At 74.0% G+C, this 49,959-nt stretch carries 49 protein-coding genes, 1 pseudogene and 1 riboswitch; of the genes and pseudogenes, 30 read left to right on the top strand and 20 right to left on the bottom strand.

The annotated features are described in order from the left end of the window. Nucleotides 1-729 (bottom strand): HAMP domain-containing protein (locus tag ABZ873_RS21935; protein ID WP_360874599.1); only part of this gene is annotated, 729 nt, incomplete at its 3' end. 338 nt (nucleotides 730-1,067) lie between these two features. Here ABZ873_RS21935 and ABZ873_RS21930 point away from each other — a divergent pair. Continuing rightward, nucleotides 1,068-1,472: an ATP-binding protein gene (locus ABZ873_RS21930; RefSeq protein ID WP_360874596.1), complete on the top strand. Its 405-nt coding sequence runs from the start codon at nucleotides 1,068-1,070 to the stop codon at nucleotides 1,470-1,472. On the opposite strand, the gene ABZ873_RS21925 is transcribed toward ABZ873_RS21930, so the two are convergent. Then, on the bottom strand, nucleotides 1,467-1,814 hold the full coding sequence (locus ABZ873_RS21925; protein ID WP_360874593.1) for an STAS domain-containing protein: 348 nt from the start codon (nucleotides 1,812-1,814) through the stop codon (nucleotides 1,467-1,469). The genes ABZ873_RS21930 and ABZ873_RS21925 overlap by 6 nt on opposite strands. 204 nt (nucleotides 1,815-2,018) lie before the next feature. On the opposite strand from ABZ873_RS21925, the gene ABZ873_RS21920 reads away from it, so the two are divergent. From ABZ873_RS21920 to ABZ873_RS21905, 4 genes are all read left to right on the top strand, one after another. Then, on the top strand, nucleotides 2,019-2,939 hold the full coding sequence (locus ABZ873_RS21920) for a SigB/SigF/SigG family RNA polymerase sigma factor (RefSeq protein ID WP_360874590.1): 921 nt from the start codon (nucleotides 2,019-2,021) through the stop codon (nucleotides 2,937-2,939). Nucleotides 2,940-2,948: 9 nt separating this feature from the next. Then, entirely contained in the window at nucleotides 2,949-3,380 is a 432-nt protein-coding gene (locus tag ABZ873_RS21915; RefSeq protein WP_360874587.1) for an STAS domain-containing protein, read from the top strand. Further along, nucleotides 3,377-4,324, top strand: a complete 948-nt coding sequence (locus ABZ873_RS21910) for a sensor histidine kinase (protein ID WP_360874585.1) — start codon at nucleotides 3,377-3,379, stop codon at nucleotides 4,322-4,324. The genes ABZ873_RS21915 and ABZ873_RS21910 overlap by 4 nt, the downstream gene beginning before the upstream one ends. Nucleotides 4,325-4,451: 127 nt before the next feature. Continuing rightward, complete coding sequence (locus tag ABZ873_RS21905) at nucleotides 4,452-4,916, top strand: ATP-binding protein (protein ID WP_360874582.1); 465 nt, start codon at nucleotides 4,452-4,454, stop codon at nucleotides 4,914-4,916. A gap of 34 nt (nucleotides 4,917-4,950) precedes the next feature. Here the strand turns inward: ABZ873_RS21905 and ABZ873_RS21900 are convergent, their stop codons facing one another. Then, nucleotides 4,951-5,208, bottom strand: a complete 258-nt coding sequence (locus tag ABZ873_RS21900) for a DUF5133 domain-containing protein (RefSeq protein WP_360874579.1) — start codon at nucleotides 5,206-5,208, stop codon at nucleotides 4,951-4,953. A gap of 127 nt (nucleotides 5,209-5,335) precedes the next feature. Between ABZ873_RS21900 and ABZ873_RS21895 the strand changes: the two genes are divergently transcribed. Beyond that, nucleotides 5,336-5,458, top strand: coding sequence for a hypothetical protein (locus ABZ873_RS21895; RefSeq protein WP_360874577.1), 123 nt, complete (start codon nucleotides 5,336-5,338; stop codon nucleotides 5,456-5,458). A 41-nt stretch (nucleotides 5,459-5,499) separates the two neighbouring features. Further along, the gene (locus ABZ873_RS21890; protein WP_360874574.1) at nucleotides 5,500-6,162 is read left to right on the top strand and encodes a DUF4230 domain-containing protein; all 663 of its coding nucleotides are present in this window, start codon (nucleotides 5,500-5,502) and stop codon (nucleotides 6,160-6,162) included. Between the two features lie 44 nt (nucleotides 6,163-6,206). Here ABZ873_RS21890 and ABZ873_RS21885 read toward each other — a convergent pair whose 3' ends face one another. Together ABZ873_RS21885 and ABZ873_RS21880 are read right to left on the bottom strand one after the other, a co-directional pair. Further along, nucleotides 6,207-6,605, bottom strand: a complete 399-nt coding sequence (locus ABZ873_RS21885; RefSeq protein WP_360874571.1) for a VOC family protein — start codon at nucleotides 6,603-6,605, stop codon at nucleotides 6,207-6,209. A gap of 62 nt (nucleotides 6,606-6,667) precedes the next feature. Beyond that, complete coding sequence (locus ABZ873_RS21880) at nucleotides 6,668-7,768, bottom strand: mechanosensitive ion channel domain-containing protein (protein ID WP_360874568.1); 1,101 nt, start codon at nucleotides 7,766-7,768, stop codon at nucleotides 6,668-6,670. 112 nt (nucleotides 7,769-7,880) lie between these two features. On the opposite strand from ABZ873_RS21880, the gene ABZ873_RS21875 reads away from it, so the two are divergent. From ABZ873_RS21875 to ABZ873_RS21840, 8 genes are all read left to right on the top strand, one after another. Beyond that, complete coding sequence (locus tag ABZ873_RS21875) at nucleotides 7,881-8,102, top strand: DUF6479 family protein (RefSeq protein WP_360874565.1); 222 nt, start codon at nucleotides 7,881-7,883, stop codon at nucleotides 8,100-8,102. A gap of 46 nt (nucleotides 8,103-8,148) precedes the next feature. Beyond that, on the top strand, nucleotides 8,149-9,048 hold the full coding sequence (locus tag ABZ873_RS21870) for a YihY/virulence factor BrkB family protein (RefSeq protein ID WP_360874562.1): 900 nt from the start codon (nucleotides 8,149-8,151) through the stop codon (nucleotides 9,046-9,048). Nucleotides 9,049-9,219: 171 nt separating this feature from the next. Next, nucleotides 9,220-9,882, top strand: a complete 663-nt coding sequence (locus ABZ873_RS21865) for a hydrolase (protein ID WP_360874559.1) — start codon at nucleotides 9,220-9,222, stop codon at nucleotides 9,880-9,882. 5 nt (nucleotides 9,883-9,887) lie between these two features. Next, a complete protein-coding gene (locus tag ABZ873_RS21860) occupies nucleotides 9,888-10,379 on the top strand; it encodes a DoxX family membrane protein (RefSeq protein ID WP_360874556.1) in 492 nt (163 codons plus the stop codon). 51 nt (nucleotides 10,380-10,430) lie between these two features. Continuing rightward, nucleotides 10,431-11,261: an alpha/beta hydrolase gene (locus tag ABZ873_RS21855; RefSeq protein ID WP_360874553.1), complete on the top strand. Its 831-nt coding sequence runs from the start codon at nucleotides 10,431-10,433 to the stop codon at nucleotides 11,259-11,261. Between the two features lie 104 nt (nucleotides 11,262-11,365). Next, entirely contained in the window at nucleotides 11,366-12,319 is a 954-nt protein-coding gene (locus ABZ873_RS21850; RefSeq protein WP_360874550.1) for an alpha/beta hydrolase, read from the top strand. Between the two features lie 14 nt (nucleotides 12,320-12,333). After that, a complete protein-coding gene (locus ABZ873_RS21845) occupies nucleotides 12,334-14,214 on the top strand; it encodes an amidohydrolase (RefSeq protein WP_360874547.1) in 1,881 nt (626 codons plus the stop codon). A 113-nt stretch (nucleotides 14,215-14,327) separates the two neighbouring features. Further along, the gene (locus ABZ873_RS21840) at nucleotides 14,328-14,969 is read left to right on the top strand and encodes a hypothetical protein (protein WP_360874608.1); all 642 of its coding nucleotides are present in this window, start codon (nucleotides 14,328-14,330) and stop codon (nucleotides 14,967-14,969) included. 33 nt (nucleotides 14,970-15,002) lie between these two features. On the opposite strand, the gene ABZ873_RS21835 is transcribed toward ABZ873_RS21840, so the two are convergent. The 3 genes from ABZ873_RS21835 to ABZ873_RS21825 all read right to left on the bottom strand — a co-directional run bounded on the left by ABZ873_RS21835 (nucleotide 15,003) and on the right by ABZ873_RS21825 (nucleotide 19,416). Next, nucleotides 15,003-15,974 carry a helix-turn-helix domain-containing protein gene (locus ABZ873_RS21835; RefSeq protein WP_360874544.1) on the bottom strand — a complete coding sequence of 324 codons (972 nt, stop codon included), beginning with the start codon at nucleotides 15,972-15,974 and terminating at the stop codon, nucleotides 15,003-15,005. Between the two features lie 91 nt (nucleotides 15,975-16,065). After that, complete coding sequence (locus ABZ873_RS21830; protein WP_360874542.1) at nucleotides 16,066-18,777, bottom strand: AAA family ATPase; 2,712 nt, start codon at nucleotides 18,775-18,777, stop codon at nucleotides 16,066-16,068. Nucleotides 18,778-18,975: 198 nt separating this feature from the next. Beyond that, the gene (locus tag ABZ873_RS21825; RefSeq protein WP_360874539.1) at nucleotides 18,976-19,416 is read right to left on the bottom strand and encodes a hypothetical protein; all 441 of its coding nucleotides are present in this window, start codon (nucleotides 19,414-19,416) and stop codon (nucleotides 18,976-18,978) included. Between the two features lie 197 nt (nucleotides 19,417-19,613). Between ABZ873_RS21825 and ABZ873_RS21820 the strand changes: the two genes are divergently transcribed. From ABZ873_RS21820 to ABZ873_RS21810, 3 genes are all read left to right on the top strand, one after another. Beyond that, the gene (locus tag ABZ873_RS21820) at nucleotides 19,614-20,381 is read left to right on the top strand and encodes an NPP1 family protein (RefSeq protein WP_360874536.1); all 768 of its coding nucleotides are present in this window, start codon (nucleotides 19,614-19,616) and stop codon (nucleotides 20,379-20,381) included. A gap of 108 nt (nucleotides 20,382-20,489) precedes the next feature. Further along, nucleotides 20,490-20,741 carry an EF-hand domain-containing protein gene (locus ABZ873_RS21815; protein WP_360874534.1) on the top strand — a complete coding sequence of 84 codons (252 nt, stop codon included), beginning with the start codon at nucleotides 20,490-20,492 and terminating at the stop codon, nucleotides 20,739-20,741. A gap of 160 nt (nucleotides 20,742-20,901) precedes the next feature. Beyond that, entirely contained in the window at nucleotides 20,902-21,738 is an 837-nt protein-coding gene (locus tag ABZ873_RS21810) for a class II glutamine amidotransferase (RefSeq protein WP_360874531.1), read from the top strand. 3 nt (nucleotides 21,739-21,741) lie between these two features. Here the strand turns inward: ABZ873_RS21810 and tsaD are convergent, their stop codons facing one another. Further along, nucleotides 21,742-22,806 carry a tRNA (adenosine(37)-N6)-threonylcarbamoyltransferase complex transferase subunit TsaD gene (tsaD, locus tag ABZ873_RS21805; protein ID WP_360874605.1) on the bottom strand — a complete coding sequence of 355 codons (1,065 nt, stop codon included), beginning with the start codon at nucleotides 22,804-22,806 and terminating at the stop codon, nucleotides 21,742-21,744. 177 nt (nucleotides 22,807-22,983) lie between these two features. Further along, a riboswitch (cobalamin riboswitch) is annotated at nucleotides 22,984-23,139 on the top strand. Nucleotides 23,140-23,327: 188 nt separating this feature from the next. Between tsaD and ABZ873_RS21800 the strand changes: the two are divergent. Next, nucleotides 23,328-23,699 (top strand): annotated as a pseudogene (locus ABZ873_RS21800) (acyl-CoA thioesterase); the annotation flags it as partial. Nucleotides 23,700-23,760: 61 nt separating this feature from the next. Here ABZ873_RS21800 and ABZ873_RS21795 read toward each other — a convergent pair. Next, entirely contained in the window at nucleotides 23,761-24,771 is a 1,011-nt protein-coding gene (locus ABZ873_RS21795; RefSeq protein ID WP_360874528.1) for a YihY/virulence factor BrkB family protein, read from the bottom strand. Between the two features lie 162 nt (nucleotides 24,772-24,933). Here ABZ873_RS21795 and ABZ873_RS21790 point away from each other — a divergent pair, with 162 nt between their 5' ends. Further along, nucleotides 24,934-26,139: a spore photoproduct lyase family protein gene (locus ABZ873_RS21790; RefSeq protein WP_360874525.1), complete on the top strand. Its 1,206-nt coding sequence runs from the start codon at nucleotides 24,934-24,936 to the stop codon at nucleotides 26,137-26,139. Here the strand turns inward: ABZ873_RS21790 and ABZ873_RS21785 are convergent. From ABZ873_RS21785 to ABZ873_RS21775, 3 genes are all read right to left on the bottom strand, one after another. Beyond that, nucleotides 26,127-27,524 (bottom strand): MFS transporter, encoded by a 1,398-nt coding sequence (locus ABZ873_RS21785; protein WP_360874522.1) that lies wholly within the window; start codon nucleotides 27,522-27,524, stop codon nucleotides 26,127-26,129. The genes ABZ873_RS21790 and ABZ873_RS21785 overlap by 13 nt on opposite strands. A 30-nt stretch (nucleotides 27,525-27,554) precedes the next feature. Then, a complete protein-coding gene (locus ABZ873_RS21780) occupies nucleotides 27,555-29,441 on the bottom strand; it encodes a glycoside hydrolase family 15 protein (RefSeq protein WP_360874519.1) in 1,887 nt (628 codons plus the stop codon). Nucleotides 29,442-29,539: 98 nt separating this feature from the next. After that, the gene (locus ABZ873_RS21775) at nucleotides 29,540-30,034 is read right to left on the bottom strand and encodes a MarR family winged helix-turn-helix transcriptional regulator (protein ID WP_360874516.1); all 495 of its coding nucleotides are present in this window, start codon (nucleotides 30,032-30,034) and stop codon (nucleotides 29,540-29,542) included. Between the two features lie 96 nt (nucleotides 30,035-30,130). On the opposite strand from ABZ873_RS21775, the gene ABZ873_RS21770 reads away from it, so the two are divergent. Then, complete coding sequence (locus tag ABZ873_RS21770; protein WP_360874513.1) at nucleotides 30,131-32,245, top strand: MMPL family transporter; 2,115 nt, start codon at nucleotides 30,131-30,133, stop codon at nucleotides 32,243-32,245. Nucleotides 32,246-32,264: 19 nt separating this feature from the next. On the opposite strand, the gene ABZ873_RS21765 is transcribed toward ABZ873_RS21770, so the two are convergent. Continuing rightward, complete coding sequence (locus tag ABZ873_RS21765) at nucleotides 32,265-34,709, bottom strand: SpoIIE family protein phosphatase (RefSeq protein ID WP_360874510.1); 2,445 nt, start codon at nucleotides 34,707-34,709, stop codon at nucleotides 32,265-32,267. 125 nt (nucleotides 34,710-34,834) lie between these two features. Beyond that, nucleotides 34,835-35,584 carry a GntR family transcriptional regulator gene (locus ABZ873_RS21760; RefSeq protein WP_360874507.1) on the bottom strand — a complete coding sequence of 250 codons (750 nt, stop codon included), beginning with the start codon at nucleotides 35,582-35,584 and terminating at the stop codon, nucleotides 34,835-34,837. 255 nt (nucleotides 35,585-35,839) lie between these two features. Between ABZ873_RS21760 and ABZ873_RS21755 the strand changes: the two genes are divergently transcribed. From ABZ873_RS21755 to ABZ873_RS21735, 5 genes are all read left to right on the top strand, one after another. Then, a complete protein-coding gene (locus ABZ873_RS21755; RefSeq protein ID WP_360874602.1) occupies nucleotides 35,840-36,985 on the top strand; it encodes an extracellular solute-binding protein in 1,146 nt (381 codons plus the stop codon). Between the two features lie 85 nt (nucleotides 36,986-37,070). Beyond that, a complete protein-coding gene (locus tag ABZ873_RS21750) occupies nucleotides 37,071-38,024 on the top strand; it encodes an ABC transporter permease subunit (RefSeq protein ID WP_360874505.1) in 954 nt (317 codons plus the stop codon). Beyond that, a complete protein-coding gene (locus ABZ873_RS21745; protein ID WP_360874502.1) occupies nucleotides 38,012-38,845 on the top strand; it encodes an ABC transporter permease subunit in 834 nt (277 codons plus the stop codon). Before ABZ873_RS21750 ends, ABZ873_RS21745 begins: the two co-directional genes overlap by 13 nt. Nucleotides 38,846-38,853: 8 nt before the next feature. Next, nucleotides 38,854-39,972 (top strand): ABC transporter ATP-binding protein, encoded by a 1,119-nt coding sequence (locus ABZ873_RS21740; RefSeq protein ID WP_360874499.1) that lies wholly within the window; start codon nucleotides 38,854-38,856, stop codon nucleotides 39,970-39,972. A 58-nt stretch (nucleotides 39,973-40,030) separates the two neighbouring features. Next, the gene (locus tag ABZ873_RS21735; RefSeq protein WP_360874496.1) at nucleotides 40,031-41,905 is read left to right on the top strand and encodes an HAD-IA family hydrolase; all 1,875 of its coding nucleotides are present in this window, start codon (nucleotides 40,031-40,033) and stop codon (nucleotides 41,903-41,905) included. 16 nt (nucleotides 41,906-41,921) lie between these two features. Here ABZ873_RS21735 and ABZ873_RS21730 read toward each other — a convergent pair whose 3' ends face one another. The 3 genes from ABZ873_RS21730 to ABZ873_RS21720 all read right to left on the bottom strand — a co-directional run bounded on the left by ABZ873_RS21730 (nucleotide 41,922) and on the right by ABZ873_RS21720 (nucleotide 44,507). After that, entirely contained in the window at nucleotides 41,922-42,527 is a 606-nt protein-coding gene (locus ABZ873_RS21730) for a GNAT family protein (RefSeq protein ID WP_360874492.1), read from the bottom strand. Continuing rightward, the gene (locus ABZ873_RS21725; RefSeq protein WP_360874489.1) at nucleotides 42,524-43,726 is read right to left on the bottom strand and encodes a ThiF family adenylyltransferase; all 1,203 of its coding nucleotides are present in this window, start codon (nucleotides 43,724-43,726) and stop codon (nucleotides 42,524-42,526) included. Before ABZ873_RS21725 ends, ABZ873_RS21730 begins: the two co-directional genes overlap by 4 nt. A 130-nt stretch (nucleotides 43,727-43,856) precedes the next feature. Beyond that, nucleotides 43,857-44,507, bottom strand: a complete 651-nt coding sequence (locus tag ABZ873_RS21720; protein WP_360874486.1) for a TetR/AcrR family transcriptional regulator C-terminal domain-containing protein — start codon at nucleotides 44,505-44,507, stop codon at nucleotides 43,857-43,859. A 72-nt stretch (nucleotides 44,508-44,579) separates the two neighbouring features. On the opposite strand from ABZ873_RS21720, the gene ABZ873_RS21715 reads away from it, so the two are divergent. Then, nucleotides 44,580-46,034, top strand: a complete 1,455-nt coding sequence (locus ABZ873_RS21715) for an FAD-dependent monooxygenase (RefSeq protein WP_360874483.1) — start codon at nucleotides 44,580-44,582, stop codon at nucleotides 46,032-46,034. 23 nt (nucleotides 46,035-46,057) lie between these two features. Here ABZ873_RS21715 and ABZ873_RS21710 read toward each other — a convergent pair whose 3' ends face one another. Beyond that, nucleotides 46,058-46,489 (bottom strand): helix-turn-helix domain-containing protein, encoded by a 432-nt coding sequence (locus tag ABZ873_RS21710; protein ID WP_360874481.1) that lies wholly within the window; start codon nucleotides 46,487-46,489, stop codon nucleotides 46,058-46,060. Between the two features lie 103 nt (nucleotides 46,490-46,592). Here ABZ873_RS21710 and ABZ873_RS21705 point away from each other — a divergent pair, with 103 nt between their 5' ends. Continuing rightward, nucleotides 46,593-47,000 carry a RidA family protein gene (locus tag ABZ873_RS21705; protein ID WP_360874477.1) on the top strand — a complete coding sequence of 136 codons (408 nt, stop codon included), beginning with the start codon at nucleotides 46,593-46,595 and terminating at the stop codon, nucleotides 46,998-47,000. Between the two features lie 159 nt (nucleotides 47,001-47,159). On the opposite strand, the gene ABZ873_RS21700 is transcribed toward ABZ873_RS21705, so the two are convergent. Further along, complete coding sequence (locus tag ABZ873_RS21700) at nucleotides 47,160-47,519, bottom strand: metalloregulator ArsR/SmtB family transcription factor (RefSeq protein WP_360874474.1); 360 nt, start codon at nucleotides 47,517-47,519, stop codon at nucleotides 47,160-47,162. Between the two features lie 139 nt (nucleotides 47,520-47,658). Here ABZ873_RS21700 and ABZ873_RS21695 point away from each other — a divergent pair, with 139 nt between their 5' ends. Both ABZ873_RS21695 and ABZ873_RS21690 read left to right on the top strand, forming a co-directional pair. Then, nucleotides 47,659-49,002: an MFS transporter gene (locus tag ABZ873_RS21695; protein ID WP_360874471.1), complete on the top strand. Its 1,344-nt coding sequence runs from the start codon at nucleotides 47,659-47,661 to the stop codon at nucleotides 49,000-49,002. 55 nt (nucleotides 49,003-49,057) lie between these two features. After that, nucleotides 49,058-49,959: M15 family metallopeptidase (locus ABZ873_RS21690; protein ID WP_360874469.1), on the top strand; the 902-nt coding region annotated here is incomplete at its 3' end.

Below are 49,959 nucleotides of genomic sequence, written 5' to 3'. Positions count from 1 at the left end.
GTCGACCCGGATCTTCTGGGTCAGGTCGCCCTGGGCCACCGCGGTGGTGACCTCCGCGATCGAGCGGACCTGCGCGGTCAGGTTGTCGGCCATGACGTTGACCGACTCCGTGAGGTCCTTCCAGGTGCCGGAGACGCCCTTGACGTCCGCCTGGCCGCCGAGCCGGCCCTCGGTGCCGACCTCGCGGGCCACGCGGGTCACCTCGCCCGCGAAGCCGGAGAGCTGGTCGACCATCGTGTTGATGGTCTCCTTGAGCTCCAGGATCTCCCCGCGCGCCGTGACGGTGATCTTCTGCGAGAGATCGCCCTTGGCCACGGCGGTGGCGACCTGGGCGATGGAGCGGACCTGCGCGGTGAGGTTTCCGGCCATGAAGTTGACCGAATCCGTCAGGTCCCGCCAGGCGCCTCCGACGCCCGGGACCTCCGCCTGCCCGCCGAGCGTGCCCTCGGTGCCCACCTCGCGCGCGACGCGCGTCACTTCGGAGGTGAAGAGCGAGAGCTGGTCGGTCATCCCGTTGAAGACCGTCGCGATCTCCCCGAGCAGCCCGTCCGCCGTATCGGGCAGTCTGGTACGGAAATCCCCGTCGCGTACCGCGGTCAGGCCGGCCAGCAGCAGCCGCAGCTCCACCTCGCCGATCCCGTTCCCGCCGATCCCGCTCTCGCCGACCCCCTGCTCCCCCGGGAGCGCCGGGGCCCTGCTCGGAGACTCGGTGCCCGTCCGCTCAGCCATCCCGCCAACCTCACTGTTCGACAACGACCGTGCCGGCGCACGGGAAAGGGACTGGGCACGCGGACACTCCGGGTCCCCGCTCCACCGGGGATCCGGTCGACCCGCACTGCACACGGTCAGTCGACGAAGGCTATCGCCGCCCGAAGGACCTTACGGCACCGCCGATCACTCGTACGCAACGCTTCCCGGCCCTCCCGGGGGAATCGACGGGATTCGAGGGGTGTAAGCCCCGACGGCGGGCAGACGGGTCCAGGACGGGCGAACACCGACGAAGTGGGGTGAGGACATTGGCGGTCAAGGCAGTGGGATGGGCGCGTTCGTTCCCTGTGGCGCGGGGGGTGCGGGCGGCCCGGCAGTGGACCGCCGGGCACCTGGCCTCGCTCCCGTGGACCGCGTCCGCGGCGGACACGGTCCACTCGGTCCTGCTCAGCGTGTCGGAGCTGGTCACCAACGCGCACCTGCACGCGGCGGGCACCGCCCACCTGGTGCTGACGTGGGACGGCTGCTGCCTGCACGTCAGCGTCGCGGACTCCGATCCGCGCCTGCCGCGCCCCCGGGAGAACGACGCCCGCTCCGACATGGGCGCCACCTCGGGCCGGGGGCTCGGCATCGTCGCCACCCTGGCCGACGACTGGAGCGTCCACGCCGTGCACGGGGGCAAGGCGATCACGGCCTGCTTCCGCCCCGGGGGCGGGCCCTCCCCGCACCGGGGCACGGCGCGGGACGGCTCGCTGTCCTCATGACGCGCCGACCGCGTCCTCGACGCTGGGGTGCACCGACAGCACGGTGTCGGCGCCCGTCAGGGCGAAGAGCCGGCGCAGCTGCTCCCCCGGCGCGGCGATGCGCAGGGTGGTGTGGTGGTGCAGGCGCAGCAGCAGGTTCAGGAACGAGGAGTCCCCGAAGGTGATGGAGCCGGCGTCCAGCACCACCATCCCGTGCCGGTCCGCCGCGGCGGCCAGCGCCTCCTCCAGCGGGGCCAGCGTGTCCTGGTCCAGCTCGCCGTGCGCGGCCACCACCCACCCGGCTCCGGCCGGGTAGCCGCCCCCGACCACACCTTCCTGGTTCACGTCCCTTGCTCCGGTCATGTCCGTCTCCGCCTCCCCGGATCGTCACCTACGGGCCTCCGCAAGGGAGTATGCCTGCTCATCGACCCGCTCAGACCGCCGGGAGCCCGGCGGCACGGGGCGGAGAGAGATTTTGAAAAAGATCCGGAGTACGACGAGTAAGAACGAGAAGTGGGGGCAAGAGCGCCCGAGCAGCCGTCAGTCACTAGGGAGGGAACGGCCACCATGTCTCGCTCGGCCACAGCCGTAAGCCCCATTCGCGCAACAGACGCACAGGTCACGACGACCGTGCCCAGCGAAACGGAAGCGCCGCCTCCGGAACTGGCACTCCCCGAGGTGAAGAACGCCCGGGAGGTGGCGCCGGGTGACGCCCGCGAGCTCTCGAAGCTCTTCTTCGGCCGGCTCCGCACCCTCGAAGAGGGCACGCGTGAGTACCAGTACGCCCGCAACACCCTCATCGAGATGAATCTCTCCCTCGTCCAGTTCGCGGCGCGCCGCTTCCGCGCCCGCGTGATGGGCGGCGGCCTGGACATGGACGACATCATCCAGGTGGGCATCATCGGCCTCATCAAGGCCATCGACCGCTACGACCCCGAGCGCGAGGTGGAGTTCTCCACGCTCGCCCTGCCGTACATCACCGGGGAGATCAAGCGGTACTTCCGCGACTCCACCTGGGCCGTGCACGTGCCCCGCCGCCTCCAGGAGCTGCGGACCGAGCTGGCCAAGGCGCAGGAGGCCCTGACCGACGTGCTGGGCCGCGCCCCCACGGTCAAGGAGGTCGCCCAGCACCTCGAACTGACCGAGGACCAGGTCATCGACGGGCTGGTGGCCGCGAACGGCTACACCAGCGGCTCCCTGGACACCGCCGAGAACGAGGAGGCGTCGGCGGCCACCCGGACGACGCGTCCGCTCGCGGAGCGGATCGGCCAGCCGGACCCGGCGATGGAGCTGTTCGAGGACTTCCACACCCTCGGGCCCCTGCTGGAGCAGCTGGACGACCGCGACCGGCTGATCCTCCAGCTGCGCTTCGGCCAGGAGAAGACCCAGGCCGAGATCGGTGCCGAGCTGGGCATCTCCCAGATGCAGGTCTCGCGCCTGCTCTCGCGCACCCTGACCCGGCTGCGGGCCGGGATGCTCTCGGCGTAAGCGGCGGGCATGCCCTCCCCCGACCGGCACGACGCATCCGTGCCACTCCCCGGCGCGCAGTCACTCTTCGACGACCGGGGGTGGCCGGACGCCGTCGTCCGGCTGGGGGACACCCGCCCCGGGGCCGCGGCCCCGGCGCTGAGCGCGCTGCCGCTGTGCGACCGACCCGGCGCACTTCTGCGCGGCAGCTGCGATCTGGACACCCGCCCGATGCTGTGTGCGGCGCTCGGCGTCGTCACCCGTATCCCGGGCCGGGTCGTGCACCTCGACCTCGCGGCCGTGGCCTTCCTGGACACGGCCGCGGTCGCGGCACTCGTACAGGCGACCGTCACCGTCACCGGACAGGGGCGGCGCCTGCTGCTGCACCACCCGCCGTACTCGCTCCGCAAGGTAGTGGAGATGTTCCCGGACGAATGTGCCGCGCTGGAGGTCGCAGCATGATCAACCTTCGAGGGTCCGCGGACCCCGGGGCGTTCCTCCACTCCGCTCTCTTCTATGAAGGACAGGCGCAGTACCTGGCGGACGTGGGGGCCTTCGTGCGCGCCTCCGTCACCGCCGGGGAGCCGGTGCTCGTCGCCGTGCCCGGTCCGCGCCTGGACGCCCTGCGCGAGAGCCTGGACCTCGGCGGCGCCGAGGTCACCTGGACGGACATGACACCCGCCGGCCGCAATCCCGGCCGGATCCTCGCGGACCTCCAGGAGTTCACCGACCGCCACTCCGGCCGTCCGGCCAGGATCGTGAGCGAGCCGCTGTGGCCGGGCCGCTCGGAGGCCGAGCTGCTGGAGGGCACCCGCCACGAGGCCCTGGTGAACACCGCCTTCGCCGGCCGCCCGGCCACTTTCCTGTGCCCGTACGACGTCCAGGGCCTGCCGGCCGCGGTGGTGTCGGACGCGCGGCGCACCCACCCCTCGGTGACCGAGCGCGGCGAGTGCCGGACCAGTGCGGCCTACGCCGGCGCCGGGCCCGTCGTCGCCGACTGCGACCGCCCCCTGCCCGAACCGGAGGGCGGCGCGCCGTGGCTCCCGTACACCCACGGACAGCTCGGCGAGGTACGCGAGTACACCGAGGGCTGGGCCCGCGGCACGGCCCTGAGCCCGCTCCGGCGCGGGGACCTGGTCCTCGCGGTCAGTGAGGCGGCGGCCAACTCGCTCTCCCACGGGGGCGGGAAGGGCGCGCTGCGGCTGTGGAGCACCCCCGGCGCCGGGGTCGTGGCCGAGATCCGCGACGGCGGCCACCTGGCCGACCCGCTGGCGGGCCGCCGCCGCCCCACGCTGGCCTCCGCCCACGGCGGTCGCGGCCTGTGGATGATCCACCAGCTCTGCGACCTGGTCGAGATCCGCGCCGCGGCCGACGGGCTCACCCTGAGGCTGCACATGGCCGGCTGAGCCCGATGCGCGGACAAGATCGCCCGGTGATCCGCAGGACAGGCCCTAGACTGTCACGGGCGTGCGCGAGGGCCGGACGGTGATCGCGAACAGCAACCAGTGTCGACGACGGGGGTGAAGGACCACAGTGGAGACCATCGGGCCGGGGACGGGCGATCCTCACCCCTCCGGGCTGTCCGTTGCCGGGCAGCGGCGCCGGCTCGCCCTGGCGGGCGTCCGCGGCCATGTGGCCAAGGGACGCGATTTCACGCACCAGGCCCTCGTGGACTGGGGCTGGGACGGCAACGAGACCGCCGACGACGTGCTGCTGCTCGTCTCCGAGCTGCTGACCAACGCCTCGCTGCACGCGGGCGGCTGCGTCGAGCTCGTCCTCACCGCGGGCCCCGCCCTGCGGATCGAGGTCTTCGACGGTACGACGACCCTCCCCCGGCGCCACCCCTCCCCGCAGCGGGGCGTCCCCGGCGGCCACGGCCTCTACATCGTGGAGCGCCTGTCGGACCGCTGGGGCAGCAGCGTCCACGACCACGGGAAAGCCGTCTGGGCCGAGGTCGAGGCGTCCCGGCTGGCCTCGGGCCGGCCCGCCGGCGAGTGATCCCGCCCGCGGCCGGCCCGGTGGATCCCGCCGGTCAGGAAGCCGCGGAGCGACGCGGCACGGGCCGCGGTCCCAGCACCGAGTCGTCGTAGGTCCGCGCGCCCGGCAGGCTGTAGCGGGCCGCGGTCAGCGCGGCGTGCACATCGGAGGTGCCCGTGGCGACGCACAGCAGATAGCCGGCGTCCTCCAGCCGACGGCGGGCCAGTGGGGTGCCGCTCTGCGCGTCCAGGACCGACAGGGCCCAGTAGCGGTCGACGAGGCGGGGAAGCACGGCCGGGTGAGCCATCAGCATGAACGGGGTCCTTTCGGGTGACCGGTCGTCGTCGTTGACCTCCGCGTGCCCCTGATCGGCGTACGTACACCTCCGCCACCTCCGCCCGGAAGGGCGTCAATGCGGCGGACCGGGGCATCCGCCCGGTATGACATCGCATCCGTACGTCCCGCTGGCCCTGAGCCCGGCGCCGGGCCCCGCCTGGCTGCACCTCGTCGTCATCGCCTTCGCCCTCCTCGTCCTCGTGCACTCGCTGGCCCGCCACCGCTAGGGCCGCTGCCTGGCGGCCCGTTCGCGGGGTATCCGGGGGGCATGGAGACCTCTTCGGATCGACCGGGCGGCTCGCGCGGCCCGTGGTGGGCGCGGATCACCGTCGCCCTTGTCGTGGTCGCGGTGCTGGTCGCCCTCCTGGGGTGGTTCGGCCGCTTGCCGTCCTTCGGCGACGTGTTCGGCTCGCAGACGCGGGACCGGTCCGGTCCCGCCCTGCTCAAGTCCCTCCAGGACATGCACCGTTACGAGGCCGCCGTGGGCAACTTCCAGGTGGTGGTGGACCTGGAGAAGGACGCGGCCTTCCTCCCGGACGCGATCCGCGGCACCCGCACCCTGTACGTGGGCGCGGGCACGGTCAGCGGCTATGTGGAGATGGGCGGGCTGGACGACGGCAGCGTCACCGTGAACGCCGACCGCACCGAGGCGTCCATCCGCCTGCCGCGCCCCGTGCTCGGTACGGCCGCCCTGGACCCGGAGCGCTCGTACGCGGTGTCCAAGCAGCGCGGTCTGCTGGACCGGCTCGGCGATCTCTTCTCGGACAACCCGGGCAGTGAGCAGGCCGTGCAGAAGGCGGCCGCGCAGCACATCCAGGACGCGGCCCGGGACAGCGGTCTCGCGGAGCGGGCGGAGCGGAACACCACGGCCATGCTGGAGGGTCTGCTGCACTCGCTCGGATTCCGCACGGTGCACATCAGCTACGGATGAGGCGCATCCCCCCGCCGCCCGCCGGAGCGGCGGGGGGTGCGCGGTCAGTCGCGGCCCGCCGCGAGGACGAAGGCGTGGCCGGCCGGGTCGGCGTAGCGGCGCACGGTGGTGCGGAAGCCGGGGACCGCGGTCTCGTCCTCGGCCGCCACGGGCCGGGCCCCCAGGGCGACGGCCTCGCGCTCGGCCTCGTCGAGGTCGGCCTCGGCGACGAGGATGGACAGCCGGGCCTGCTGGTTCCCCTCGGGGACGGGCCAGCTGGGGGCGACGCGGCCGGGGTCGCGGCGGACGCCGAGGACGACCCCGGTGGCGCCGGTGACGAGGAACAGGTCGCCGTCGCCCGGCGCGGGACCCACGGTGCCGCCGAGGAGTTCGGCGTAGAACCGTGCCAGCGGCTCGGGCTCGGCGCTGTCGAGGACGAGGACGGATGTCTTGGGTACGGTCATGCAGGCCGTGTGCCCTCGGTCGGCGCCGGTACACCGTGCGGGCGCGGACCGGCCCGCCGCGGTCAGCGCGGGCCGCCCTGCCGCGGTACGCGTCCGGTGGTGCCGAAGCCGCCGGGTGCGGGGCCCGCGTCCGGTGCCGGGGCGAAGACCAGGCGGGGCAGGGCCTGCGGGTGCTTCTCCGACAGCCAGGCCACCAGCCGCTCGCGGACGGCGCAGCGGACGGTCCACAGGTCGTCGGCGTCCTTGGCGGTGACGATCGCGCGCACGACCATGCTGGTCGGGGTGGTCTCGGTGACGGCGACGTCCCAGCCGCGGCCGTCCCATTCGGGGCACTGGTGCAGGATCTCGTGGACCTTGTCGCGGATCAGGTCGACGGGGGCGCTGTGGTCGCAGTGCAGGAAGACCGTGCCGGTCATCTGGACGCCGCCGCGGGACCAGTTCTCGAAGGGGCGGGTGGTGAAGTAGGAGACGGGCATGGTGATCCGGCGCTCGTCCCAGGTGCGGACGGCGAGGAAGGTGAGGGTGATCTCCTCCACGACCCCCCATTCCCCGGCGACGACCACGGTGTCCCCGATGCGGACCATGTCGCCGAAGGCGATCTGGAAGCCGGCGAAGAGGTTCCCGAGCGTGGACTGGGCGGCTATGCCCGCCACGATGCCGATGATGCCCGCGGAGGCCAGTACGGAGGTGCCGAGCGCGCGGAAGCTCGGGAAGGTGAGCAGCATCGCGGCGACCGCGACGACGGCGACGACCGCGGTCACGACCCGCATGATCAGGGTCACCTGGGTGCGGACCCGGCGGACCCGGGCCGGGTCGCGGGTGCCGGTGGCGTAGCGGGCGTACCCGGATTCGACCACGGCGGAGGCCAGGCCGACGACGAGCCAGGCGCCCGCGCCGATCAGGGCGAGCAGCAGGACCCGGCCGACGGCCGCCTCGTGGTCCCGCAGCGGCTCCCAGGCGGTCTGCTTGTAGGCGCCCCGGAGCAGCGCGGCGAACAGCACGATCTGCAGGGCGGGGCGGCAGCGGCGCAGTGAGTGCCACAGCGGTGTCTCGGGATGGCGTACGTCGGCTCGGCGCAGCAGCCGGTCGACGGCCCATCCGGCCGCGACGGTGAGCAGTGCCGAACCGCCCAGGACGGTCAGGAGGCGAAGAGCGGTGTTCATGTCTCCTCAGTCGGTGTTGGCGGCATGGACTTCACGCGCCTGCCCCGAGAGACAGGGGCGACACCAGGGGCTTTCGAACGTTCACGGCGGTGATCGGGGGTAGACGCGGGCCATGAACCTCTCCACAGCGTTCCTCTCGGCCGAAGCGTCCCCCTCCCTGCTGCTGATCGTGGTCGGTGTCGCGATCGCCGTGCTGCTCATCGCCGCGTTCTGGTGGGGCAGCCGGCGCGTGGCCCGGCGCCGCCGGCCCTCCGCCGGGGTGACGCCGCAGCCGCGCGGAGGCTCCTGGCAGACCCCGCAGGACGACCCCGAGCAAGGGCATCCGCGCCGCTGAGCGCGCGGGCACGCATGACCGGGGGCGCGCGGGGCACGTGCGCCCCGTGACAGACATTCCGGGCCCGGCCGTGCGCCGGGCCGGCCGAGCCTCCGTCGTCGCGGCGCGCAATCGCGCCGCGCTCCTGCGTACCGCCGCGCGGATGTGGACGGACAACGTCGCGGACCAGGCGGCCGCGCTGACCTATTACGCCGTGCTGGCACTGCTGCCCGCGCTCGTCATCGCGGTGTCCCTCGTGGGGCTGCTGGGCGCGGAGAGCAGGGACCGGCTGGTGACGCAGCTCACCTCCTACGCCCCGCCGCAGTCCGCGCAGGTGCTGCGGGATGCCCTGGACGGCCTCACGATGGCCCATACGTCGATGTGGGCGCTGCTCGTCGGCGCGCTCGTGAGCGCGATCTGGTCCGCGTGCAGCTATCTCGCCGTGTTCCGGCGGGCCCTGCACGCGATGCACCGGGTGCCGGACACCCGGCCGCCGCTGCGGGCCGCGCACACCCTGATCATCACCGCCACGCTGCTGCTGGTGCTGCTGGTGGCGGGCGCCGCCGGGCTGGTGCTGTCCGGGCCGGTGGCCCGGTGGGTGGTCCGGGCGGCGGGCGGGGACGGGAGCAGTGTGTACGGCATCGCGCTGCTGCGCTGGCCGGTGCTGCTGGTGGTGGTGATCCTGCTGGTGCTGGTGCTGTTCCGGACCGGGCCGGCCCAGAGCCGGGGCACGCGGCGGGGACTGCCGGGCGGGGTGCTGGCGGCGGTGCTGTGGCTCGGCGCCTCGGCGCTGTTCACCCTCTACACCGAGCTGGGCACCTACGGCCGGCTGTACGGCTCGCTGGCGGGGATCGTCGTCTTCGTGATCTGGCTGTGGTTCGCGAACCTCGCCCTGCTGACGGGCGCCTGCTTCAACGCGGAGCGTGCCCGGGAGCGGGAGGAGGCGCGGGGCGGGGAGCTGCCGTAGGTCCTCCGCCGCGGTGCGCGCGGGGGCAAGTGGCCGGGCGCGCAGGGGCAACCGCGCTGATCAGCGCGCATCTACGTTCGGGGAGTGGCCGGTCGCGGGAGTCCGCGGGCGGTCGCTCCCCTTCTGTGTGCCTGCTCCTTGCAGCCCGTTTTCCGCGAGAGGAACCCTCCCATGTTCGACATCACCCGGGTGCACGCCGCCCCCAGCGAGGATCTGCTCACCCCCGACAACGCGGTCATGGTCTTCGTGGACCACCAGCCGCAGATGTTCTTCGCCACCGGCAGCGGGGACCGCGCGGCGATCATCAACAGCACGGTCGGGCTGGCGAAGGCCGCCCGCGCCTTCGAGGTCCCGGCGGTGCTGACCACCGTCGCCGCCGAGTCCTTCTCCGGCCCGATCCTGCCGCAGCTGGCGGCGGTCTTCCCCGGCCAGAAGCCCGTGGACCGCACCAGCATGAACGCCTGGGAGGACGAGGCCCTGGTCGAGGCGGTCAAGGCCACCGGCCGCCGGAAGATCATCCTGTCCGGGCTGTGGACCGAGGTCTGCCTGGTGCTGCCCACGCTGTCGGCGCTGGAGCAGGGCTACGAGGTCTACGTGGTCGCCGACGCCTCCGGCGGGGTCACCCCGGCCGCCCACGAGCACGCCCTCCAGCGCATGATCGCCGCCGGCGCGGTGCCCGTGACCTGGCTGCAGGTCCTGCTGGAGCTCCAGCGCGACTGGGCGCGCCAGGAGACGTACGGCGCCGTCACGGAGATCGCCAAGGAGCACGCGGGTGCCTACGGCCTGGGTGTGGTGTACGCGCAGAGCATCCTCGGCGCGCACGCGGCCGGCTGACCTCCTTGGACACCGGACTCCTTCTGCTGCGGCTGCTGGTGGGCCTGCTCATCGCCGGCCACGGGGTCCAGAAGATCAGCTCGCACCTGGGCGGCCAGGGGCTCGACGGCGGGGCGCGGGAGTTCCGCGCCGACGGCTTCCGCGGCGGGGCGCTCACCGCCCTCGCGGCGGGCGGCGGCCAGATCGGCTCCGGGCTGCTGCTGGCCGCCGGGCTGCTCACGCCGCTCGCCGCCACCGGGGCCATCGGGGTGATGACCGTCGCCCTCACCGTGAAATGGCCGAACGGCCTCTGGGTGCAGCACGACGGCTACGAGTACCCGCTCGTCCTGATCGGCGCCGCCGCCGCGCTCGCGGCCACCGGCCCCGGCGGCTGGTCCCTGGACGGTTTCCTCGGCCTGGCGCCCTACCCGCTGTGGTGGACGGCCGTGGTCCTCGCGGCCGGGCTCGGCAGCGGCCTCCTCAGCCGGCTCGTCCTGCACCGCCCGCCGGCGGCGTAGCCCGGCCCCCCTTTTGTTCTTTCCCGTACGCACACGAACTGGAGCACACCCATGCCGTACATCAAGGTCGCCGAAGGCACCTCCGCCCCCGTCGAGCTCTACTACGAGGACCACGGCGCGGGCCGTCCCGTCGTGCTGATCCACGGCTGGCCGCTGAACGGGGCCTCCTGGGAGAAGCAGACCGCCGCGCTGCTCGCCTCCGGCCACCGGGTCATCACGTACGACCGGCGCGGCTTCGGCCGCTCCGACCAGCCCGCCGACGGCTACGACTACGACACCCTCGCCGCCGACCTGGACCGGCTGCTGACCGCGCTGGACCTGCGCGACGTCGTCCTGGCCGGCTTCTCCATGGGCACCGGCGAGGTCACCCGCTACCTCGGCGCCTACGGCTCCGAGCGGATCGCCAAGGCCGTCCTGATCGGGGTCGTACCGCCCTTCCTGCTCAAGACCGACGACAATCCGGCCGGGGTCGAGGGCTCGGTGTTCAAGGGCATCGAGGAGGGTGTCCGCGCCGACCGGTTCGCCTTCGTCAGCCAGTTCCTGGCCGACTTCTACAACACCGACGTGCTCGGCGGCGAGCGGATCAGCGAGGAGGCCGTCCGCGCCAGCTGGAACGTCGCCGTCGGCGCCTCCGCCAAGGGCACCCTCGACTGCGTGCAGGCGTGGCTCACCGACTTCCGCGCCGACCTGCCCCGCATCGACGTCCCCACCCTGATCATCCACGGCGACGCCGACCGCATCCTGCCCGTCGACTCCACCGCCGTCCCGCTCGCGCGCCTCATCGACGGGGCCGAGCTCAAGGTGATCCCCGGCGGCCCGCACGGCCTGCTGTGGACCCACGCCGACGAGGTGAACTCCGCCCTGCTCGCCTTCCTCGGCTGAGCGGGTCCCCCTCCGGCGCGCCGGTGGCCGTCTCCCGCCCGGGAGCGGCCGCCGGCGTGATCCTGAACCGTCCCCCCACCCCCGTCCCCCGAAGGAGCCCCCCTGTGCCCAGCCGCCCCGTCCTGGAGCCCGCCGCCCAGGCGTTCGCCGACGCCACCGCGAAGCCGCCGTTCCTCTACGAGATCCCCGTCGCCGAGGGCCGCAAGGCCGTGGACGACGTCCAGAGCGGCGAGGGCGTCACCCTCCCGCCCGTCGACGAGGAATGGCTCGCCGTGCCCGGCGGCCCCACCGGCGAGGTCCGCACCCGTATCGTCCGCCCGGCCGGCGCCACCGGCCCGCTGCCCGTGATCCTCTACGTGCACGGCGCGGGCTGGGTCTTCGGCAACGCCCACACCCACGACCGGCTGGTCCGCGAGCTGGCCACCGGGGCCGGGGCGGCCGTGGTCTTCCCCGAGTACGACCTCTCCCCCGAGGCCCGCTACCCCGTGGCCATCGAGCAGAACTACACCGTCGCGCAGTGGATCACCACCCAGGGCCGGGAGCACGGTCTCGACGGCGGCCGCCTCGCCGTCGCCGGGGACTCGGTGGGCGGCAACATGAGCGCCGCGCTCACCCTGATGGCCAAGGAGCGGGGCGATGTCCGCTTCGTGCAGCAGGTGCTCTTCTACCCGGTGACCGACGCCTCCTTCGACACCGAGTCCTACCTCCAGTTCGCCGAGGGCTACTTCCTGCGCCGGGACGCCATGCGCTGGTTCTGGGACCAGTACACGACCGAGCCGGCCCAGCGCGCCGAGATCACCGCCTCCCCGCTGCGCGCCGACACCGCACAGCTCGCCGGGCTGCCGCCCGCCCTGGTCGTCACCGCCGAGGCCGACGTGCTGCGCGACGAGGGCGAGGCGTACGCGGCGAAGCTGCGGGCCGCCGGGGTGCCCGTCACGGCGCTGCGCGCGCTCGGCACCCTCCACGACTTCGTCATGCTGAACGCCCTGCGGGAGACCGCGGCCGCGTCCCTCGCCATCGGCCTGGCGGTCAGCACCCTGCGCGAGGCCCTGGCATGAGCGGGAGCCCCAGCATGCCCGTGGCCGGCATAGCCCCGGCCGGGGCCGCCGCCACCCCGGGCGGTGCCCCGGCCGACCTCCTGGTCCGCAACGCGAAGGTGTACACCGGGGATCCGGCCCGCCCGGAGGCGCGGGGGCTCGCGATCCGCGACGGCCGGATCCTGGCGCTCGGCGACGACCACGAGCTGTCCGGGCTCACCGGCCCCGGCACCCGGGTCGTGGACGCGCTCGGCCGCAGGGTGGTCCCCGGGCTGAACGACTCCCACCTCCACGTCATCCGCGGCGGCCTGAACTACGTCCTGGAACTGCGCTGGGACGGGGTCCGCAGCCTGCGCCACGCCCTCGCGATGCTCCGCGAGCAGGCCGGCCGCACGCCCAAGGGGCAGTGGATCCGGGTGGTCGGCGGCTGGACGGCCGAGCAGTTCGCGGAGCGCCGGATGCCGACCGTCGCCGAGCTGAACGCCGCCGCGCCCGACACCCCGGTGTTCGTGCTGCACCTGTACCAGTCGGCCCTGATGAACAGGGCCGCCGTCCGCGCCGCCGGGTACACCCGGGAGACCCCCGACCCGCGCGGCGGCCAGATCGTCCGCGGCCGGGACGGCGAGCCCACCGGGGTGCTGCTGGCGGCACCCGGCGCGCTGCTGCTCTACTCCACCCTGGCCAAGGCCCCGGCCCTGGACGCCGCCGACCGGCGCACCTCGACCGTGCACTTCCTGCGCGAGCTCAACCGCTTCGGGCTCACCTCGGCGCTGGACGCGGCCGGCGGCTTCCAGAACTTCCCCGGCGACTACTCCACCGTGGTGGACCTGGCCCGCTCGGGCGAACTCACCCTGCGCATCGCCTACTACCTGTTCCCGCAGACGGCGGGGCAGGAGCTCGCGGACCTGCGGCGCTGGACGCAGACGGTCCGGCCCGGGGACGGCGACGAGTGGCTGCGGCTGGCCGGCGCCGGGGAGAACCTGACCTGGGCCGCCGCCGACTTCGAGAACTTCGCCGAGCCGCGGCCCGCGCTCGACGCGGACTACGAGACGGAGTTCGAGCAGGCGGTCCGGCTGCTGATGGAGCACGGCTGGGGCTTCCGGCTGCACGCCACCTACGACGAGACCATCCGCCGGAACCTCACCGTCTTCGAGAAGCTGGCGGCGGAGGGCCTGTTCCCCGGCGGGCGGCGCTGGCTGTTCGACCACGCCGAGACCGTCTCCGACGACAGCCTGGACCGGATCGCCACCCTCGGCGGGGCCGTCTCCGTGCAGAACCGGATGTCCTTCCAGGGCACCGTCTTCCGCGACCGGTACGGGCCGGAGCTCACCGCCCGGACACCACCCGTGCGGGCCATGCTGGAGCGCGGGCTGCCCGTCGCCGCCGGGACCGATGCCACGCGCGTGTCCTCGTACAACCCCTGGGTGGCGCTGCACTGGCTGGTCACCGGGCGCACCGTCGGCGGGAGCGCCCTGCGGCCGGCGGCGCAGCTGCTCGGCCGGGAGGAGGCCCTGGCCCTGTACACCCGGGGCGGGGCGCGGCTGACCGGCGAGGAGGAGGTGAAGGGCGTGCTGCGGGAGGGGTGTTACGCCGACCTGGCGGTCCTCTCGCACGACTACCTCAGCGTGCCCGAGGCGGAGATCCCGGAGATCGAGTCCGTGCTGACGGTGGTCGGCGGGCGCGTGGTGCACGCCGGGGCCGAGTACGCCGGTCTGGAGGAGGCCGTTCCGCCGGTCTCCCCGGCGTGGAGCCCCGTCGCCCGCTTCGGCGGCTACGCCTCTGGGGCCCGCCAGGCCGAGGCGATGGCCGAGGCGGTCGCCGAGTCCGGGCGGCACCACGCGTGGCGGGCCGCGCGCGAGGACACCGTGCCCGGGGCGGCCGCCCCGGGTCCCGTCGACCCGTGCTTCGCGCACTGAGCGGGGAGGACCGGCCGATGAGTACGGGACCCATCCCGGCGGATACCGGGGACGGAACGGCCGGGAGGCAGGCGGGTGGTTCCGGGCGGCGGTTCGAGCCGGATCTGCGGGCGATGACGCGGATCAACCTGCACCCGATCGCCTCGCCCATGCCGCTCGGTTTCTTCACCGTGGCGATCGCCTCCGTGCTGACGGGCTGTCTGCAGCTCGGGATCCTGGAGGCGGCGGACCGCCGGGCCGTGGCGCTGTGCGTGCTGCCCGCCTTCGCCCTCCAGTTCCTCGTGAGCGTCCTCGCCTTCGGCGCCCGGGATGTCGTCGCGGCCACCCTCATGGGCACCTTCGCGGGCAGCTGGCTCGCGTACGCCCTGGTCATGGGGGTGGGGGCGGCCGGCGGCCACCGGGTGCTCGGCGTCTTCAACCTCACTCTGCTGTGCTTCGGCGCGCTGATGGCGGCGGTGACCCGGCCCAAACGCGCCCTGTGGCTCGTCCTGGTGGTCTCCCTGCCCCGCTGGGCGGCGACCGGCCTGGCCGGGCTGACCGGGGCGGACTGGCTCGGTTACACGGCCGGGGCGTTCGGGCTGCTGGTGGCGCTGGTGTCCGCGTACGCGGCGTACGCGCTGATGCTGGAGGACATGCGGGGCGAGGAGGTGCTGCCGATCGGCCGCAGCGGGCCGGCGCATCACGCGGTGGAGGGCGATCTCGGGGTGCAGCTGCGCAACCTGGAGCGGCAGGCGGGTGTGCGCCGCACGCTGTGACGCGCCGCGGGCCGGGCGCCGGGCCGGGCGGGGTCAGTCCTCGCCCGGCCGGGCGCCGCCGCTGCGGCTGTACGCCTGCCACTCCCGCGGCGACATCCCGTACGCCGCCCGGAACGCCCGGCTGAAATGCGAGGGGCTGACGAAGCCCCAGCGCTGGGCCACCGCCGACACCGCCGGTGCGCTCCCCCGCGCCAGCTCCCGGCGGCAGCGCTCCAGCCGCTCCCGGAGGATCCAGCGGCCCACCGTGGTCCCCTCGGCCCGGAACAGCTTGTGCAGGTAGCGCACCGAGACATGGTGCTCGGCGGCGATTCGCTCCGGGCACAGTCCGGGGTCGCCGAGCCGGCTCAGTACGTACTCCTGGACGCGGGCCAGCATGCCCCGCGCGGCTTCTGGGGCGCGCGGGTCCAGCCGGCCCTGGCGTTCGCGGACCAGGACCGCGAGCAGGTCGGTGGCGGTGAGGGCCAGCCGGTGGGCGGTGCCCGCGTCGAAGCCGGCGGCCTGCTCGGCCAGCCGGTGCAGATAGCCCGCCACGAGCCCGGAGGTGCCGCGGCCGCCGTGGAAGAGGGTGCCGGTGACGGCCCTCAGGTCGGTGTCGGAGAGGCCGAGGCCCTGTTTGGGTACCCGGAAGGCCGTGAAGCGGAACTCGTCGGGCTGCTCGCGGCGGTAGGGCCGTCCGGCGTCCGAGCAGGTGAAGGTGCCCGGCCGTACCAGGGCCTGGCGGCCGTCCTGGGTCAGCCGGGCGGTGCCGCGCTGCTGGAGGGTGACGGTCAGGTACTCGCCGCCGCCCTGGGCGATCCGGCGTGCGCTGCGCGAGACGGTCTGCGGGCCGGCCTCGACCACGGAGACCTGGAGCGGGCCGAGCCGGTCGCTGCTGATCGTCCCGGGCGAGGGCAGGCGCTCGTGGAGGTCCACGTCGAGCGGGATGAAGGTGCCCGACACCAGGTCGTGCCAGTGGTCGGCCCGTTCGGACGGGGCCAGCCGGGAGGTGGAACGGACGACGGCCATGGGCGACTCCGGGTGCGGTGCGGGGTGTTCGGCTCCCACTCTCGGACGGGACGGCGCCGCTGCCATCCGTCACATGACGTACGTCGTCCTCTCAGTCCCCCGGTTCTCCCTCGACGACATCGCGCAGCTGACTGCGCGAGGTCACCCCGAGCACCGGGAACGCCTGGTAGAGGTGGGTGCCGACGGTGCGCGGGGAGAGCACGAGCCGTTCCCCGATCTCCCGGTTGGTCAGTCCGCTCGCCGCCAGCCGGACGATGCGCTGCCGCTGCGGGCTGAGCGAGCGCAGCGCGCTGCGCCGTGTCGACTCCACGGCGACCCCGGCCGCCCGCAGTTCGGCCTCGGCGCGGGCCGCCCAGGGCGCGGCGCCCAGGCCCTCGAAGATCTCGCGGGCCTTGGTCAGGGCGGTGCGGGCCTCCGCGATCTGGCGCTGCCTGCGCAGCCATTCGCCGTACTCCAGCCAGACCTGGCCGCGTTCGAAGGGCCAGCGCTGCCCGGCCGGTTCGTCCAGGGCCTGGCGGAAGTACGGGCCCGCCTCGGCCGGTGCGGCGAGGAGCGCGGCGGCGCGCAGCAGGATCTGCCGCATGCGCAGGGAGGCGCCGTCCCCGACCTCGGCGGTGACCCGTTCCAGGACGGTACGGGCCTCCTCGGCCTGCCCGGTGAGCACGGCGGCGGCCGCGTGGTCCGCGACGGCGTAGCAGGAGAGGTGGTAATGGAGGGGTGCGCCGGATCCGTCGAAGAGCGCGCGGAGGTGGCGGTGGGCGGCGGCGTGGTCCCCGAGGGCGGTGGCGGCGCAGGCGGCGGCCCGGCGGGCGCGGACGGTGGTGGCGAGGGCGCAGGCCGGTTCGGTGACGGCGAGGACCGCCGCCGCGTGGCGCTGGGCCTCGGTGGTCTCCCCGGTGAGGGCGCACAGGGTGGCGAGGACGGCGAGGGCCCGTACGGTGCCGAGGTTGCGGCGGCCGGAGAGGAAGCGGTCCGCGAGGCGTTCGACGCCGAGGCGGGCGTCGGCCCAGCGGCCGCAGTCGAGGTGGGCCAGGGCGAGGTCGGCGGCGGTGGTCCCGGCGTGGAAGTCGGCGGCGTCCTCCCACTGCGGGTTCACCACCTCGCCGAGCAGGCTCACCGCGGTCTCGGTCTCGTCGAGGATCATGCACAGCACGCCGAGGGTGTGCTTGTGGGTGGGGAGCAGGCCGGGGGCGGCGGTGACGGCCGGCAGGTGGCCGCGTACGGCGGCGCCGTGCCGGTAGGGGTCGGTGACGCCGATGTCCCAGAGGTGGAAGGGGTGCGTGGCCAGGGCGGGGTCGCCGTCGCGGGCGGCGAGCATGGGGAGGATCCGCTCGCGCTGGGCGGGGATGCCGGAGTGGTAGACGATGCCGGTGGCGATGGTGGAGATGCCCCCGTCGATCTGCGCGGGGCCGGGCAGATCGTCCGGTACGACCAGGCAGAAGGCCCGTTCCATCCGCAGCATGAGCATTTCGACGAGCCCGCTGAACGCGGAGATCCAGCGCAGGGCCTCCGGGTCCCCGTCGAGCCGGGAGGCCAGCGCGGCCAGTTCCTCGGCGCGTGCGATGTCCCCCGCGACGACGGCCGCGTAGGCGGCGGTGGCCTGGAGGCGGGCGCGTGCGCTCGGGGCCGGGTGCAGCTGGGCGGCCCGTTCCAGCCCGGCCAGGGCCTCGGCGACGGCTCCCCGGCCCAGCGCCCGCAGTGCGGCCGCCTCCAGGGCGGTGGAGACCGAGACGTCGGGGGTGACGGTGGCGGCGGACAGCTGCCAGGCGCGGCGGTCGGGGTCGTCCGTGAGGACGTCGGCCAGGGCGAGGTGGGCGCGCCGGCGCTCGGCGAAGGGGGCGGCGCCGTAGATCGCGGAGCGGATCAGGGGGTGGCGGAAGTCGATCCGGTCCGCGTGCAGCCGTACCAGTCCGGCCCGTTCGGCCGGGAGCCATACGTCCGCGGGGGTTCCGGGCGGCAGCGCGGCCATGACCTCGGGCAGCCCCACGCCCTCGGCGGCGGCCGCCACGAGCAGGGCCTCACGGGTGGCCCCGGGCAGTGCGTCGACCCGGTCGGCGAAGGTCCGCTCCAGCAGGTCGGTGACGGGGACGGGCACGGGCCCGGTGGCGGGGACCCGCCCGTCCCGCGCGGCCGAACGGGCCAGCTCCACCAGGGCCAGGGGGTTCCCGGCGGCGGTGGCGAGGACCTGGCGGCGGGCCGGGCCGACGGGCGGTTCGGGCTGCGCGCTGAGCAGTTCCTCCGCCTCGGCGGGTGCGAGCGCGGTCACCACCAGCAGCGGGACGGACGGGTCCAGCCAGTCGGGCCGGTGGGATCCGCGCGCGGCGACGAGCAGGCCGATGGACTCGCCGGCGAGGCGCCGGGCGAGGAAGCCCAGCACCTGGCAGCTGCCCCGGTCGAGCCACTGGGCGTCGTCCACGGCGAGCAGCAGCGGCCCGGCCGAGGCCACCTGGGAGGTGAGGGTGAGGACGGCAAGGCTCATCATCATCAGGTCGGGCGGGGTGGGGTCCTCGCCGAGGCCGAAGGCGCTGAGCAGGGCGCGGCGCTGACGGACCGGCAGGGCGTCCACGCCGTCCAGGACGGGCCGGAGCAGCTGGTGCAGGCCGGCGAAGGCGAGGCCGGTCTCGGCGGTGTTGCCGCGGACCCGCAGCACCCGGGTCCCGGCCCGCCCGGCCTCCTCGGCGGCGGTGTCGAGCAGCAGGGTCTTGCCCACGCCGGGCTCTCCGAGCAGCAGCACGGAGGCGGCCGCCGCGTGCGGGGAGAGTGCCTCGGCGATGAACGCCCGTTCTTTCTGACGCCCGATCACCACTGAACTCCTGGAACTCTTCGCACGGGTGCGGCCCGCCCGTTCGAACAAGGGGGCGGGCGGCACTCGCCGGAGCATAGTCGGAGCGTGCGCCGGGCGGAATTCGGGAGGGCCTGCGGCCGGACGGGCCCCGGGCCGCAGATCGTGCGGGGGGGGCAGGCCGCGGACGTTCGGGGTCCGGTCGCGGATCGTGCCAGGTCAGGCCCCGTGCGGCCGGGTGAGGAAGTGGGTGCGGGCCGCGGGGAGGTACATCGGGACCACGACGGCGGCGGCGAGCAGGTCGGGGACGGCCGACAGGAGGGGCCAGAGGCCGAGTTCCGTACCGCTCATGGAGAAGTCGTTGGCGAGGAAGAGCAGGGAGCCGACCCCGATCAGGGCGAGGACCAGCCGGGCCCAGCCGTGGCCCGCCCGCATCCGCAGGCCCACGGCCAGCCAGCCGGCGAGGAAGAGGAGCAGCACCCCGCCGGAGAGGGCGAGCTGGCGGGCCGCGCCGCCGGTGCCGGAGGTGGCCGTCAGCTCGTCGTAGCCGGTGGGCGCCACGACGAACGCGCCGAGCGCCCAGACCGCGGCGTGCGCGGCGACGGCCGCGCAGGTGAGTGCCCATGCGGCCGCGATCTCCTTGGGCTGCCTTCCGTCCATGCCGAACTCCTCACTCCTGGGCGCCTGTACGACCTGTGAGAGGGATGCTGAACGCGTTCGGTTCCGTTTGCGCGGCCGTCGCGTGGCGCGGGCCTCTTGCCGCCCGGGCTCCGGTGCCCAAGGATGCCTGCGGACGTACCGGCCGACGGGTCGGTACGCACCTCCCGCCGTCATGACGTCACGTCAGGAGACATGCTTTGCACCTGAGTTGGCGCACCAGAAGATCCCTCGGAGTCCTCGGCGGCGCCCTCGCCCTGGTCCTCGCCGTCCCCCAGGTGGCCTTCGCCGCCCCGCCGCCGGCCCTGCCCGGGAACGCCGACGCGATGGAACGGGCGTTCCAGCCGGCCTACGACTACGACACGGACGGCTGCTATCCGACGCCCGCGATAGGCCCCACCGGCGTGCTGAACGCCGGCCTGTCCCCCACCGGCGCCCTGAACGGCAGCTGCCGGGACGCCTCGGACCTCGCCAACACCAACGGCTACTCCCGCGCCAGCTGCAACAACGGCTGGTGCGCGATCGTGTACGCGCTGTACTTCGAGAAGGACCAGGCGATTCCCGGCATCAGCCTCGGGGGCCACCGGCACGACTGGGAGCACGTGGTGGTGTGGGTGCAGGGCGGGGAGGCGAAGTACGTCGCGACCTCCGCGCACGGGGACTTCACCGTCCACGCCCGGGACCGGATCCGCTGGGACGGCAGCCATGCCAAGGTCGTCTACCACAAGGACGGCATCGGGACGCACTGCTTCCGCGCGGCGAACACCAACGACGAACCGCCGGAGAACCACCGCGGGACCTGGCAGTTCCCGACGCTCGTCGGCTGGTCGGGCTATCCCGCGGGCCTGCGGGAGAAGCTGAGCCAGGCGGACTTCGGCAGTGCGCACTTCGGCCTCAAGGACGGCTCCTTCGCCTCCCACCTGGCCAAGGCCAAACCGCCGGGCATCCCCTTCGACCCGTACGCGTGACCGGGCGATGAGAAGCCCCGCGAGGCAACCCCGCGCGGGCGTACCGCGTCCTCCTGGGCAACGCGCGCCCCACCGGACGGCGCACGCACCGCGGAGAGGACCCATGTGATGAGCGAGAAGGCCCGGCGCCTGTTCGACGCCCTCGACCTCGACCAGGACGGGACGCTGACCCGTGCCGAGGTCATCGGCGCCCTGCGCTCCAAGGGCCCGACCCTCGCCGCGCAGGGGGTGATCCCCTTCTGGGGCGTCGGGGACGACGAGGAGTCCTCGGCGCTGTTCGACGCCGCCGACCAGAACGGCGACCGCGTGCTGAGCTTCGAGGAGTTCGCGGCGGTGGCAGACCGCCGCTTCGGCTGGTAGCCGCGGGCGGGGGGCGGCGCCCGCCCCCTGTGGCGACCCCGGGCACCCGGCGTGAGAATGGGAGCGGCGTCGGGGCGCCCTCCGCGCGATGGGCTCGGCCCCCGTCCACCCGTGCGCGGCGGCAGCGCACCGGACGGGGCGACGGGTCGGGTGAGCGCTCATGTGCCGGTGGCTGGCGTATTCGGGAACCCCTCTGCTGCTCGACACCATCCTGTACAAACCGGCCCACTCGCTGATCGACCAGAGTCTGCATTCGAAGCTGGGCGTGGAGACGACGAACGGCGACGGCTTCGGGGTGGGCTGGTACTCGGACGGCAACGACGGCACCCCCGCGCTGCTGCGGGACGTCGGCCCCGCCTGGAACAACCGCAATCTGCGGGAGCTCGCGGACCACGTCACCTCGCCGCTGTTCTTCGCCCACATCCGGGCGTCGACGGGTACGGCGGTGCAGCAGACGAACTGCCACCCCTTCCGGCACGGCCGCTGGATGTGGATGCACAACGGCGCCATCTCCGGCTTCCACGCGATGCGCCGCGATCTGGCGATGCTCGTCGACCCGCTCCTCTACCCGGAGATCGAGGGCACGACGGACTCCGAGACGATGTTCTACCTGGCGCTCAGCTTCGGCCTGGAGACGGACCCGCCGGGGGCGGTGGCCCGGATGGTCGGCACGGTGGAACGCATCGGCCGCGACCACGGGGTGGAGAACCCGATGCAGATGACGGTGGCGGTGACCGACGGCACGAGCGTGTGGGCCTTCCGCTACTCCAGCCAGGGCACGTCCCGCTCGCTCTTCTACAGCAGCCGCGTGGACTCCCTGCGCAGGCTCCACCCCGACATGCGCTTCCTCCAGGAAGTCTCGGACGAGACCCGCCTGGTGGTCTCGGAACCCCTCGGCGATCTGCCGGGCGCCTGGCACGAGGTCCCGGAGAGCAGCTACGGCATCGTCGGCCCGGGCGCGGACTCCCTGCACCCCTTCACCCCCGAGCGGGCCTGACCCCTACCGCCCCGCCGCCACCGCCGGCCGCGGAGCCGCCGGATGCAGGGCCGCGTACTCCAGCGGCGCGGACGGGTCGATCGAGAGGTCGAGCTGTGCGGGCTCCGCGCCCGCGCGCACCAGCAGGTCCCCGACGGCGGCGATCATCGCCCCGTTGTCGGTGCACAGCGTGAGCGGCGGGACCCGCAGCTCGACGCCCGCCGCCGCGCACCGTCGCTCCGCGAGCGCCCGTACCCGTGAATTGGCCGCGACCCCGCCGACGACGACCAGGGTGCGCACCGCGTACTCCCGGCAGGCGGCCAGCGCCTTGCGGGTGAGCACGTCCGCGACGGCCTCCTGGAGGGAGGCGGCGCCGTCGGCGAGCGGGATCTCCTCGCCGTTCTGCCGGTGCCGCTCGGCCCAGCGGGCGGCCGCCGTCTTGAGCCCGGAGAAGGAGAAGGCGTACGGGTCGTCGCGCGGCCCGGTCAGCGGGCGCGGGAAGGCCACCGCACGGGGGTTCCCGGTCCGGGCGGCGCGGTCGATGGCGGGCCCGCCCGGATAGGGCAGGCCGAAGACGCGGGCCACCTTGTCGAAGCATTCGCCGGCGGCGTCGTCGACGGTGTCGCCGAGGTGCAGGATCGGGTCGCGCACCAGGTCCCGTACGAGGAGCAGCGAGGTGTGGCCGCCGGACACGATGAGGACCACGCACGGATCCGGCAGCGGGCCGTGCTCCAGGGTGTCGGCGGCGACGTGCCCGGCCAGGTGGTGGACGCCGTAGAGCGGTACCCCGGCGGCGAAGGCCAGGCTCTTGGCCCCGGCGAGGCCGACCTGGAGGGCGCCGGAGAGGCCCGGTCCGGTGGTGACGGCCACGGCGTCGATGTCGCGCATCCGCATCCCGGCCCGGTCCAGGGCCTCCTGGACGACCGGGTTGAACGCCTGGAGGTGGGCGCGGGCCGCGATCTCCGGGACGACGCCGCCGAAGCGGGCGTGCTCGTCCATGCTCGACGCGACGACATGGGCGAGGAGTCTGCCGCCGGACACGATCCCCGCCCCGGTCTCGTCGCACGACGACTCGATGCCCAGCACCACCGGAGCGCCCACGGCCTCCCCTTTCGCATACGGATCTTTCTTGCAAGTTATGTGCAACAAGGTACCGGCTCGGGTGAGGTGCGGCTCACGCGCGAGCGGCGGCTCCGCCCGGCACCCCGTGGCCTAGGGTGTGCCGTGCAGCTGGTTCGCCCCCGCCGTCCGGGCGGGAGGCGTCGCAAGAGGGAACCCGGTGGGAATCCGGGACTGCCCCGCAGCGGTGAGCGGGAACGACCGCCGTTCTGAAGCACTGGGCCCGTCCGGGCCTGGGAAGCGACGGCCAGTAGGAGCCCGCCGGGAGAACCCCGGCAGGCGTGCCCGCGAGTCCGAAGACCTGCCGCTGCCCGTGCGCGACAGCCGCGCGCGGTGATCTCGGTGGCCTCGTGGGCGGGCCGGCGACGGCGGGCCCCGACGGGTCCGCCGTTCCTTCGCGCCCGCGCCGGTCCCCGGGCATGCCACGACTCGCGAAGGAGAGTTCCGTGACCGCGGACACCACCGCAGGCTCCAGGGCCCACAAGGCACCGGCCGACTCCCGTGTGACCCTCGCCCACATCATGAGCGAGCACGACACCAACCTCTACGGCACCATCCACGGCGGCGTCGTGATGAAGCTCATCGACGACGCGGCCGCCGCCTCCGCCGGACGCCACGCGGACGGGCCCGCGGTGACCGTCTCGGTCGACCGCATGACCTTCCTGGCACCGGCCCGCGCCGGGGACCTGCTCACGGTCCACGCCGCGCTCGACCGGGCCGGGCGGACCTCGATGACGGTGGCCGTGCGGGTCACCGCCGAACGCTGGAACGCCACCACCACCCCCGCCACCGAGGTGGCCACCGCCCGGCTGACCTTCGTCGCCATCGACGCCGAAGGCCGTCCGCGGCCGGTGCCCGCGCTGACGCGGGAGTGAGGGGGCGGGTACGGCCGGGCCGCGCGGCCCGGCCGTACCCGACGGGCCCTCAGGCCAGGCGGCGACGCGCCTTGTCGTTCCACTCCCGGGTGTCGCGGGGGCGTACATACGGCTCGTCGTCCGGGGTCATGCCGCCCGCGATGGCCCGCTGACGGGACAGCTCCGCGTCGAACTCCAGGCCGAGGAGGACGGCCAGGTTGGCGAGCCACAGCCACACCAGGAAGACGATCACACCGGCGACCGTGCCGTACGTCTTGTCGTAGGAGCCGAAGTTCGCCACGTAGAAGGCGAAGCCCGCGGAGGCGGCCAGCCAGATCGCCAGGGCCACGAAGCTGCCGGGGGTGACCCAGCGGAAACCCCGGCCCTTGGCGTTCGGCGCGGCCCAGTACAGCAGCGCGATCATGGCGGCGACGAGCACCACCAGCACGGGCCATTTCGCGATCGACCAGACGAGCAGCGCGGTGTCCCCGATCCCGAGCAGCGCACCGGCCTGCCGGGCCACGCCCCCGGTGAAGACCACGATCAGCGCGCTCGCGCAGGCCAGCAGCATCAGCGTGACGGTCAGCGCGAGGCGCAGCGGCAGGACCTTCCACACCGGGCGGCCCTCGGGCACGTCGTAGACGGCGTTGGAGGCGCGGATGAAGGCGGCGACATAACCGGAGGCGGACCACAGGGCCATGGCCAGACCGGCGACGGCGACCACGGATCCGAGGCCGCCGCGGCCCTGGAGCTGTGTCACGGCGTCCCCGATCACGTCCTGGACGGAGGCGGGCGTCAGCCCGCTGACCGCGTCCAGCACCCGCTGGGTCGTGGACTCGCCGACGAGGCCCAGCAAGGACACCAGGACCAGCAGGCCGGGGAAGAGCGCCAGCACCCCGAAGTAGGTCAGGGCCGCCGCCCGGTCGGCCAGCTCGTCGTCCGTGAACTCCCGTACGGTGCCGCGCAGTACGGCCCGCCACGAGCGCCAGGAGAGCTCACCGGGCCGGTCGGGGGCGCGTTCGCGCACCCGCTCGTCCGGGCCGGCACCGGCACGTCCGTCCGCTGTCACCTCGTGCCCCATGACCGGCGCCCCTTCCACTCGGCGGCATGCCCCCCGCTTGCCCCGGCCCGGACCGCGGAAACGGCGTACGCGCCACGGGGGCCGGGGCGCCTACAGTGGACGGACCGGACCCACCCGAAACGGGCGGGGCGGACGTCGGAACGAGCGAGCGGGAGCACACGCATGGGCCAGGCCCGGCCGCCGCAGGTACCCGGTGGCCAGGAGGACGGGCTGTTCGGGCTGGAGGAGCTGGAGTACGGTCCCCCGCGCACCCCGCGGGAGTCCCGCCCGGGGCCGCCGCCCGGCCCGTCGTACCGGGACTCCCCCGCCGCCCGGCGGCTGCTCGCGGTGCGGGAGATCCACGCCGAGCCGGCGGCGGCCGCCTCGCCGCGCGGCCGGGAGGTGCTGGCGCGCTTCCCCGGGGCGCGGGTGGTGGAGGTGGACTCGCACTGGCGCATCCCGGGCCTGCACGGCAACGAGGGCAACCTGGAGCGCTGGGTGCGGGTCAAGAGCGAGGTCCTGGTGCTCGGCGAGCGCAAGACCCTGACCACGCGGCCGAACGGCAGGTCGGCGGACTGGATCGCGCCCGGTCCGGCGAACGGCTGCGCCATGGCCTGCGCCTACTGCTACGTACCGCGCCGCAAGGGGTACGCCAACCCGATCACGGTGTTCACCAACATCGACGGGATCATCGGCCATCTCGCCCGGCACATCGCCCGCCAGGGCCCGAAGCGGGAGCCGAACCAGTGCGACGCGAGCGCCTGGATCTACGACATCGGGGAGAACAGCGACTGCTCCGTGGACGCCCTGGTCAGCGACAACACGGCGGACCTGGTGCACGCCTTCTCCCGCTGGCCCACGGCCAAGGCGTCCTTCGCCACCAAGTTCGTCAACCCCGACCTGCTGCTCCTGGACCCGCGCGGCCGGACCCGGGTGCGCTTCTCGGTGATGCCGCCGGGGGACTCCCGGCTGCTGGACATCCGTACCAGCCCGGTGGAGCAGCGCATCGCGGCCGCCGGGGACTTCCTTGAGGCCGGGTACGAGGTGCACTTCAACCTCTCGCCCGTCGTGGTGCGGCCCGGCTGGGAGCAGGACTGGGCACTGCTGCTCCAGCACATGGACGAGGTGCTGCCGCGCGCGGTGAAGGAGCAGGCCGGGGCCGAGGTGATCATGCTGACGCACAACCGGGACCTGCACGAGCTGAACCTGGCCTGGCATCCCCGCGCCGAGGAGGTCCTGTGGCGCCCGGAGCTCCAGCAGGCCAAGCGCTCGGAGAACGGCGGCTGGAACGTCCGCTACGACACCGCCCGCAAGGCGGAGGCGGTGGAGACCGTCCGCCGTCTGGTGGCGGCCAACGCCCCCTGGCTGCGCATCCGCTACGCCTTCTGAGCCGGCCGGCCGCGTGGCAGGAGTACGGCCGCGACCAGTCCGGCCAGCCCGATGACGGCGAGGGCGATCATGGCCGCGGCGTAGGCGCCGGTGGTGAGCGAGGAGACCAGGATGGTGCCGGCGACCGCCGTGCCGAGGGAGGAGCCGAGGTTCGAGACGCTGCGCGAGAGCCCGGAGATCTCGCCCTGCTGCTCCTCGGGGAAGCTCGACTGGACGACGTTCACCGACGGGGTGAGCATCACGCCCAGGCCCAGCCCGATCAGGAGCAGGCCGGGGGTGAGCGCCCAGGGGCCGCCCGAGGCGCCGGCCATCGCGACCAGCAGGACGATGCCGGCGAGGGTCACGACGAAGCCGGTGATGATCAGGCCGCGCTGGGACCGCCGCCGCGCGAGGCGTTCGGCGGCGAGCGAGGTCACCAGCAGGCCGAGGGTGGCGGCGGTGAAGACGACGCCCGTCTGGATGGCGTCGTAGCCGCGGACGACCTGGAGGTAGGCGGCGACGGTGAACGAGGAGCCCATCAGCAGCAGCCACTGGACGTTCTGGGTGACCAGGCCGAGGTTGGAGGTCCGGACCCGGAACAGGCCGGTGGACAGCAGGGGTTCCCGCCCCGCCCGCTCCTTGGCGCGGATCGAGCGGAAGAACCACAGGAGCACGAGGGCGCCGAGGACGAGCAGGGCGATCATCAGCCAGACGTTGTCGTCGGCCGCGAGGATGCCCATGACGACGAGGACCAGGCCCACGGCGGACAGGACCGCGCCGGTGGTGTCGAAGGGCCGTTCCGGATCGGGCGGCAGCGGGTCCTCCAGACGCCGGCTGAGGACGATGATCACGGCGATGACCAGGGCCTGGAACACGAAGGCCGCCCGCCAGCTCAGTCCGGTGGTGATCAGGCCGCCGATGAGGGGCCCCGCGGCCGCGCCGATCCCGCCCAGCGCCATGATGACGCCGAAGGCGCGGGCGCGTGAGGTGGTGTCCGTGAACAGCAGTGTGGTGAGGATGTAGACGGGCGGGATGAGGAGGGCCGTGCCGATGCCCTCCAGGATCGAGTTGCCGAGGATCAGCACGCCCAGGCCCGGCGCGGCGGCGCTCAGCAGGGCGCCGACGCCGTAGACGAACAGGCCCGCCATGAGGCAGCGCTTGCGGCCGTAGCGGTCGGTGAGCTTGCCTCCCGGGATCATCAGCGCGGCCATGACCAGCAGGAAGACGGTGATGGCGGTCTGCACGCCCTGGACGGTGGTGTCCAGGTCCTCGCTGATGTCGTTGATCATCACGTTCATGTTGGAGCCCGCGAAGCTGCAGATGAACTGCGCGAGCGCGAGCGGGGCGAGGACGCGCCGCCGCGCCGCCGCCGACGGCTGCCGCTGGGTGTTCCGGGTCCCGGACACGGGTGCCTCCGCGGTTCTGGCCGGCCGCCGTCACGCCCCGCCCGGGCGCCAGCCCGTACGGGGGTACGCGCCGCCGGTGTCGGTTTCCGGGTGGGCCTCCGCCCGGTCCAGCTGCTCGTCGAGGGCCATGGCGGCCGCGATCAGCGCGAGGTGGGTGAACGCCTGCGGGAAGTTGCCCAGTTGCTCACCGGAGGGGCCGATCTCCTCGGCGAAGAGCCCGACGTGGTTGGCGTAGGTGAGCATCTTGTCGAACGCGTACCGGGCCTGCGCGGGCCGGCCGGAGCGGGCGAGGGCTTCCACGTAGAGGAAGCTGCACAGGTTGAAGGTGCCCTCGGAGCCGCGCAGTCCGTCGGGGGAGGCGGCCGGGTCGTAGCGGTAGACGAGGCTGTCGCTCACCAGCTCCCGGTCCATGGCGTCGAGGGTGCTGAGCCAGGCCGGGTCGTGCGGGGAGAGGAAGCCGACGCGTGGCATCAGCAGCAGGGAGGCGTCGAGCACGTCGGTGTCGTAGTGCTGGACGAACGCCTGCCGCTCCTCGTTCCAGCCGCGGTCGATGATCTGCTGGAAGACGGCGTCGCGGACCTCGGTCCAGCGGGCGGTGTCGGCGGGCCGGGAGTAGGTGCGGGCGAGCCGGAGTCCGCGGTCGAAGGCGACCCAGGTCATCAGCCGGCTGTAGGTGAAGTTCTTCTGGCCGCCGCGGGTCTCCCAGATGCCCTCGTCGGGCCGGTCCCAGTGGTCGGCGAGCCAGTCCAGGACATCGCTGACGGCCTTCCAGCCGCGGACGGCCCCCATGTCGGCGCCCTGGGCGAGGGCGTCGGCCGCCTCGCCGTAGATGTCCAGCTGGACCTGGTCCGCGGCGGCGTTCCCCGCGCGTACCGGCGACGAGCCCCGGTACCCCTCCCAGTGGTCCAGGACCTCCTCGGTGAGGTGGGGGTCGCCGTCGATCCGGTACATGATCTGCAAGGGATCGCCGGAGGCGGTGGCCCCGGCCTCGATGCGGTCGCGCAGCCAGCGCCGGAAGGCATTGGCCTCGGCGGTGAACCCGAGGTCGATCAGGGCCCGTACGGACAGGGAGGCGTCGCGCACCCAGGTGTAGCGGTAGTCCCAGTTGCGTTCGCCGCCGATCTGCTCGGGCAGTCCCATGGTGGCGGCGGCGATGGGGGCGCCGGTCGGGGCGTAGGTGAGCAACTTGAGGGTGATGGCCGACCGGTTGACGATGTCCCGCCAGCGCCCGCGGTACGTCGACGAGCGCAGCCAGGAGAGCCAGAAGGCGCGGCAGCCCGCCAGCCGGTCGGCGATCTCGGGCAGGGTGGGCGAGGCGGGGGCGGGCCCGCCGCTCACCTCGCTGGTCAGCACCACGGCCGCGACCTCGCCGGCGGCGAGGGTGAAGGAGGCGGTGACGTCCTCGCCGTCCGCGTGCAGGGCGACCGGTGCGGTGGCCTGGACGTGCAGGTCCGTCCCCGGCCCGTGCAGCACCACGGAGTGGTCGTCGGTCTGCACCAGGGTGTGCGGGGCCTTCCCGTAGTCGAAGCGCGGGCGGCAGCTGAACGTGAAGGGCAGGCTGCCGCGGACGACGCGCGCGACCCGGACGATGCGGTGCCGGGCGGTGGGCTCGGTGCCCTCGACGGGATCCATGAAGTCGGCCACCTCGCCGACTCCGCCGGGGGCCAGGTACCGGTTGACGAGGACGGCCGTGTCGGAGAGGTAGATCTGCCGGGTGGTCGCGCCGTCCTCGCCGCGCAGGTCCGCCGTGAACCGGCAGTGGCCGCCGCGCTCGGCGTCCAGGAGCGAGGCGAAGACGCTCGGGGAGTCGAAGCGGGGGGTGCACCACCAGTCGATCGTGCCCTCGGACGAGACCAGGGCGGCGGTCTGGAGATCACCGATCATCCCGTGATCGGCGATGGGCGGGTAGTGGGGCACGGCTGCCTCCTCCGACCGGACCTGGCGAGCCGCCGGGGGCGGCTCCTCGGACCAGCGTGCGCCCCGCGCCCACCCCCCGCATGCCGAACGCCCGTACCTCAGCGGCCGAGGGCCGAGAGCTGGGTGTTCATCTCGGCGAGGAAGCGGACCACCACGCGCAGTTCGTCCTCCCCGAAGCGGGCGCGGGCGGCGTCCGTGCCGAGGGCCAGCGGGCGGAAGTACTCGCGGGCCACCTGGCGGGCCCGCTCCTCATAGTGCAGGTGCACCACCCGGCGGTCGTCGGCGGCGCGGACCCGGCGGATGTGCCCCGTCCGCTCCAGCCGGTCCAGGCAGGCGGTCATCGCGCCCGAGGTGAGGTTCATGTGCTTGCGGAGCCTGCCGGGGGTCATGGGCCCGCCGGGGCCGTCGGCGTCCGCGTCCAGCACGGCGATCATCGCCTGCACGTCGGTGAGGTGGAGGCCCTGCGCGTGGGCGAATTCCTGCGCGATGCGATTGAACTCCGCGTTCATCCGGCGCAGCAGAACGGCGAAGGACTGCAACCCGATGGGGTCGTCGGCCGGAAGTACGGGTGGGGAGGCGTCGGTCGCATGCATGGGATCAGCATAAGATGTCTCGATGATTGACATTCTTTATCGTTGACTCACTCTGTGGATCCGCTGTCCCCTTCGACTCGCGTGCGAGGACCTGCTGTGAAAAAGACACCCCGTTGGGCCTTCTGGCTCGTGCCGCTCGTGCTGCTGATCGCCTGGCTCGGCATCGGCGGCACCCTCGGCCCGTACGCCGGAAAGCTGGGCGAGGTCGCCACGAACGACCAGGCGGCCTTCCTGCCGCGCAGCGCCGAGTCCACCCAGGTCGTCGAGGCCCGGAAAGCCTTCGAGAACGCCGCCTCCGTGCCCGCCGTCCTGGTGTGGACCACCGACGGCGAGCGGATGACCGGCGCCCAGCAGGAGGCCGCCACCCGGGCCGTCGGCGCGCTCGCCGGCCGGACCGGGATCGCCGGGGCGCCCTCCCCCGCCTTCCCCTCCGAGGACGGCCAGGCCCTCCAGGCCGTCGTACCGCTGGCCCCCGACCTCGGCGAGGAGCTGCCCGCGGTGCTGGACGAGGTGCGGCAGGCGGCGGGGCAGGTGCCCGGCGCCTCCGTGCAGATCGCCGGGCCCGCCGCCGCGCAGGCGGACCTCAAGGACGCCTTCGCCGGGATCGACGGGCTACTGCTCGGGGTGGCCCTCGGGGCGGTGCTGCTGATCCTGCTGCTGGTCTACCGCAGCGTGCTGCTCCCGCTGGTGATCATCTTCAGTGCGGTGCTCGCCCTCGGGCTCGCCTGCGCGGTGGTGTACGCGCTGGCCGACCGGGGCGCCGTCCGGGTGGACGGGCAGGTGCAGGGGATCCTGTCGATCCTGGTGATCGGCGCCGCGACCGACTACGCCCTCCTCATCGCGGCCCGCTTCCGGGAGGAGCTGGCCGTGCGGGGCGACCGCGCCGCCGCCGCGCTGGCCGCCGTACGCCGCTCCGTGGGAGCCGTCACCGCCAGTGCGGCCACGGTGGCCCTCGGGCTGCTGGCGCTGCTCGCGAGCGACCTGACCAACAACCGGGCCCTCGGGCCGGTCGGCGCCATCGGCATCGTCTGCGCGGCGCTCAGCGCGCTGACCTTCCTGCCCGCCGTCCTGGTGCTGCTCGGGCGGGCCGCCTACTGGCCCGCCACCCCCAAGCCCGCCGACGCCACCACCGAGGGGCACGCGGTGTGGCGCCGGATCGCCGGGCTCATCGACCGCTCGCCGCGCCGCGTCTGGGCCGCCTCGGCCCTGCTGCTCCTGGTCCTGGCCGGCTTCGCGCCGGGCCTGTCCTCGAAGGGCGTGCCGCTGGACGAGATCTTCGTCAACGACGCCCCCTCGGTCGGCGCGCAGCAGACCCTGGCCCGGCACTTCCCCGGCGGCTCCGGGAACCCGGCCGTGATCATCGCCTCCGCGGACCGGGCCGAAGAGGTCCGGGCCGCCGCCGGGAGCACGGACGGCGTCGCCGCGGTGCTGCCGGTCACCGCGGGCGGGCGGCCGGGCGCGGGAGAGCCCGTGGTGGTGGACGGCCGGGTGCGGCTGGACGCCACGCTGGAGGCGGCCGCCGACAGCGACGCGGCCAAGGAGACGGTCCAGCGGCTGCGGGAGCGGGTGCACGCGGTCCCCGGGGCCGACGCCCTCGTCGGCGGATACACGGCCCAGCAGTTCGACACCCAGGAGACCTCGGCCCGCGACCGCGCGGTGATCGTCCCCGTCGTGCTCGGCATCATCCTGCTGATCCTGGTCGCGCTGCTGCGCTCGGTCGTCGTACCGGTCCTGCTGGTGGCGACCGTCGCGCTGAACTTCCTGGCCACGCTGGGCGTGTCCGCGCTGGTCTTCGAGCACCTGCTCGGATTCAGCGGTACGGACGCCTCCGTCCCGCTGTACGGGTTCGTGTTCCTGGTCGCCCTCGGCGTGGACTACAACATCTTCCTGATGTCCCGCGTCCGCGAGGAGACCCAGTCGCTCGGCACCCGCCAGGGCGTGCTGCGCGGCCTGGTCACCACCGGTGGCGTGATCACCTCCGCGGGTGTGGTGCTCGCGGCGACCTTCGCCGCGCTGATGGTGATCCCGCTGGCCTTCCTCGTGCAGATCGCCTTCATCGTCGCCTTCGGCGTCCTGCTGGACACCCTCGTCGTACGCTCCCTGCTGGTACCGGCCCTGGTCATCGACATCGGGCCGCGCTCCTGGTGGCCGAGCGCCCTGTCCCGGGCCGGCGCGGAGCCGGGGGCGGAGCGGAGCACCGTACGTACGTGAGCCCGCCGGGGTCCGGGTGTCAGCCCGGGCCCCCGTCGGCCGGACGGTGCACGGCGATCTCCGCCCAGACCTGCTTGCCGCCGCTCAGCGGCACCGAGCCCCAGGCCGCCGTGGTCGCCTCCACGATGAAGAGCCCGCGGCCGCCCGTCGCCTCCCAGCTCACCGCGACCGGTTTGACGGGGCTGCGCGGAGAGGCGTCGTTGACGGCGATCCGCAGCCGGTCCGCCGACAGGGTGAGGTCCATCCCGATCTCGCCCTGGGTGTGCGCGACGGCGTTGGTGACCAGCTCGGAGACGACCAGCAGGGCCGCGTCGATCTCCTCGGCCAGCCCCCAGGACCGCAGGGTGCGGGCGGTGAACCGGCGGGCGTGCAGCACCGCCTTGGGCAGCCGCCACACCGTCCAGTGGCTCCGCTTCGGCCGGCCCGCGGTGCCGTCGTAGCGCAGCAGGAGCAGGGCCACGTCGTCGTCGCGGCGGCCCACCCCGGCGACCAGCTCGTCGGCGACGCCCCCGACATCGGCGGGGTCGGCCTCCGCCAGCAGCTCGCACACCCGCCGTACGCCCTCCTCCAGCGGCAGCCGGGCGGACTCGACCAGGCCGTCGGTCAGCAGCACGAGCAGGGTGCCGGGGAGCAGTCCCGTCTCGGTCATGGGGAACTCGGCCTCGGCCAGGACGCCCAGCGGGGGCCCGCCCTCGACCGCCATCTCCTCCGTGACCCCGTCGGGGTGGCGCAGCAGGGGCTGCAGATGGCCGGCCCGGACCACCCGGGCGATGCCCTCCTCCATGTCGAGGTCGACGTATCCGCAGGTGGCGAAGAGGTCGGTCTCCATGCCGACGAGCAGCCGGTTGGCCCGTGCCACGACGACATCCGGCGGGTGGCCCTCCACCGCGTAGGCGCGGACGGCCGTGCGCATCTGGCCCATGATGGTGGCGGCGCCCGCGCTGTGCCCCTGGACGTCCCCGATGACGAAGGCGACATGGCTGTCGGTGAGCGGGATGACGTCGTACCAGTCGCCGCCGACCTCCAGGCCCGCCGTGGCGGGCAGGTAGCGGGCCACGGCGACGCCGCCCGGCAGCTCGGGCAGTTTGCGGGGCAGCAGGCTGCGCTGGAGCATCGTGGCCAGTTCATGGCCGGCGTCGAGTGCGTGGGCGCGTACGAGGGCCTGCCCGGCCAGCCCGGCGGTCACGGTGAGCAGGGAGCGCTCCTCCGGGCCGAAGCGGTGCTCGCCGTCCCAGCCCACCAGGCACACCCCGACGAGCCGGCCCTCGGCGGGCAGCGGCAGGACGGCGAGCCCGCCGGGCCCGATGTCGAGGAGGCCCGGTTCCAGGGCGGCGCCCGGCGGCCAGAGGCTCAGATGGCCGCCGCGCAGCGCGCTCTGGAGGGTGGGCAGGTCGCCCAGGGGTACGTCGGGCCATTCGGAGCGCCATTCGGAGCGCCAGACCTCGGGCCAGGCGTCGGGACCGGGCGGGCCGAGGGCGGTCAGGATGAGCCGTTCGGGCTCCAGTTCGCCGACGGCGACCCGGGCGGCGCCGAGCGGTTCGCGCAGGGCGTCGACCACCAGCCGGCCGACTTCGCGGACGGTCGCCGCGCCCGCCAGGGTGGCCGACAGCCGCTGTACGAGGGACACCTCGTCCGCGCTGGGCCGCAGATAGGTGGCGTCGGCCACCACGCCCAGCACCCGCCGCGGCGCGCCGTCCGGGCCGACCTCCACCCGGCAGCGCAGCCCCAGCCAGCGCAGCTCGCCGTTGGGGCGGCGGATGCGGAAGGCCAGCTGCTGTCCGGCGGCGGCCAGCCGGTCCGGCTCCACGACGGCCATCAGCGCGGGCATGTCGTCGGGGACGGCGCAGGCGAGCAGGGTCTCGATCTGCCCGTCGAACTCCTCGGGCGGCAGCCCGAGCAGTTCCAGCACATGGGCGTGGGCCTCCATGCGGCCGGTGCCCAGTTCGAGGATGAAGGCGCCGCCCTGGTGCGGGACGAGGGACTGGCCGAGATGCGCCTGCGGGCTGCGGTGCCCGGTGAGGCGGGCGGCGACGGCTTCGAGTCCGGCCGCCACCTGGTCGGCGTACAGCTCCAGCAGGCTGCGGTCGTCGGGGCCGAACCCCTCCCCCACTTCGCCGGCCACGACCAGGCAGCCCAGCTCCTGGTCGCCGTGGCCCAGGGGCAGGGCGCCCAGGGAGATCCGGGCCGGGGAGTGGGGGTCGCCGTCACGGACGCGGGTGGGGAAGTGGTGGGGTTCGTCCTCGATGAAGGCGGCCAGCTCCTTCGGGGTGAGCCACAGCGGCCGGCCGGAGCGGAAGGCGTTCGCGGCGGGCGAGTGCCCGGCGACGGCGAGGATGGCGGGCAGTCCGTAGAGGACCCCGCGGTCCCCGGTCAGCTCGGCCAGATGGAGCTCGCGGTCGTGGTCGGCGACCACGTAGACAGCGGCCAGCTCGGCCCCGCAGAACGCAAAGCGAGATCGGGTCACCGTCCGTATCGCCTCCTCGCGAGGGCGTCCTGCCGACCGCCCTCCCTCCATGCTGTCGCTCCCCGCACCGATCGGGCGAGTCGGAGCGGGGCGCGTCGGACGCGGGCTGCCCCGGAGGGGGCCGGTCAGATCAGGGCGGGGCCGGTGCGGCGGGCCAGGGCGTTGCTGCCGATCGAGTTGTGGACGCTGAAACTGACGGCGTCGGAGCGGTAGCGGTCGTCGGACCACTCCACGGGGCGGCCCTCGCGGGTGGTGGTCATCCGGCGGACGCGCAGCAGCGGGCTGGTGCGCCGGACCTCCAGCAGTTCGGCGTCCCGGGCGCCCGCCGCGACGGCGTCGATGAGGTGCTCCCCGTACGCGAAGACCAGTCCGGTGTCGTCCAGGAGGCGCTGGGTCACCGAGGGGCAGTCCGGTTCGATGCGCTCGACGGCGGGAGCGATCCAGTCGGCGTAGACGGTGCGCTCCAGCAGGACGGGCTCGCTGTCGAGGCCCCGGACGCGCAGTACGTGCAGCACGGGCGTGCCCGGCTCGACCTGGAGCCGCATGGCGTCCCGGCCGGTGGCCGGCCGGTACCCGGCGGAGACCACCCGGCCGGTCGCCGTGCGGCCCATGGCGGCGGCCCACTGGGCGAAGCTGCGCAGCTCGGCGAAGCTCTGGCTGCGGCGGCTGGCGAGCACCACGCGACGGGCGCCCTGGCGGGATCCGATCAGGCCCTCGGCGGTCAGGGTCAGGACCGCCTGGCGGACGGTGCCGCGGGAGACGCCGAAGCGGGCGGCCAGCTCCGTCTCGGCGGGCAGGAGGGCCCCCACCGCGTACTCCTCGCGGTCGATCGCCCGGCGCAGTTCCTCGGCGATCTCCTCGTGCCGGGCCGTCATCGGCAGCGCTCCTGTTCCTGGTTGCTCGTCGTACGTGCCGGCTGTGCGCCGGGGGCGTGTCGCGTACAGCGTAGGCGCAGGGCGGCGCGGTGCGAAGCGAGGAAGAAGTGTCCAGGTTATTGGCCGGAAACAGTCGCCCCGCGTTCACCGGACGGTCATGGATGGCGGGCCTACTGAGGCCAACTTGTTCAGACAAGTTGCCTTCCCACCCTCGCCGCGCACCCCGTGCGCAACCTCCCAGGAGAGACCGTGTCCCTGCCGAGAACCGCCGCCCTTGCCGGCTGCCTCGCCGTCGTCGCCGCCCTCACCCTCACCGCCTGCGGAGCCGCCCCCGACCAGGCCGTCGCCGCGGCGGGCGGCAAGGACGCGGCCACCGCGACCTCCGCCGAGGAGTTCGGCGGGCTCGACGCGCTCGTCGCGGCCGCGAAGAAGGAGGGCGTGCTGAACGCGATGGCGCTGCCCCGGGACTGGGCCAACTACGGCGCCCTCATCGACGGGTTCACCCAGAAGTACGGGATCAAGGTCGAGGTGGAGAACCCCGACGGCAGCAGCCAGGACGAGATCAACGCCGTCACCGGCCGCAAGGGCCAGGACCGCGCCCCCGACGTGCTCGACCTCGGCACCTCCTTCGCCGTCAGCGGCGCCCAGCAGGGCCTGTTCGCCCCCTACAAGGTGGCCGCGTACGGCGACATCCCGTCGGCGCAGCGGGACGACCAGGCCCGCTGGTACAACGACTACGGCGGCTACGTGTCCATCGGCTGCGACGCGGCCCGGGTCAAGAACTGCCCCACCACCTTCAAGGACCTCCTCAAGCCCGAGTACCGCGGCCAGGTGGCCCTGAACGGCAACCCGACCAAGTCGGGCTCCGCCTTCGGCGGTGTCTACGCGGCCGCCCTCGCCAACGGCGGCTCCCTGGACGACATCCAGCCCGGCATCGACTTCTTCGGGCAGCTGAAGAAGAACGGCAACTTCACCCCCGTCGAGTCCACCCCGGCCACCGTCGAGAAGGGCGAGACGCCCATCAGCATCGACTGGGACTACCTGAACTCCGGCTACGCCGAGCAGTTCAAGGGCAAGGGCGTCGACTGGAAGGTGTCCGTCCCCGAGGACGGCAAGTACGCGCAGTTCTACGCCCAGGCCATCAACAAGGACGCCCCGCACCCGGCCGCCGCCCGGCTGTGGCAGGAGTGGCTGTACAGCGCCGAGGGCCAGAACCTCTGGCTCAAGGGCTACGCCCGCCCCGTGCTGATGCCCGCGATGGAGCAGGCCGGCACCCTCGACAAGGCCGCCGCCGCGAAGCTCCCGCAGGTCAGCGGCACCCCCGCCTTCCCGACGGAGACCCAGCAGACCAAGGCCAAGGGCGTGCTGTCCCAGAGCTGGGGCAAGGCGGTCGCCGGCTGACCGCCGACGGCCCGCACACCCCCGCACACCCCCGACTCCGCCGACTCCCCAGACGCCCCCGACGACCACGGACACGACCACGGACATGACCCCTCCCCCTACGGCGGCCGCCGCACCCGCGGCCGCCGCCCCGGCGGGCCCCACCCCGCCCGCCGCATCCACCGCACCCGCCGCACCCGCCGCCCGGACCGGGCGGCGGGGCCGCCGCTCCGGCGCGCTCGCCGTGCTCCCGCTGCTGCTGTTCACCGCGATCGCCTTCGGCCTGCCCGCCGTCGCCATGCTGAACGGCGCCTTCACCGTCACGGATCCGGCCACCGGAGCCGACGCGTACGGCCTCGGCAACCTGACCGCCTCCTGGCAGGGCGCCTACCTCACCGCCCTCCTCGGCAGCGTGAAGCTGTCCGCGACCTCCGCGGTCCTCGCGGCCCTGCTCGGCCTGCTCCTCGCGCAGGCCGTCGTCAGCTCCCCGCTACGGGGCCTGCGCGAGGCCGTCCTGACCGCCTCCGGCGTCCTCGCCAACTTCGGCGGGGTCCCCCTCGCCTTCGCCTTCGTCGCCACCCTCGGCAACTCCGGCGTCCTGACCCGGGCGCTGGGCCTGGCCGACACCGGCTGGAGCCTCTACAGCTTCTGGGGCCTGGTCCTCGTCTACCTGTACTTCCTCGTCCCCCTCATGGTCCTCACCATCACCCCCGCCCTGGAGGGCCTGCGCGTCCAGTGGCGGGAGGCCGCCCAGAACAACGGCGCGACCCCGCGCCAGTACTGGCGGCACGTGGCCCTGCCCGTGCTGGCCCCCTCCCTGCTCGGCGGCCTCGTGCTCCTCTTCGGCAGCGCCTTCGCCGCGTACGCCACCGCCGCGGCGATGGTCGGCAGCTCCGTCCCGCTGGTCACCCTCCAGATCGCCGACGCGATCTCCGGCAATGTGCTGATCGGGCAGGAGAACGTCGCCCTCGCCCTCAGCCTGGACATGGTCCTCGTCGCGGGCCTGGTGATGGCGGTCTACCTGCCCCTGCAACGACGGAGCGCCCGATGGCTCGCCTGACCCCGGCCGCCGCCCCCTGGCGCGCCCTCGTACTGGCCCTCGCGGCCCTGTACTTCCTGCTGCCGCTCGCCGCGTCCGTGGTCTTCACCGTGGACGTGCCCGGCCGCGGCCTCAACCTCGACGCCTACACCCGGATCCTCGGCACCGAGGGCTTCCTCCCCAGCCTGCTGCTCTCCCTGGGGCTCTCCGCCGCGACCATCGCGCTGGTCCTGCTCCTCATGGTCCCGGCCATGGTGGCGCTGCGGCTGGGCGCGCCCCGGCTGCGGCCCGTGGTCGAGGTGGTCTGCTCGCTGCCGCTGGTCGTGCCGCCGATCGCCTTCGTCGCCGGGATCGGCACCGTCCTCAAGTGGGGCCCCGAGCACCTGTCCCGGACCCCGCTCTTCCAGACCTTCGTAGCCGTCCAGGACCCCGGTTTCCCCTTCGTGCTCGTCCTCGCGTACACGGTGATGGCACTGCCGTTCGTGTACCGGGCCCTGGACGCGGGGCTGCGCGCCCTGGACGTACGCACCCTCGTGGAGGCGGCCCGCAGCTGCGGCGCGAGCCTGCCGGGCGCGCTGCTCCGGGCGGTCCTGCCGAATCTGCGCGGGGCGCTGCTGAACGCCGCGTTCCTCACGCTCGCCCTGGTGCTGGGCGAGTTCACCACCGCCCAGCTGCTCGGGTTCCGGCCGTTCGCCGTCTGGATCGTCAACATCAGCGGCTCGCAGGCGCAGATGTCCGTGGCCGTCTCCGTGATGAGCCTGCTGGTGACCTGGCTGCTGCTGCTCGCCCTGGCGGGCTTCGGCCGGCGCCGCACCCCCTCCCCGACCACCGACCGGAAATGACACCCCTCATGAGCTCCCTCACCGCCGCCTCCGTCCCGGGCCCGGCCGCCTCCCCCTCCGCCCGGTCCGGCGCGGCCACCGTCGAACTGCGCGGTCTGAGCCGGTCCTTCGGCACCACCGTCGCCCTCGACGGGCTGGACCTGACGGTCCGGCCGGGCGAACTGCTGGCCCTGCTCGGCCCGTCCGGCTGCGGCAAGACCACGGCGCTGCGCATGCTGGCGGGCTTCGAGCACCCCGACTCCGGCGAGATCCTGGTCGACGGCCAGGACGTCACCGCCGTACCGGCGCACCGCCGGGACGCGGGCATGGTCTTCCAGTCCTACAGCCTCTTCCCGCACCTGGACGCCCTGGACAATGTGGCCTTCGGGCTGCGCATGCGGGGAGTGCGGACGGCCGCGCGGCGGGAGCGGGCCGCCGAACTCCTGGAGCTGGTCGGCCTGGCCGACAAGGGCGGCCGCTTCCCCCACCAGCTCTCCGGCGGCCAGCAGCAGCGCATCGCCCTGGCCCGCGCGCTCGCCCTGCGGCCGCGCGTGCTGCTGCTGGACGAGCCGCTGTCCGCGCTGGACGCGAAGGTCCGCCTGACGCTGCGCGAGGAGATCCGCCGCCTCCAGCAGGAGCTGGGCATCACCACGCTCTTCATCACGCACGACCAGGAGGAGGCCCTGTCCATGGCCGACCGGGTGGCGGTCATGCGGGCGGGGCGGCTGGAGCAGTGCGCGGCTCCGGCGGAGCTGTACGCGCGCCCGGCCACGGCCTTCGTCGCCGAGTTCGTCGGCACCATGAGCCGCATCCCGGGCCGGCTGCGGACCGCAGACGCGACGGTGGAGGTCCTGGGGCGGCGGCTGCCGGTCGACGGACCGCTCCCGGAGGCGGCGGGTGACGGCGGCGAGGTGGATGTGCTCGTACGGCCGGAGTCGGTCCGTGTCGAGGCCGACGGGTCCGGGCCGGACCGGGTCGTGGCCGCCTCCTTCCTGGGCGCCACCGTGCGCGTGACGGTGGCCCTGCCGGACGGTACGGAGGTCAAGGCCGACCTCCCCACCCACGAGGCCGCCCTGCTCCCGCCGGGCACCCCGGCCCGCCTCACCCTCCCGGACCGCCCGGTCCTGATCTCCCAGCGCCGGTCCTGATCCCGGCCGCGTCCGTATCCGTATCCGTCTTCGCATCTGTGTCCGCATCCGTATTCGTATGGGAAAGAGACCCCTCGTGATCCCCTCCTCCGCCCCGGCGGACCTGCAAGCCGTGCTGTTCGACATGGACGGGACCCTCGTCGACACCGAGCAGCTGTGGTGGGACACCGTCGCCGAGACGGCCGCGGGGCTCGGGTACGGGCTGCTCGCCGGGGACCAGCCCGAGGTGCTGGGGCGTGCCGTCGAGCACACCGCCGGGTTCCTCGCCGCGCGCACCGGCGCCCCCGTGGCGGGGATCGCCGCCGAGCTCCACCGGGCCTTCGCCGCGCGGGTCCGGACCCGGGTCGTGCCGCGACCGGGGGCGCTCGCGCTGCTGGGGGCGCTGCGCGCCGAGGGGGTGCCCACCGCGCTCGTGACCGCCTCGCCGCGCGAGGTCGCCGACACCGTGGTGTCCGCGCTGGCCGCCGCGGGCCACGGCGGGTTCACCGTGACCGTCACGGCCGACGACACCGCCCTCACCAAGCCGAACCCGGACCCCTACCTCGCCGCCTGCCGCGCCCTGCGCGTGCCGCCCGCCGCCTGCGTGGCCGTGGAGGACACCCCGACGGGTGTGGCCTCGGCCGAAGCAGCCGGCTGCCAGGTGCTCGCCGTGCCCTCGCTCACCCCGATCGACCCGGCGCCGGGCCGTACCGTGCTGGACTCCCTCGAACAGGCCACCCCGGACCGGCTGCGGGCCCTGGTCCCCGCCGCGCCGGGCCCGCGGTTCCTCGTCCCCGCGCTCACCACCGCCCGTGCCCGCGCGGGCCGCGCCTTCCGCGCCGATGTGTCGGGGCTGGTACGGGGCGCCACCGCGCCCGTGGCCTTCACCGCGGCCGAGGGCCCCGACTGGCTCACCGTGCACGCCGACGGCCGCCTCTCCGGTGTCCCGGTGGCCGGAACCGCAGCCGGAACCGGAGCCCCGGACGCCACCGCCGTCGTGGCCGTCACCGATGCCCGGGGCGCCACGGCCCACCTGACCGTGCGCATCCCCGTCGCGGCGGCCGACGGGCCCGCGCTGGAGCGCGTACGGGTGATGAGCTGGAACCTCTGGCAGGGCGGCAGCCATGTCGACAACCACCGCGACAAGCAGCTGGCCGTACTCCTCGGCGCGGACGTCGACATCGTCGGCCTCCAGGAGACCGCCGGGCTCGCCGCCCCCGAACTGGCCGCCGCGCTCGGCTGGTTCCACCACCGCGCCGGGGACAACCTCGCGATCCTGAGCCGCTGTCCCGTGGTCGCCGCCCTGGGCGATCCCGAGGTCGGTTTTTACGGGGCGACCGGCGCCCGGATCCGCCTGGACGAGCATCCCGACGGCACCCCGCAGGAGCTGGTGCTGTGGACGGCCCACCTCAACTACACCCCGTACGGCCCCTACGACGCCTGCTTCGACGGCCTGTCCGAGCCCGGACTCCTGGCCCGCGAGCGGGAGTCGGGCCGCGTGGACGAGATCGAGGGGATCCTGGCCGCGATGGCACCGGACCTGGCCGCCGCCGACCGTACGCCGGTGCTGCTCGTGGGCGACTTCAACGCCCCCTCGCACCTGGACTGGACCGCGGCGGCCGCCCCCGCGCACGGTGGGCACGGCCCGGTGGACTGGCCGGTGTCCCGCGCCGTGGAGCGGGCCGGGCTGCGCGATTCCTACCGCGAGGCGCACCCCGACCCGGTGGCCGCCCCGGGCACCACCTGGTCCCCCGTGCACCCGAGGCACGAGGACGGCAGCGGCCGCCCCGAGCCGCAGGACCGCATCGACTACGTGCTGCACGCGGGCTCCCGGCTGACCGTCCTGGACTCCGCCGCACTGGCCACCGGCCGCATCTCCCCCTGGCCGGATGTCGCCGCGAACGACTGGCCCTCGGACCATGCCGCCGTGGTCACGACCTTCCGCCTCGCCTGAGCCGGAGCCCGGCCGGTCAGACCCGTTCGAGGGGGCGCGGCCCGTCGAGGATCGCCAGCTCGCCCTCACTGGCCTGGAGCTTCCACTCGGGAGCCACGGCCGCATAGGTGGTGACGTCGTGCCAGCAGCCCTGGGTACTGAACAGCTGGCGCAGGGTGGCCTCGGGGCGCAGCCCGGCCGCGTGCATCACCGGCGGCATGAAGTGGTGGTCGCTGCGGTGCCCGGCCCAGATGCGGTGCAGGCCCAGGTGCCCGAAGCCGTAGGCCATCAGCAGCCGTCCGGCCTCGTGCCCGTGGCCGCGTACGGGGGATCCGGGGAGCAGCACCAGGCTGGTGAGCATGGCGTTGCTGCCGTAGTCCTCCAGGAGCAGCCCCATGGTGCCGAGGAAGGCGTCGTCGTCGGGGGCGCAGACGGCGAGGGTGTACCGGCGGCGCGGGTGCGCGTGGGGCTGGGCGAGGGCGCGGGCGAAGCTGTCGTGGGCCTGGCCCTCGTCCATGCGGTCCACGCCGAGGAAGCGGGTCAGGACGCGGTGGGTGAGGATCCGCGCGAAGGGCTCGTGGTCGCCCGCGCGCAGCTCCCGCAGCCGGAGGTACCGGCCGCGCAGTTCGGGTACGCGGTTCACCGGCCGGCTCCCTGCGGGACGGGCTGTACGGGCTGTACGGGCAGGGGTGCGCGGGCGGGCAGCAGGGCGTCGAGGTCGATGCGGTGGCGGCCGGAGGGCAGCGCTTCGCCGAGCAGGATGCGGCGGGCGGTGTCGGTGACCAGGGCGGCGCCGAGCATGACGCCGCTGGCGAGCTGCGGCCAGCTGGAGAGGGTGCGGCCGATGCGGGTGAGGGCGTCGGTCATGGCGGGGCTCAGCTGCTCCGCGTCGACGACGCGCAACAGGAAGCGGACGGCCTCCTCCTGGTCGAGGCCCTGCACGTCGGCGGCGGTGGTGTCACCGATACGGCCGTGGAAGAGGGGCCGGCCGGGTTCGGTGTCGTAGCGCTCGATGTCGAGCAGACCGCGGTCGTTGGTGTCCATGAGCACGGGCACGCGGTGGCGGCGGGCGTGTTCGCGGGCGGCGACCTTCACCCACGGGGTGTCGCACTCCTCGATGAGCAGGTCCAGGCCGGAGCCTCCGCGCTCGTCCTCGTCCGTGTCCCCGAAGAAGGCTGCGATGTTCTCCTCGGTGACCCCGCCGCGGTGGATCTCGATGTCCAGGTAGGGGTCCAGCTCGTACATGCGGCGGGCGCACAGCACGGTCTTCTCCAGGCCCAGTTCATGCACGCCGGCCCGCAGCCGGTTGAGGTTCGACAGGCTGAGCCGGTCGAAGTCGGCCAGCCGGAAGGCCCCGCCGACGCCTTCCATGGCGCAGGTCAGCGCGGCGCTGCTGCCGACGGACAGGCCGATGACGCCCACCCGGCGGCGCAGCAGGCCCTGCTGCTGCTCGCGGGTGATCTTGTCGCGGTTGCGGTCGGTGCGGACCAGCCGGAACTGCTCCTCGGGCAGGAGGTGGACCAGACGGCCCGACCACGGGTACCAGGCCCACCGGCCGTGGATGTCCGGGCGCCCGCCGGTGACCTCGGCGACGGCCCGCTCCAGCGATCCGGGCCCGAAGTGCCGCTCGGGGGACAGGCAGCGGACCAGTTCGGCGGCCTGCTCCTCGATGCGGTCGTGGACCTCGCGCAGCTGGGCGGAGTCCCGGAGGGCGGCCAGGGCGGCGGCCCCGGCGGGGTGTGCCGGGTCGAGCAGGACCGGACGAAACGATTCGCTCGCCGGGCCGGGCGGGGGCAGCACGAAGGTGTCCGGCTCGGCGCCGGACTGCATGAAGTGAGTCACGGCCAGGACGCTAGCAATGCGACGATCTTGGACCCGGGCCCGTCACCCCAGGGGGCGCATTCGAATTGATCTTCTACTCGAATGCGCTCCCCCGCGCCCCGCACGCCCCGCACGCGCCGGGCGCGCGCCCTCACACCATCCCGTACCGCGCCTCGATCCCCGCGATGAGCAGCCGCAGACCCTCCTCGAATCCGGCCGCCTGGTCCTGGAACAGCTGCGCCCCCGCGGCCGCCGCGAGCGGGAACTCCGCCATGCGCGCGGCCCGTTCCTCCACGTCGAAGCCCTCGCGGCGGTCGCCCGGCAGCGGTTCGATCCCCTGCTCCTCGGTGACGAAGCCCAGCGTGAACAGGTAGGTGGTGTTCAGGGCCCGTACCGCCTGGCCGAGGTCGAAGCCGGCGGCAGTCAACGCCCGCAGCTGCTCCTCCAGTTGGACCGCGTGCTCGATGCCGGTGAAGCGGGAGCCGCTGTAGACCTTGGCGCCGTCGCGGTAGCCGAGCAGGGCTGCGCGCAGCCCCGTACCGGTGAGCGTCAGCCGCTCCTGCCAGGTGGCGCCGGGGGCGATCCGCTGACCGGCGACCATCCGCCGGTACATCTCGGTGGCCATCTCGTCGAGCAGTTCGCGCTTGTTCTTGAAATGCCAGTAGAGGGCCGGGGCCTGGACGTCCAGCTCCTTGGCGATGGCCCGCAGGGTCAGCCCGTCGAGGCCGACGTCGTTCAGCAGCCGCAGCGCGGTGTCGACGGCCTGCTTTTTGTCGAGTTTGGGAGGTTTCCGGGTCACCACGCTTGACAGTTTAACACCGTTAAATGCACCCTGGCCGGGCCACTCAACTTAACGACGTTAAGGAGATTTGCCTTGAACCTCCCCTTCCAGCAGACCGACGTGCTCGTCGTCGGCGCCGGTCCCACCGGCCTGGCCCTCGCCGTGGATCTCGCCCGGCACGGGGTCACCGCCCTCGTCGTCGAGCGGGCCGGCGCCCTCTTCCCCGGCTCCCGCGGCAAGGGACTCCAGCCCCGCACCCTGGAGGTGCTGGAGGATCTGGGCGTGCTCGACGCGGTGCTGGCAGCCGGGGGTCCGTACCCGGTCGGGATGATCTGGCAGGACGGCGTCCGCGCCGGGGAGCACCGGATGTCCGACGACATCCCGGCCGACGAGGGCGCCCCGTACGCGGGGCCCTGGATGCTGCCCCAGTGGCGCACCCAGGAGATCCTGGCGGCGCGGCTCGCGGAGCTGGGCGGCGCGATCTCCTTCGGCCGCGAGGTGACCGGGGTCGCGCAGGACGCGGAAGGGGTGACGGTCGCGTTCGCGGCCGGGGCGCCGGTCCGCGCGCGGTACGTGGTGGCGGCCGACGGCGGCCGGTCCACCGTGCGGCGCGCCCTGGGCATCGGGATGACCGGCGAACCGGTCGACCCGCATCCGATGCTCGTCGCGGACGTCCGTATCGGCGGCCTGGACCGCGACCACTGGCACATCTTCCCGCCGACCGGCGACCAGGGCTATCTCGCCATCTGCCCGCTGGCCGGGACGGAGGAGTTCCAGGTGGTGGCGCAGTTCGCGGAAGGAGTCACGCCGGACCTCTCGCCGGACGGGATCCGCCGGGTGGTGGCCGCGCGCTCGCACCTCGCACCCGAGGACCTGACCGAGGTCCGCTGGGCCTCGGACTTCCGGCCGCGGGCGGCGATGGCCGCCCGGTTCCGCGAGGGCCGCGTCTTCCTCGCCGGGGACAGCGCGCACGTGCACTCCCCCGCCGGCGGGCAGGGCCTCAACACCAGCGTGCAGGACGCCTACAACCTGGGCTGGAAGCTGGCGGCCGTCCTGCGCGGCGGCGCCCGCCCCGCGCTGCTCGACTCGTACGAGGAGGAGCGCATGCCGGTCGCCGCCGGGATGCTCGGCCTGTCCACCCGCATCCACCGCGGCGAGACCCGGCGCGGCGACGCCACCCGGCAGCTCGGCATCGGCTACCGGGACTCCGCGCTCGCGGTGGAGAGCCGCGAGGCCCTGCCCGAGGGCGCGCTGCGGGCCGGGGACCGCGCGCCGGACGGGATCCGCGGCGGCGTGCGGCTCTTCGAGGAGTTCCGGGGCACGCACTGGACGCTGCTCGCGGTGGGCACGGGCCCGGCGGGGCCGGAGCTGCCGGGGGCCGCCGGGCTGCCGGTGCTTCCCGGGCGCGCGGGTGTCCGTACCGTACGCATCCCCTCGTACGAGGCGTACGGCGACGGGCTGTTCCTGATCCGCCCGGACGGGCATGTGGGCTGGGCGGGCGACACCGCGGACTCCCTCGCCGCCTACGCGGCCGGGCTCACCGGGTAGGGCGCGCCCGGGCCGCCCCTGCCTCAGGCGTCGAAGGTGTGGCGGGCCGACTCGATGTGGCCGAGGTGGCGGTGGGTCCAGTCGCACATGCCGTCGATGGTCACCCGCAGGGCGCGGCCGGGCTCCGTCAGGGTGTACTCGACGCGCGGCGGGACGGTGGGGTGCACCTCGCGCAGGATCAGGCCGTTGCGTTCCAGCATGCGGAGGTTCTGCGTGAGCATCTTGTGGCTGATGCCCTCGACCGCGTCACGCAGCTCGCTGAACCGCAGGGTGCCGTCGCCCACCGCTTCGATGATCAGCAGGGCCCATTTGTTGGCGATGTCCGAGAAGATCTCGCGCGCCAGCGAGTCCGCCCGCGTCACATCCGCCTCGTCCGCGTCGTCTGCCTCGTTCACCCTGTCCACCCCGTCCGCCTCGTCCGCCCCGTTTCCAGCCCTGACCTGCTGGGTCACCATGGGGTTCCTCCGTTACCGAAAAGTGCGTTCTTCCAGGTCGGCCCTCACTCTCCTACGGTTCCTGAGTAACCACAAGAGAGCCACGGAAGAGGCGGGCACACACATGGCCATCACCCTGATGAACCCCGGCGGACTGCCGGAGATCGACGCCTACCGGCAGGTGTCGGTCGCGACCGGCTCCCGGCTGGTCTTCGTCGCCGGGCAGGTCTCCTGGGACGCCGACGGCGCCACCGTCGGCGCGGGGGATCTCGCGGCGCAGGTCGAGCGCTGCTATCTGAACGTCGCGACCGCGCTGGCCGCCGCCGGGGCCTCCTTCGACGACGTGGCCAAGCTGAACCTCCACGTCGTCGACTGGACCCCCGACAAGATGCCGCAGCTCCTGGAGGGCATCGCGCGGGCCGGTGCGCGGCTCGGCGGCGCCCCGGTCCCCCCGGCCGCCATGCTGGGAGTCGCGGCGCTGGACGTCCCCGAGCACCTGGTGGAGGTCGAGGCCGTCGCGGTCCTCGACTGAGACCGGTCCCACGTCCGCCCGCGGCCATGATCCGCGCGCGGGCGGGTAGGTGCCGGGCGCCGGGGTGCGGTTCGGCCATCCAGGGCTGCGACGGGACCGCACCCCGGCCCGGACCACCGTCCGGGCCGGCGACCGGCCGGCAGCCGGTCCGTCGGCCGTTCAGTCGTGCGGCGCCTCGCCCGTGATCCGGTGGTCTGCGTGGCTCAGCGCCTCCAGGACCAGGCGGCGCAGATGGCCGTCGCGCAGCCGGTAGTGCACGTGGCGGCCGTCCCGGCGGGTCTCCACCAGCCCGGCGAGCCGCAGCTTGGCCAGGTGCTGGCTGACCGCCGTCCGCGAGGCGGCGCAGTGCTCGGTGAGCGAGCCCACGTCGGACTCCCGCTGCGCCAGCAGCCACAGCAGATGAAGCCGGGTGGGGTCCGAGAGCATGCCGAACACCGCCGCGGCCTCTTGGAGGCGGGCGTCGTCGGGCGCCTCCAGGTGCGTATCGCGTGCAGGTGGGACCGATTCGCTGACGGGCATGGACACAGCCTAAGTCGCGCGGGGTGTCCCGGCCGGATATCCGGCCATCATGTGCACACATGCGCACATGTATGTACTGTGGAGAGGCCGACCCAGGCAGCACCGCCCCCGCAGCTCCGCCCGCAAAGGATGTGCGCGCATGCTCTCGGTCCTGCGCAACCGCACCTACCGGCGCCTCTTCGGCGCCCAGCTCGTCGCCCTGACCGGCACCGGCCTCGCGACGGTCGCCCTCGGCCTCCTCGCCTACGACATCGCCGGGGCCCGCGCCGGATCCGTCCTGGGCACCGCGCTGGCGATCAAGATGGTGGCCTACGTCGGCATCGCGCCCCTGGTCGGCGCCCTGGCCGACCGCCTGCCCCGCCGGGCCCTGATGATCGGCTCGGACCTGGTGCGCGCCGCCGTCGCCCTCTCCCTGCCGTTCGTCGGCGAGGTCTGGCAGGTCTACGTCCTGATCTTCGCCCTCCAGGCCGCCTCGGCCGCCTTCACTCCCACCTTCCAGGCCGTCATCCCCGAACTGCTGCCCGAGGAGCGCGACTACACCCGGGCGCTGTCCCTGTCCCGGCTCGCCTACGACCTGGAGAGCCTGTTCAGCCCGGCCCTGGCGGCCGCCCTGCTCACCTTCCTGAGCTACGACCGGCTCTTCCTCGGGACCGTCGGCGGCTTCCTCGCCTCGGCCGTGCTCGTCGCCGCCGCCGCGCTGCCCAAGCCCGCCCCGGCCCGCCGCGAGCCCGGCGGGGTCTACGCCAGGGCCACCGCGGGCAGCCGCCTGTTCCTCGCGGTGCCCCGGCTACGCGCGCTGCTCTGCCTGAACCTGGCGGTCGCCGCCGCGAGCGCGATGGTCACCGTCAACACCGTGGTCTACGTACGGGGCCACCTGGCGCGCGGCGCCGGCGATGTCGCCTTCGCCCTCGGCGCCTACGGCGCGGGCTCGATGGCCGTGGCCCTGGCCCTGCCCCGGGTGCTCGCCCGGGTCTCCGACCGTACGGTGATGCTGCGCGGGGCGGCGGCCCTGTCGCTGGTGTTCGGCGCCCTCGGCGTGCTCACTTCCTCCGCCGGGGGCGGCTGGCGGTGGCCGGCGCTGCTGGTGGCCTGGGCGGCCTTCGGAGCGGCCTGCTCGATGGTGCTCACCCCGACCGGCCGGGTGGTCCGCCGTTCGGCGCTGCCCGAGGAGCGCAGCCGGGCGTTCGCCGCCCAGTTCTCGCTGTCCCACGCCTGCTGGCTGCTGACCTATCCCCTGGCGGGCTGGCTCGGCGCCACGGCCGGGCTGGTGGCCGCCGTGATCGCCCTGGGCCTGATCGCGGCCGGGGCGGCCCTGGCGGCGGCCCGGCTGTGGCCCGCCGTGGAACCGGACCCGGCGGAGCATGTGCACACCGGCCTGGAGCCCGGCCATCCGCATCTCGCGGGCGCGTCCAGGGTCACCGGCGGTTTCCGGCACCGCCACTGCCCGGTCCACCACGAGCCGCACACGGCGTTCGCCGGCTGATGGCAGGGTGGGCGGCGCACACCTGCCCCTAGCGCACCTCTGGAGGACCGCCCGCATGAACGTTTCCCCGCCCTTACCGCCGCGCAGGGCCCGGCTCGCCCTGACCCTCGCGGCCACCACCACCCTGACGCTCGCCCCGGCCGCCACCGCCGGGGCGGACACGCGAGCCCCCGAGCCGAAGGCGCCACGCGCCTTCATGTCCCTGGCCTCCGTGGACCCGACGATCCTCCAGGAGATGCGCTACGTACGCGCGCACAACTTCGTCGGCGACCCCATCGACGGCTACCGGCAGCCCGTCTGCATCCTGACCCGCCCGGCCGCCGAGGCCCTGCACCGCGTCCAGACCGGGCTGCTGCGGCAGGGCTACTCGCTCAAGGTGTACGACTGCTACCGGCCGCAGCGGGCCGTGGACCACTTCGTACGCTGGGCCGAGGACCTGGGGGACGAGCGGCGGAAGGCGGAGTTCTATCCGCGCGTCGACAAGTCCCGGCTGTTCGAGGACGGTTATATCGCCGCGAAGTCGGGCCACAGCCGGGGCAGCACCCTGGACGTGACGCTCGTACGGCTGCCTGCGATCCCGGCGCCCCGGCCGCGGCCCGGGCAGGAGTCGGCGCCCTGCTACGCGCCGCGGGAGCAGCGCCACCCCGACAACTCCGTGGACATGGGCACGGGCTTCGACTGCTTCGACACCCTCTCGCACACCGACGATCCGCGGATCCAGGGGGCGCAGCGCGCCAACCGCCAGCGCCTGAGATCGGCCCTGGCGGCCGAGGGCTTCGTCAACCTGCCCGAGGAGTGGTGGCACTTCACCTACAAGCCGGAGCCGTTCCCCGACACCTACTTCGACTTCCCCGTCGCACACCGGTCGGTGCAACAACTTCGCCGCCGCCACCCCCACCGGCTTCGCCTGCGACCGCCTCATCGCCGTGGAGGTCCTCACCCCCGGCGGCAACTGGC

This window comes from Streptomyces sp. NPDC047014 (genome assembly GCF_040644195.1).
GTDB lineage: Bacteria > Actinomycetota > Actinomycetes > Streptomycetales > Streptomycetaceae > Streptomyces.
This window is presented reverse-complemented; position numbering and strand designations above follow the sequence as displayed.

What these genes read in the sequence shown, in the direction of transcription:
- ABZ873_RS21895 (WP_360874577.1), top strand. Translation starts at nt 5,336, where the DNA reads ATGACATCGCATCCGTACGTCCCGCTGGCCCTGAGCCCGGCGCCGGGC.
- ABZ873_RS21840 (WP_360874608.1), top strand. Translation starts at nt 14,328, where the DNA reads ATGACGCGGATCAACCTGCACCCGATCGCCTCGCCCATGCCGCTCGGT.
- ABZ873_RS21855 (WP_360874553.1), top strand. Translation starts at nt 10,431, where the DNA reads ATGCCGTACATCAAGGTCGCCGAAGGCACCTCCGCCCCCGTCGAGCTC.
- ABZ873_RS21835 (WP_360874544.1), bottom strand. Translation starts at nt 15,974, where the DNA reads ATGGCCGTCGTCCGTTCCACCTCCCGGCTGGCCCCGTCCGAACGGGCC.
- ABZ873_RS21825 (WP_360874539.1), bottom strand. Translation starts at nt 19,416, where the DNA reads ATGGACGGAAGGCAGCCCAAGGAGATCGCGGCCGCATGGGCACTCACC.
- ABZ873_RS21695 (WP_360874471.1), top strand. Translation starts at nt 47,659, where the DNA reads ATGCTCTCGGTCCTGCGCAACCGCACCTACCGGCGCCTCTTCGGCGCC.
- ABZ873_RS21915 (WP_360874587.1), top strand. Translation starts at nt 2,949, where the DNA reads ATGCCCTCCCCCGACCGGCACGACGCATCCGTGCCACTCCCCGGCGCG.
- ABZ873_RS21735 (WP_360874496.1), top strand. Translation starts at nt 40,031, where the DNA reads ATGGGAAAGAGACCCCTCGTGATCCCCTCCTCCGCCCCGGCGGACCTG.
- ABZ873_RS21815 (WP_360874534.1), top strand. Translation starts at nt 20,490, where the DNA reads ATGAGCGAGAAGGCCCGGCGCCTGTTCGACGCCCTCGACCTCGACCAG.
- ABZ873_RS21705 (WP_360874477.1), top strand. Translation starts at nt 46,593, where the DNA reads ATGGCCATCACCCTGATGAACCCCGGCGGACTGCCGGAGATCGACGCC.
- ABZ873_RS21925 (WP_360874593.1), bottom strand. Translation starts at nt 1,814, where the DNA reads ATGACCGGAGCAAGGGACGTGAACCAGGAAGGTGTGGTCGGGGGCGGC.
- ABZ873_RS21845 (WP_360874547.1), top strand. Translation starts at nt 12,334, where the DNA reads ATGCCCGTGGCCGGCATAGCCCCGGCCGGGGCCGCCGCCACCCCGGGC.
- ABZ873_RS21710 (WP_360874481.1), bottom strand. Translation starts at nt 46,489, where the DNA reads ATGGTGACCCAGCAGGTCAGGGCTGGAAACGGGGCGGACGAGGCGGAC.
- ABZ873_RS21760 (WP_360874507.1), bottom strand. Translation starts at nt 35,584, where the DNA reads ATGACGGCCCGGCACGAGGAGATCGCCGAGGAACTGCGCCGGGCGATC.
- ABZ873_RS21880 (WP_360874568.1), bottom strand. Translation starts at nt 7,768, where the DNA reads ATGAACACCGCTCTTCGCCTCCTGACCGTCCTGGGCGGTTCGGCACTG.
- ABZ873_RS21920 (WP_360874590.1), top strand. Translation starts at nt 2,019, where the DNA reads ATGTCTCGCTCGGCCACAGCCGTAAGCCCCATTCGCGCAACAGACGCA.
- ABZ873_RS21900 (WP_360874579.1), bottom strand. Translation starts at nt 5,208, where the DNA reads ATGCTGATGGCTCACCCGGCCGTGCTTCCCCGCCTCGTCGACCGCTAC.
- ABZ873_RS21790 (WP_360874525.1), top strand. Translation starts at nt 24,934, where the DNA reads ATGGGCCAGGCCCGGCCGCCGCAGGTACCCGGTGGCCAGGAGGACGGG.
- ABZ873_RS21740 (WP_360874499.1), top strand. Translation starts at nt 38,854, where the DNA reads ATGAGCTCCCTCACCGCCGCCTCCGTCCCGGGCCCGGCCGCCTCCCCC.
- ABZ873_RS21865 (WP_360874559.1), top strand. Translation starts at nt 9,220, where the DNA reads ATGTTCGACATCACCCGGGTGCACGCCGCCCCCAGCGAGGATCTGCTC.
- ABZ873_RS21775 (WP_360874516.1), bottom strand. Translation starts at nt 30,034, where the DNA reads ATGCATGCGACCGACGCCTCCCCACCCGTACTTCCGGCCGACGACCCC.
- ABZ873_RS21910 (WP_360874585.1), top strand. Translation starts at nt 3,377, where the DNA reads ATGATCAACCTTCGAGGGTCCGCGGACCCCGGGGCGTTCCTCCACTCC.
- ABZ873_RS21700 (WP_360874474.1), bottom strand. Translation starts at nt 47,519, where the DNA reads ATGCCCGTCAGCGAATCGGTCCCACCTGCACGCGATACGCACCTGGAG.
- ABZ873_RS21890 (WP_360874574.1), top strand. Translation starts at nt 5,500, where the DNA reads ATGGAGACCTCTTCGGATCGACCGGGCGGCTCGCGCGGCCCGTGGTGG.
- ABZ873_RS21885 (WP_360874571.1), bottom strand. Translation starts at nt 6,605, where the DNA reads ATGACCGTACCCAAGACATCCGTCCTCGTCCTCGACAGCGCCGAGCCC.
- ABZ873_RS21795 (WP_360874528.1), bottom strand. Translation starts at nt 24,771, where the DNA reads ATGGGGCACGAGGTGACAGCGGACGGACGTGCCGGTGCCGGCCCGGAC.
- ABZ873_RS21810 (WP_360874531.1), top strand. Translation starts at nt 20,902, where the DNA reads ATGTGCCGGTGGCTGGCGTATTCGGGAACCCCTCTGCTGCTCGACACC.
- ABZ873_RS21875 (WP_360874565.1), top strand. Translation starts at nt 7,881, where the DNA reads ATGAACCTCTCCACAGCGTTCCTCTCGGCCGAAGCGTCCCCCTCCCTG.
- ABZ873_RS21750 (WP_360874505.1), top strand. Translation starts at nt 37,071, where the DNA reads ATGACCCCTCCCCCTACGGCGGCCGCCGCACCCGCGGCCGCCGCCCCG.
- ABZ873_RS21745 (WP_360874502.1), top strand. Translation starts at nt 38,012, where the DNA reads ATGGCTCGCCTGACCCCGGCCGCCGCCCCCTGGCGCGCCCTCGTACTG.